Source organism: Streptomyces monomycini, from assembly GCF_022271435.1.
In the GTDB taxonomy this organism is placed as follows: domain Bacteria; phylum Actinomycetota; class Actinomycetes; order Streptomycetales; family Streptomycetaceae; genus Streptomyces; species Streptomyces monomycini.
Map to the genome: position 1 here is coordinate 344,516 of NZ_JAFIQY010000003.1, position 54,664 is coordinate 399,179.

The following is a 54,664-nucleotide window of genomic DNA, read 5'->3' on the forward strand; positions in this document are numbered from 1 at the left end:
CGGGCACCGTACCGCCGTCGGGTGTGCCCGCCTGCCCGAGGGGCGCGCCCGTCGCCGCGTTCCGCGCCATCGTCGTACGGGCCCGCCGGTAGTTCCAGGTGGCGACGGCGGCGGCCAGCGCGAACAGCGCGAGATAGACCCGCCCGTGCGGTCCGGTCAGGCCGCCTTCCGTGAGGGCCTGCGACCAGTGCCCGCCGAGCGGGGCGCCCAGCAGCGTGTGCGCGAGCAGACCGCTGCCGTCGCTGGTGAACAGGTGGTACATGACGAAGAAGACAGGCAGTTGCAGAAGCGACGGCAGGCAGCCGGCCAGCGGCGAGGAGCCGGTCTCGGCGTAGAGCGCGGCGGTCTCCTCCTGTAGGCGCTGCGGGTCCTTCGCGTACTTGCGGCGCAGCTCGGCCAGGCGCGGGGCGTGCGCGGAACGGGTCTTCTCGCCACGGGCGGCGGCGCGGGCGAGCGGGTGCAGTGCGGCGCGTACGCACAGGGTGAAGAGGATGATCGCGGCGGCGGTCGCCGAAGCTCCGAAGAGCGGTTCGATGAGGTCGGCGGCCTGGGACAGCGCGCTGCCCAGGGTGGCGAAAACGGACATGGGTGAGCCCTCCACGGGGTCTCGTCGTGCCGGAAGAGGATGTCGGCGTGACGAGCCGCGCGGGGCCGGGGCCTTCGCGGAGTGCGAGGTGGAGGCGCCTACGCGGCCGTCGGGAGGGGACGGCCGGGCGCCCTGGGCCGCGGGCGGCCCGCGGCGTCGGGATCGCGTTGCGGCAGGAAGGCCGTACGGCGTTCCCGGTCGCGCATGGCGGTACGGACGCGGCCCGGCGGTTCGGGCCGGGCGAGCGCGGCGGCCAGGAAGGCGCGGCACAGCAGCAGTACGGCGGCGGTGGTCGCGGCGGCGGCGAGCGTCGAGGTCAGGCCGCTCTGGGCGAGCGCGAAACCGGAGAGCAGGAAGAAGAGCGCGCCCATGTACAGCCGCCAGGCTTCGGCGAAGCGCCGCATGTGCTCACTCCTTCCCCGGTTCGTGCGATCCGTGAAGTCCGTGCGGTCCGTGCGGTCCGTGCGGCGGATGGCAGGTCCCGGCTCATCCGGCCGGGTTCCGCACCAGCGTAGCGGCAGGGCGGCCGGGCGGGGCGGCCGGGCAGGGCGGCGGCCCCGGAGGGGAGCCGGGGCCGCCGCGGTCACCGTGCGCCTGTCACAGCCCGTTGACCCGGGCCTCCCTGGCCACGCCCAGCGGCCGGATGCTGGAGGCGACGGCCCGCGCCCGGCGGCCGGCCCGTGAGCGGTAGCGCCGTACGTGGGCCATCAGGCGGCGGCTGCGCAACGCCATCTCCAGTTCGAAGCGGGTCCGCGGATCGCGCAGCGCGGGGCCGAAGAGCTTCTCGATCTGCCGCAGGCGGTAGCGCACGGTCTGCGGGTGCACCTGGAGCACCCGGGCCGCTTCGGGAGCACCGCCGCCCTCCAGCCAGGCGAGCAAGGTGACCTCCAGGCGTTCGCTCTGGCGAGGCGTCAGGTCGTCGAGGGGGCTCAGCCAACGTGCGGAGAGTGCTCTGGCCAGCGATTCGTCCTGGAGGAGGAGCAGTGTGGAGAGGTGGTCGTCGACGAAGGCCGGGCGGGTGTCGGGGCCGCCGCGGCCGGGCGACAGGGCGAGCAGGGCGCGGGCCCAGCGCAGCGAGGAGGCAGTGTCACCCGCCGGTACGGCGTGGCCGACCGCCGCCGCCCGGCCCTTGAGGGCGGCCTCCAGACGGGCGCGGGTCTGCGTCCCGGGGTCGGGGACGAGCAGGCAGGTGTCACCGTCGACGGTGCCGATGAGGGCGTCGCCGAGGGCGGCGGCCAGCTGAGGGGCTTCGGCGGGCGAGGCGAGCGCGACGGCCTGGACGAGCGCCGGTACGGGCCAGCCGGCACAGCGGGCCACTTCGGCGAGGGCGACGTCGGAGACGTCCTTGGCTCCTGAGAGGGCGGCGAACATCTCCCGGCGGGCCGGCGCCATCGGCAGCGGAGTGACGACGAGGTCCTTGGGCCGCCGGGCGCGTTCCGCGTTCTCCTGGTAGCCGAGCGCCACCACCATCGCCTGTTCCACGGCCCGGTGGGTCTCTTCGGCACCCGTTTCCGCGAGCAGTGCCGCAAAGGCGGGAAATCCGCTCCGCAGCTCCTCGCACACCTTCTCGGCGAGCGCCGGGAGTTCCTTTCTCAGCACGCGGGTCCATTCGCCGCGGGGGCGTGACCAGATGCGGTTCAGGAGATCACACATCGCTACCTCGTTCCTGGCGTGATGCGGAGGGGGGTACGGCCCTGCTGCTCGGAAGCACCGCCGTGCGGTGGATCGGTGGATCGGTGGCGCAGTAGATAGATCGGTGGCGCAGTGGATCGGTGGCGCAGTGGATCGGTGTCCGGTGACGCTTCGAGCGGCGGTCGTGCTTGAGGGGGCACCATCCGGAGTTACCCCGCGTAACTTCGATGCCGGTGCAGGAATTTGTCACAGCGCGATAAACCGGAGGACGGTCCGGCGGCGTTCCGTGATGCTGCTGCTCACCCCGGACCACCGCCCTTGGCGCATACCTTTGCGCGTCCCGGCGGAAGACCCCGCATAAACCGCGGTGAATATCCCGGCGCGCGACGTACGCATTTCACCGCGCGGACATCGCCGCGAGGCGCCACCCACGCGCCTCCCCCTTCCCCTTCCCCACGCATCTCCCCCTCCGCCCCCGGCTCCCCTCAAGGAGGCCTGATGTCCGCATCCCGTCTACGGGCCGCCCTGCGCCCCGCCCTGCCCGCCGTCGTACTCCTCTTCCTCGCCGTGGCCACCCAGGCCGGAGCGGCCCGGCGGGCGCTGGACTTCCTGGACTTCGGCGCGGGTGTCCTCGCACTGGTCTCGCTCACCGGCACCGTCCTGTGGGGCCTGGCCGCCACCGACCGGCTGCTGCTGCACTCCGGCCACCGGCTGATCGCGCAGGCCGTGCACCGCGGCACCGGCGTCGCCGGGCTCGGCTTCCTCGCCCTGCACATCGGGGTGAAGATCGCCCGCGACCGGACGAGCGGCACGGCCGCTGTGGTGCCGTTCACCGACGACAGCCACCCCCTACTCATCGGACTCGGCACCCTGGCCGGCTACCTCTACCTAGCGGCGGCGGTGACGGGCGCGGTGCGCGGCGCGTTCACCTCGCGCCGCGGGTCGCGGTGGTGGCGGGTGCTGCACATGGGGGCGTACGTGGCCTGGTGCGCGGCGCTGGTGCACGGGCTGAAGTCGGGGCGCGCTGCTGCCGGTTGGGTGACCACCGGATACATGCTGTGCGTCGCCGGGGTCGCGGTGGTGCTCGTACTGCGGATACGGGCGCCGCGTCGGAACCAGGTCCCGTACAGCCCGCCGCCGGACGCGCATTCCGGCAGGCCCCGGGGCCCGGATCGGGCGGCTCGGCACTCCCGCGGCGTCCGTCCGTGACGTACGGCCATGCGCGGAGAGTGTGGCTATGTGGCCGGTATGGAGGCGGGGGGCGAAGGGCGCGCCTACGGGGCCAGCTTGGGTGGGCCCCCGGTTACCTCAACGTATCGAAGACTGAATGGAGTTCCCTATGACGCTCCTGGCGTCGGCCACCACGATTTCGATGCCTGCCGTTGCGCCCGGTTCGGCCGTTCCCGGGCTGACCGTTCACGGACTGGCCGCACCCGGACTGGCCGCACCCGGGCTGGCCGTCCCCAGTCTGGCCGCGATCGAAGCGCCTCGACTGCTCGCCGGGCTGGTCGGGTCGGTTGGTCTGATCGGATCGCTTGAGCTGGACGGGCCGGCTGGGCTGAACGGAGTGGGCGAGCCCGTTGGTCTGGACGGAATGGGCGGACCCGTTGGTCTGGACGGAATGGCAGTACTGAGCGGAGTGGCGGGTCTGGACGGAATGGCAGAACTGGGCGGAGTGGCGGGGCTGGACGGAATGGCAGAACTGGGCGGAGTGGCGGGACCGGACGGAGTGGGCGGGGAGGGCGGGTCCCTTTGGCTGGACGGAATGACGGGGCTGGGCGGAGTGGACAGGGCGAACGGGCTGGACACGTCGGAGCGGCGCCTGGACCGGGTGGCGCACCTCGCGCGGCACGGCAGTCCGCCCGACCTGTCCGCCGGCGAGCTCGTGGCGCTGGCCGAGGACACCGGGCTGCGCGGCCGTGGCGGTGCGGGCTTTCCGTTCGCGCGGAAGCTGAGTGCCGTCCTGGAGGGGCGGCGGCGTACGGGCGGGCGGGTCGCGGTGGTCGTCAACGGCAGTGAGGGCGAGCCCGGTTGTCTCAAGGACACGGCTCTTCTGCTGTTCGCGCCGCACCTGGTGCTGGACGGCGCGCTGCTGGCCGCGCGGGCGCTCGGCGCCGAGGAGATCGCGATCGGGGTGACCCGCGCGGACGTGGCCCGGTCGGTACGCCAGGCGATCGCCGAACGGGGGCCGCTGTCCACGCCGGTACGCGCCGAACTGCTGGCGGAACGTTTCGTCACGGGCGAGGGCACCGCGCTCACCGACGGCCTCAACCGAGGCCCCGGCCTCCCCTCGGGCCGCAAGGTCCGCTCCAGCGAACGCGGCCTGCACGGCCTGCCCACCCTGCTGTCCAACACCGAGACGTACGCCCAGCTCGCCGTCGCCGCGCGGCTGGGCGCCCTGGACTACCGCGCCACCGGCGACCCCGCCGAACCCGGAACCGTCCTGCTGACCGTGGCCGGCGAACGGGTCGTGGAAGCACCGACCGGAGTGCCACTCGCCCGCGTCCTGGCCCTGTGCGAGCTCCGCCCTGGGCAGGGCGTCCTGATCGGCGGCTACCACGGCACCTGGCTGTCGCCGTCCACCGCCGGTACGGCCCTCCTCAGCCGCGACGACCTGGCCGCGTACGGTGCGGTGCTCGGCGCGGGGGCGGTGCTGCCGCTGCCGGAAGGGACCTGCCCGGCGGGCGAGGTCGTACGGGTCGCGCGCTGGATGGCCGCCGAATCCGCGGGACAGTGCGGACCCTGCGTCCTGGGGCTGCCCTCGCTCGCCGACGCGCTCGGCCAGGCGGTCGGCGGTGGCGGGCAGCGCGCGCTGGACGCCGTACGGGACCGGATGCGGGCTGTGGAACGGCGCGGAGCGTGCAGTCACCCCGACGGCACCGCGCGTTTCGTCGCTTCGGCACTGGCCACCTTCCCCGACGAGTTCGCCGGGCACGCCGGCGGCGCCGGGTGCGGCCGTCCGGTGCTCGGCGCGCTGCCGGTGCCCGGCGAGGAGGCGTACGGCGAGAAGGCGTACGGCGCCGCAAGCGCACCAGCAGCCGGTGGCGGGCGGCACTCCGGTGACCGCACCACCACGATCACCGCCTCCCGGCCCCGCGCGCCCGAACAGCGGCTGCTCGTCGACTGGACGCTCTGCCAGGGCCACGGCCTGTGCGCCGACCTCGTGCCCGGCATGATCCGGCTGGGGCCCGACGGCTACCCGGAGCGGGCCACGATGCCGCTGCCCGCCCGGATGCGCCGACGCGCGCAGCTCGCGGTACGGCGCTGCCCGGCGCTCGCGCTGCGTGTCCAAGACGGCGAATGACCCGTACGGCGGTCGAACACCCGCTGTACGGGCTTCACTTCCGCACGCTTTTCGTCCGCCGATGACAACTTCCGCCCCGCCTGAACACCCGCCCCCCACCCCTCGTACCCCGCAGACAACACCCCCGGCCCCCACGACAACGCCCCCGGAATCCCACGACAGCACCCCCGCCCCCCGAATCCCCCGAATACCCCGAATCCCCCGAACCCCCCGAAGGAGACAACGATGAGCCCGCACACCGACCCGCAGCCCAAGCCCCACCCGCACCCCAAGCCCCAGCCCCACCCCGCCCCACACACCGGCCACCCCCACCCCGCCTCCCGCCGCTCCGGCCCCCACCCCGCCTCCCGCCGCCCCGACACCCAACGCCGCCACGCCCTCCTGGCGGTGACAGCCGCCGCCGTCCTGGCGCTCACCACCGCCTGCGGCTCCGCCGACCGCACCGACGCCGCCCCCGTGGCCAACGACAAGGTGCGCGCAGGCAGCGGCAGTTCCGCCGACTACGGCTCAGGCGACACCGGCGGCGATTACGGCGCCGACAAGGGACAGGCCGGCGGAGACGGCTACGGCAACGGTTACGGCTCGACGGATGACAGCAACCGCCCCGCGGCGCAGGGCGCGCCCGCCCGGGCCCTCGCGCTGCGCCAGTCCCCCGAACTCGGCCCGGTCGTCACCGACAGCAAGGGCATGGCCCTCTACCGCTTCGACAAGGACACCGCCAAGCCCCCGAACTCCGCCTGCTCCGGAGCCTGTGCGACCACCTGGCCCCCGGTCCCCGCCGACGACGCCACCGCCGCCTCCGGCATGGCCGCGAGCGCCCTCGGCTCGGTCACCCGCCCCGACGGCACCCAACAGCTCACCATCAGCGGCTGGCCCGCCTACCGTTACGCCAAGGACACCGCCCCCGGCGACACCAAGGGCCACGGTGTCGGCGGCACCTGGAACGCGTTCGCCCCCGACGGCAAGAAGGCCACCGCCGGGCCGGCCGCCGACGTCTCCGTCTTCGACCAGCCCCGGCTCGGCAAACTGCTCGTCGACAAGGACGGCCGTACGGTCTACCGCTTCAACAAGGACAGCGCCTGGCCGATGAAGTTCGGCTGCAACGGCGCCTGCCTGGACACCTGGAAACCCGTCGGCCCGGCCGACAAGAGCAAGCTGGAAGGCGTCCCCGAGAAGCTGATCAGCACCGTCACCCGGCCCGACGGCACCAAGCAGCTCGCGGTCGACTGCTGGCCGGTCTACACCTTCAGCGGCGACAAGCAGCCCGGCGACGTCAACGGGCAGGGAAAGACGGGCACGTGGTTCGCCGTCTCCCCGGAGGGCAAGAAGATCACCTCGCCGGCGACGGGCTGACCCCGGCCGCGCCGTTCCCACCAGCCCCGCCCCCGTCCCCACCAGCGCCTTCCGCCCTGGGGCCGTCCTCCTCCCCGTCCAGGTCCGACGCCAGCACCTCGGCGTCCGGCCGGCCGTCCACGGGCCGCGGGCCCAGCCAGGTCACCCCGAGCGCCACCACCAGGTTCACCGCGAGCGCCACGATCCCCGCGTTCACGCCCCACACCGGGTCGTGTCCGGTGAAGACCAGCCCGCAGACCACCACGAGTCCCACGACCAGGCCGCCGACGGCCCCGTACAGCGTCAGCCGTCGCCACACCAGGCCCAGCAGGATCATCGGCACCAGCTGCGCCATCCCCTCGTACGAGATGAGCGAGAGCCGTACGAGGGTGTTCGGCGCGGTGTACGTCAGCAGCAGCGCCAGCGCGCCCGCCACCACGACGACGACCTGCGACCACAGCTTCTGGCGGTGCGCCAGCCGGGGTACCGCGCCCAGCACGCTCCTCCCCCACATCGTGCCGATGACCAGCATGAACACGGCCATCGGCACGATGGAGGAGAGCGCGGCGGCGACACCGGTCACGCCCACCAGCCAGGCCGGCAGCGAGTCCACCACCAGCTTGAACAGCGCGAGATTGGAGTCGGCGCCGGTCAGTCCCGGCACCACGAACAGCGCCGCCATGCCGAGCAGCATCGGCACGAACAGCAGCACGTTGTAGAACGGCAGCAGCACCGCGTTGCGCCGCAGCGCGTCGGCGTTGCGCGCGCCCAGGTAGCCCGCGACGGTCGTCGGGAAGATGACGACGGTCAGGGAGTTCAGGAGGGAGGTGGTGATGAACCAGCCCTGGCCCAGGCCGCCCGACTCGTGGCCGGGGAAGGTCAGCCACTGCGGCTTCTCGGCGACGATCCGGTCCAGGAAGGGCCCGTACCCGTCGAAGTAGTGCAGCGGTACGTAGACGGCCAGGAAAGCGAGGGTCGCGATGACCAGGATGTCTTTGAGGACCGACACCCACGCGCTGCCGCGCAGTCCGCTGACCACGACGAAGAGGGTGGTCACCGCGAAGCCGATGAAGTAGGCCCAGTTCAGGCTGATCGCCCCGTAGGAGATGGTCGTCACGACCACACCCATGCCGGTGATCTGGAGCTGGATGTAGGGCAGCAGGCAGACGGTCGCGAGGACCGCCACCGCCGTGCCGAGCCAGCGCCGCCCGTAGCGGTGCGCCACCAGGTCGGTGATGCCGACCAGGCCGTGCCGTCGCGCGTACGACCAGAGCATCGGGCCGACGACGAAGCCGAGCGCGTAGCCGCAGGACATGTACGCGAGGACGTAGAGGACCGGGGCGCCGAAGTTGTAGCCCCAGCCCGCCGCGCCCAGGTAGCTGAAGCTGGTGTAGCTCTCGCCCGCCATCAGCACCCAGATGAAGACCGTGCCGAGGCTGCGGCCGCCCACCGACCACTCGGTGAGCCCGCCCTTGCGGCGCCCGCCGCCGCGGACCGCCAGCAGGCCCAGGGCCAGCGTCAGCACCATGAACGCCGCGAAGATGGAGGTGGCGATGGTCGCGTTCATGCCGCGCTCCCTTCTCCCGCGCGCTTCCCGGCCGGCGCGCCCGCGCGCCCGGCGGCCCGCCGCGCGGCCCGTTTCCGGTCGCCGCGCCAGGCCAGCCACACCGACGCGGGCGTCAGCAGGGTCGCGAGCAGCATCCAGAAGACGAGGAAGGGCAGTCCGAGCACGGTCGGCGTCACACGGTTCACCAGCGGCAGCACACCGAGGTAGAGCACGTGAGGGACCAGGAGCCACAGCAGCGTGGGACGTTTCAGCACAGCGGAAGAGCCTATCGGGGCACCGCGCCCGTCAGACGGCCCCACACCACCAGCCGGTACGCCGAGGAGTACTCGGGCGTGCAGGTCGTCAGCGTCAGGTAGGAGCCGGGCTCGGTGTAGCGCAGGGCCGGGTGGGCGGTGCTGTACGGGACGGGGGCGGTGACGGTGCCGTCGGAGGGCGTGGTGCGCGGCACGGTCCGGTCGACCGCGTAGGTGTAGCGGGCGGCCGCGGTGAGCACCTCCACCGTGTCGCCGGGTCGCAGCCGGTTCAGGAAGCGGAACGGTTCGCCGTGCGTGTTGCGGTGCCCGGCGAGCGCGAAGTTGCCCGGCTCGCCGGGCTGCGCGGTGTGCGCGTAGTGGCCCGCGTAGCCCTTGTTCAGGACGGCGGACCTGCCGGTCCCCTCGGCGACGGGAACGGTCAGGCCGAGACGCGGGATGCGCAGGACCGCGTACGCGGCGTCCCGGCGGGGGCGCGGCGGCGCGGTCTGCTCCAGGGTGCTGCGGACCTCTTGCCGCATACGGTCCCCGGGCCGCTCAGGAGCCGTGGAAGCGGCCGGGCCGGACGACGGTCCGGAGGACGGCGTTCCGGTTGCCGGTGTTCCGGCGGTCGGCGGGTGCTGCGCGTCCCACTGCCGTTCCAGCCGCGCCACCTGGTCACGCGCGCTCGCCTGCGCCTGCCGATTCGTCCAGTACAGCTGATGTACGACCAGCAGCAGAACGAGCACTCCGAACGTCACCGCCAGCTCCGCGCCCGCCCACAACACCCGCAGAGCGCGCGGCCGTCGCCGCCGCTGCCCCTGCACCACCACCGGTATCCGCTCGCGCACGCGCTGCACGGTAGGGCCTGCGGCGGGAGACTTCCATAGGCGGTGCGGGCTGAGACGGGGCCAGGAGCGCCTACGTCAGAAAGCGTTGACGTGGTCGGCCCCGTTGTCGATCCGCGCGGTCGGAGCCACCCGGACGGCCTCGACCAGGTCGCTGCCGACCAGGCGTTCAGCGAGCTCCTCCGAGCACGCCACATACGTGGAGCTCAGGTCCCAGTCGCAGGCGACCACCCAGCCGCGGTCCTCGGGCCACCAGTGTTCCGGCCCGGCGTACTCCTCCCCCGTACGGGCCCGCACGGCTTCCAGGCCGGAGAGCGACGACTTCCACACGAGGGTTTCCTCATCACGGAGCTCTCTGGCCAGCTCATAGCTGTAGAAGATCCGCTGGCTGGCTTCCGCCGCCGTGGCGTCCGACAGGATCTCCACGAGCCCCTGGCGCGTGGCCGGGTCGGGCTCCCCGTCGAAAACCTCCCACTGCTCCCCGACAGGCGGGCTGAGCATCTCCCGCCGCACGGCTCCGCCCATCAGCTCGCCGTGGAAGTACGCGCCGGAAGCCGCCGCCATCTCCCGCCACGTCCTGCGCAGTCCGGGTACTTCCTCCAGCGTCCAGGAGTGGAAGACGCGTACGTACGCCGGATAGCCCTCGGGGACGAGTTCGGTGACGACGTGCCGCCATACGTCGGTGTCGGGGGTCAGCCGCTCGCGCAGCCACCGCAGTGCCTGCTCGGGGTCGGGTACCGCCAGGATGCCGTCGTCCGTCACCGCCCCATTTTCCCCGTACGGCCTGGTTGCTCCCGTACGGGGGTTTCCCCGGAGTTACCGCCCTACCCCCCGAGCACCCGCGACACCGCATAGATGCACAGACCGGCCAGGGCGCCGACGACCGTGCCGTTGATGCGGATGAACTGGAGGTCGCGTCCGATGTGTGCCTCGATCTTCTTCGAGGTGTGGTCGGCGTCCCAGCTCGCGACGGTGTCGGTGATCAGGGACGTGATCTCGGCGCGGTACGTCGTCACGACGTAGACCGCGGCGCCCTCCAGCCAGCCGTCGACCTTGTTCTGGAGCCGTCCGTCACGGGCCAGCCGCTGACCCAGTGACAGCAGGGCCGACCGGGTGCGCTGCCGCAGCTCGCTGTGCTCGTCCTCGGCGGCCGCCACGATCATGGTGCGTACGGAGCCCCACGCGGAGGCGATCAGGTCCTGCACCTCGCCGCGGCCCAGCACCTCCGACTTCAGGCGCTCCACCCGCTCCCGGGTGTCGGTGTCGGACTGCAGGTCGCCCGCGAAGTCCTTGAGGAAACGGTCCACCGCGCCGCGCGCCGGGTGCTCGGGCATGTCCCGCATCTCGGTGACGAACCGCAGCAGCTCCTTGTAGACCCGCTCGCCGACCTTGCGGTCCACGAAGCGCGGCGTCCAGCCGGGGGCGCCGCCGGAGACCGCCGTCATCACCGAGTCGCCGTGCGAGGTCAGCCAGTCGTGGGCCCGTACGCAGACCAGGTCCACGACCCGGCGGTGCCCGCCGTCCGCGACGACCTTCTCCAGCATCTTGCCGAGCCCGGGCGCGATCTCCTGCGCGTCCGCGCGGCGGGTGATCGCCTCGCCGACCACCGCCTGCACGTCGGAGTCGCGCAGCACGGTCAGCGCGCCGCGCAGCGCGGTGGACAGCTCCGCCGTCACCCGGTCGGCGTTCTTCGGTTCGGCGAGCCAGGCGCCCAGCCGCCGGCCGATGCCGACCTTGCGCAGCCGCTGCCGTACGACGTCGCCGGACAGGAAGTTCTCGCCGACGAACTCGCCGAGGCTCACCCCGAGCTGGTCCTTCTTCGTCGGGATGATCGCGGTGTGCGGGATGGGCAGCCCCAGCGGCCGCTTGAACAGGGCGGTGACCGCGAACCAGTCGGCCAGCGCGCCGACCATGCCCGCCTCGGCCGCCGCCGCCACGTAGCCCGCCCAGCCGCCCGCGCCGGCGGCCTTCGCCCAGGTGGCGAGGGCGTACACCAGGGCCACCCCGAGCAGCAGGCCGGTCGCCAGGGTCTTCATGCGCCGTACGCCGCGCCGCTTCTCCGCGTCCGCGGGGCTGTCCGCGAGGCTCTGCGGGGAGCCGCCGGGCGGTACCGGGCCGCGGGCCCGGCCCGTGCCCGCGCGCCCGCCGTCCGGCGGTGTCCCGTCCGCTCCCGCGGGCACATCCGCCCCGGGGACCACGTCCGTCTTCGTCCGTTCCATCCGCTCCACCCGCTCGAACCCGTCAGCACCGTACGTACAGGCATATGCCCTGCTTCATGCCGGCCGTGCGTTCAACTGTGTCCTACTCCGGACGCGAACCACGAGTTCCCCTGCGCGCCGCCGGGGCGCCACCCGGGCCGTCCGGACCGCGTGGCAGCATGAACGGGCCGACCGGACCACGCCGCCACCGCTGACCACACGCTGCCCTGTGCCCGCCCGGAGCACGCCGCTCCGCCTGCCATAGGAGACTGTGCCCGCATGCCGACTCCCGTGGGCCGCCCGTTGCCGCTGCTCGCCGGCCTGGCGGCGCTGCTGGCGCTCGCCATCGCCGCGGTGCTCCTCAGCTCCGGCGGCGACGGCACCCAGGACCCCGCGGGAGACGACCGCCCGCCCTCGGCAGAGCGCTGGACCGGTACGTGGTCGGCCGCCGCCGCGGCCGCCGAACCCGGCAAGTCCGACGGCTACGCGGACACCTCCCTCCGCAACGTGGTGCACACCAGCATCGGCGGCACCAGCGCCCGCATCCAGCTCTCCAACCTCTACGGCACCCGCCCGCTGCCCGTCGGTCACGCCACCCTCGCCCGCGCCTTCGCCCCCGGCAGCCCGGCGGTCATGCCCGGCACCCTGCGCAGGCTGACCTTTGCCGGACGGCCCGCCGTCACCGTCCCGGCAGGTGGATCGGTCACCAGCGACCCGGTCCGGCTGACCGTCCCGGCCGCCGCCGACCTCCTGGTCAGCACCTACTCCCCGGCCCCCTCCGGGCCCGTCACCTACCACCCGCACGCCCGCCAGACGTCCTACCTGGCGCGCGGCGACCGCGCCGCGGACACCGCCGGCGGCGCCTACACCCGAAAGGTCACCGCCTGGCGCTACCTGACCGGTGTGGACGTCCGCGGCCCGCGCACCGACGGCGCCGTCGTGGCCGTCGGCGACTCGATCACCGACGGCAACACCTCCACCCCGGACGCCAACCACCGCTGGCCGGACTTCCTCGCCGCCCGGCTGCGCACCGAGCCCGGCGCGCCCCGCTACGGCGTCCTCAACCAGGGCATCAGCGGCAACCGGCTGCTGACGGACAGCAACCGCTGGTCGGTCAGCGGCGGGCCGAGCGTGCTGTCCCGGCTGGAGCGCGACGTGCTGTCGCGCGCGGGGGTGCGGGCCGTCGTCGTCGAGATCGGCCTCAACGACCTGTTCAAGTCACCGCGCCGGCTCGACGCGGAGAAGCTGGCGGACGGGATGCGGGAGATCGTGCGCCGGGCAGCGGCACGGGACATCCAGGTCATCGGCAGCACGCTCACCCCGTTCGGCGGCCATCGCGGCTACCGGCCGGAGCTCGACGCCGTACGGCAAGACCTCAACGCGAAGATCCGCGCCGGGGCGGTCTACGGGCAGTACGCGGACTTCGACGAGGCGCTGCGCGACCCGCACCGCCCCCTGCGGCTGCGGCCCGCCTACGACTCGGGCGACCATCTGCACCCGAGCGACGCGGGCTACCGGGCGATGGCCGGCGCGGTCGACCTGCGGCAGCTCAAGGGAGCGCCGGTACGGTGAGGCGGCTCAGCGGAGGCACGGTGAGGCGACCCGGGGCCGGCGGCACGGTGAGGCGACTCAAAGGCGCCTCGGCACGATGAGGCGGCCCGGGGGCGCGGAGGCCGGTGCGGCAGGCGCGCCGGCGCCCGTGCACGCCGTCAGTCCAGCTCCTTGCGCCGGCGCTCCGACACCTCGTATCCGCGCGCGTCTTCCGGAAGCGCCGACTCCGCGCGCCGCTCGCGCTCCAGCCTGATCCGCTGCTTCTCCAGCTTGGAGAGCCTGCGCCGGACACCGACGCCGCCCATCATCGCGAACCCGGTGATCTTCACCCGCGGCGCGCCCGGCTCCCCCGGCTCGCCGTCACCGTTGTCAAAGCCGCCCATGAAGCCCCAGCCGGTCACCTGCACCTCGACGCCCGGCGGCACCACGACGTCGATGCCGCCCATCAGCGCGAAGCAGCGCACCGTGATCTCCTCGGCCTCGAAGTGCGCGTCCCGCAGGTCGATCTCGCCGCCCGCCTGGAACACCCCGGCGGTGAACATCCGCGGCGCCGTCCAGCGCCCCTTGCGTGAGAAGCCGCTCCAGAAGGCGAAGGCCCCGCGGGAGGACGGCTCACCGCCGATCCGCTCCCGCCAGGTGACCGCCCCGGGCCCGGCGGCCCGGGTGTCCGGCAGGCCGCTGCCGGACGGCTGCGGCAGGTCGGCGACCAGCGGCCGCAGCGCGCCGACCGTCCGCGCCTGGTAGGCCGCGGTCAGCCGCTCCTCGAACTCCTCCATCTGCAGCCGCCCCTCGGCGAGGGCTTCGCGCAGGATCCCGGCGATCCGGTCACGGTCGGCGTCCGAGGCGCGCAGATCGGGGAGTTCTTCAGTCATACGGACAGATTAATGCCTCATGGCGCCGTGTTGTCCGCGTACATCCGCGAGATGACGTCCTCGATGTCCGGCTCCCGCACCGACAGATCCACCAGCGGATACCGTTCCGCGACCGCCGAGACGACCGGCGCCGCGCTCTGCGCCGCCGGGAACGCCAGCCACTGCCGCGGGCCTTCGACCTTGACCGTACGGGCGCCGGGCACACCCTCGATGGGCGGAAGCTCCCGTTCCAGATCCACCACCAGCGTCCGTTCGCTGCGCCCCACGGCGTGCAGCCCGTCCAGCCCGCCGTCGTACACCAGCCGCCCGTGGTCGATGACCATCACCCGGCGGCACAACTGCTCGATGTCGGTGAGGTCGTGCGTGGTCAGCAGGACGGTGGTGCCCCGCTCCGCGTTCACCTCGCGCAGGAAGCCGCGGACCTTCGCCTTGCTGATGACGTCCAGGCCGATGGTCGGCTCATCGAGGTAGAGCACCTCCGGGTCGTGCAGCAGCGCCGCCGCGATGTCACCGCGCATCCGCTGGCCGAGCGAGAGCTGCCTCACCGGGACCGGCAACAGCTTCTCCAGGTCGAGCAGTTCGACGCAGCGCTCCAGGTTCCGCCGGTAGGCGGCCTCCGGAATCCGGTACATCCGCCGCACCAGCTCGTAGGAGTCCCGCAGCGGCAAATCCCACCACAGCGTCGTGCGCTGCCCGAAGACCACCCCGACGCGGCGCGCGAGCCGGGTCCGCTCCCGCGCCGGGTCGATACCCGCCACCCGCAGCCGCCCGCCGCTGGGCACCAGGATCCCGGTGAGCATCTTGACGGTGGTGGACTTGCCCGCGCCGTTCGGGCCGATGTAGCCGACCATCGCGCCACGCGGCACCCGGAAGCTGATGCCGTCGACGGCCCGCACCTCCTCCCGCACCCGCCGCAGCCGGCCCGCCTTGCGCCGCACGTGGAAGACCTTCTCGACACCGTCCAGTTCGATGAAACCGGGCTCGCCGCCCGACGGGCCACGCCCCACGGCCCCGGACTCCTCCGGATCGTGCGACACAGCACCGGCCTCCTCCGGGCCGCGCACCGTATCCCCCGTACCGCTTCGCATACCGTCCCTCAGCTCCCCGTGCTCCGATAGTTGCGCAGGCCCGCCCGCCAGGCCAGCCAGGCCAGTCCGCACATCGCCGCCGCGACCGCCGGCCCCAGGAAGTCCACCCAGCCCGGCAGCCCCAGCGGGTCGTCGCGGCCCAGCAGGCGCAGCGCGGGCAGCCAGTTGACGAAGGCGAGCGGGACGACGAAGGTGACGCCCCGCACCAGGTCCTTGGCGAAGACGGTGGGCGGGTACTGGAGCATCGTCGTACCGCCGTACGTGAACGAGTTCTGCACCTCGGCGGCATCCTGCGCGACGAACTGGAACGCGGCCCCGATGGTGAAGACCGCCCCGAAGATCACCGCGCCGCACAGCAGCATGAGCGGCACCAGCAGCACCTTGCCCGGCGTCCAGTCCACCTCCAGCCGGGACAGCGACCAGCCCAGCACCACTGCCGCCTGGAGGATCCGGCCGAGCCGGCGCAGCGCGAAACGGTCCGCCGCGACCTGCGCGAACACCGGTACGGGCCGCACCAGCAGAACGTCCATCGTGCCGTCCCTGACCCGCGTGCCGAGCCGGTCCATGCTGCCCAGCACCAGGTCCGCCAGGCCCAGCGCCACGCCGGACGTGCCGTACAGGAACGCCACCTCGGGCAGCGAGAACCCGCCGAGGGCGGTGATGTGCGTGAACATCAGCATTATCGCGAGGAAGTCCAGCCCGGTGGCGGCGAAGTTGCCGAGCGCCGTCAGCAGGAAGGACGTCCGGTAGGCGAGCGTGGAGCGGGTCCACATCGCCACGATCAGGCCGTACGCCCGCAGGCCTTCGACCAGCCGCGAGCGGAGGGCCCACACACCTTCCTCAGCCACCCTGCACCACCACCTTCCGCGTCGCCACGGACTGCACCAGCCGCCCCGACGCCAGCAGCACCACCGCCCACCCGGCCTGGAAGGCCAGCGCCCGCGCCGCCCCCACGCCCTCGTGCACCCCGAGCAGCACGTCGGCCGGCACCTGGAGCATCGAGGACCACGGCAGCAGCCGGACCACCTCGCCGAACCCGCCGGGGAAGACGTTCAGCGGCAGCACCATCCCGGAGAAGAACAGGCACATCAGCCCGGCGACCATCGACACGCCCGCGCCGTCCAGCAGCCAGAAGGACGTCAGCGCCACCAGATAACGCAGCGCGAAGCCGACCACCACACCGAGCGCCACCGACACCAGGAACAGCAGCCAGGTCACCGGCGAGGCGGGCAGCGCCGACGGAAAGACCAGCGTGCCCACCGCCATCGGCACCAGGCCCCGGCCCAGCAGCTGGAAGGCGGCCCGCCCGAGGTCGGCGGCCAGCCACCACAGCTGGAGGTCCGCGGGCCGGTACAGGTCGACGGCGATGTCCCCGCTGCGGATGCGCTCCTGCAACTCGTCCATGCCGCCGCCGATGAGCAGCCCGGTGGCCGCCAGCAGCGCCTGCCCGGTCCATACGAAGGTCAGCGCCTGCGGCAGGTCGTAGCCGCCCAGATGGGGGCGCTCGGTCCACAGGGCGATGTAGGTGTAGGCGAGGATGAAGCCGAAGACGGTGTTGGTGAAGACGCCGGAAGCGGTGGCGATACGGTAGGTGGCGTAGCGCCGGAAGCTGCCCGCCGCGACGGCCGCGTACAACACGTCTGGCGTCCCCCGTTCCTGACGGCGCGCCACCTTGTGGCGCGAAGGACCGGAGCCTAGTCCGGCGCGCGGGGGCCCGGCCACGCATTTATTCACCCGTTCCGGTGAGTCTTTCGACCCGTTCGGCCGGTCACGGAGCGGTCACAGGTGCGCGCCGTCCCTCGTGGGTGAAGGCCTTGATGCGAGAGTTTCGTATCGGGCGACAGTTCCTTTTCCGGCTTAGAACGCGAATCGCCCGACACGCCACCGATCCGCCGCGGTACAACCCTCGGCGGCGGCCGAGGAGTCCATACAGACATGAGCGACGATCCGCAGCAGGACGGCAAGGCCGGCCCCCGCGTACCGAAGTGGGCCGCACGCTCCGAGTTGCCCGCGGCCGCCGACGCGGACGGCCCCCAGGAGGGCCCGGCAGCCGGCGGGGGGGCCAAGGCCGGCAAGGGCCGCCGCGAGCGCACCGGCTGGCGGCGCGCCCTGCCCACCTGGCGGATGGTGCTGGGCGGCTTCCTGCTCGTCCTGCTGCTGGTCGCGGGCGGCCTCGTCGCCGGGTACATGCTCGTGCCCATTCCCGCCGCCAACTCGTCCGCCCAGGCGCAGAGCAACGTCTACCTGTACGCCGACGGCAGCCAGATCGCCCGCGACGGCAAGGTCAACCGCGAGAACGTCCCCCTGAGCCAGGTCCCGAAGACCACCCAGGAAGCCGTCCTGGCCGCCGAGGACCGCGACTTCTACTCCGAGTCCGCCGTCGATCCCGTCGCCATGCTGCGCGCCGCGTGGAACACCGTCACCGGCAAGGGCAAGCAGTCCGGCTCCACCATCACCCAGCAGTACGTGAAGAACTACTACCTCGGCCAGGAACAGACCATCACCCGCAAGGCCAAGGAGTTCTTCATCGCGATCAAGCTGGACCGCGAGCGCAGCAAGTCCGAGATCCTGGAGGGCTACCTCAACACCAGCTACTACGGCCGCAACGCGTACGGCATCCAGGCCGCCGCCCAGGCGTACTACAGCAAGAACTCCGACCAGCTCACCACCGCCGAGGGCGCCTACCTCGCCACCCTGCTCAACGCGCCCAGCGCGTACGACGTCGCCACCCACCCGCAGAACCGGCAGCGCGCCCTGGACCGCTGGAACTACGTCCTGGACGGCATGGTCAAGAAGAAGTGGATCAGCGCGTCCGAACGGGCCGGGCTGACCTTCCCCACGCCCGGCAAGGCCAAGCCGCCCACCGGCCTGTCCGGACAGCGCGGCTACCTCGTCGAAGCGGTCAAGGACTATCTGACCAACAACAAGATCATCGATGATCAGACGCTGGCCGCCGGCGGCTACCGCATCACCACCACCCTCGACAAGAAGCGCCAGGACGCCCTGGTCGAAGCCGTCGACGAGAAGCTGATGCGGCAGCTCGGCACGTCCACGGCCGACCGTTACGTACGGGCCGGCGGCGCCTCCATCGACCCCGCCACCGGCAACGTCGTCGCCATGTACGGCGGCATCGACTACGCCAAGCAGTACGTCAACAGCGCCACCCGCCGCGACTACCAGGTCGGCTCCATCTTCAAGCCGATCGTCTTCACCTCCGCCGTCGCCAACGGCGCCGTCACCCAGGACGGCAACAAGATCACCCCGAACACCGTCTACGACGGCACCAACAAGCGCGAGGCGGTCAGCAACGGCCGCCGCGTCGGCTTCGCCCCCGAGAACGAGGACGGCCGCTCCTACGGGCCGATCACCGTCTCCACCGCCACCGACAAGTCCGTCAACGCCGTGTACGCCCAGATGGGTGTGGACGTCGGCCCGGAGAAGGTCAAGGACACCGCCGTCGACCTCGGCATCCCCAAGGACACGCCGAGCCTCGGCTCCTCCCAGGGCGCCATCTCGCTCGGCACCGCCACCCCCAGCGTGCTGGACATGACGCAGGTCTACGCCACCCTCGCCAACCACGGCAAGCAGCGCGCGTACAGCCTCGTCGGCAAGGCCACCAAGGGCGGCGAGACCGTCGAACTGCCGGACCGCGGCGAGAAGACCGCGGTGCCCCGCAACGCCGCCGACACCACCACCTCGATCCTGCGCAGCGTCATCGAGAGCCCCGGCGGCACCGGCTCGGCGGCCCGTGCCGTCGGACGGCCCGCGGCCGGCAAGACCGGCACGGCCGAGCAGGACAAGGCCGCCTGGTTCGCGGGCTACACCCCCGACCTGGCCACCGTCGTCGGCGTCCTGGGCCAGGACCCGGACACCGGCGCGCAGAAGCCGCTGTACGGGGCGGCGGGGCAGGCCCGGATCAACGGCGGCGGCTTCCCCGCCGAGATCTGGGCCGCGTACACCGAAGCCGCCCTGGAGGGGAAGCCCGCCAAGGACTTCGACCTGGACCTGGAGGCCGGCGCGAGCCGGCCGCCCAGCAGCCAGGCACCGAGCACACCCGGCGAGCAGCCGAGCACCAGCGAGGCGCCGCCGAGCGACACCCCGCCGCCCAGCGGCCCGACCGGCACCCCGCCGACCAGCGGCCCCGGGCCCACCACGGCCCCCGGACCCAGCTTCCCGACGTTCCCGACCGAGGTGCCGACCACCGCCCCCACCGACGACTGGCCCACCGTGGAGCCACCCGCCGGGGGCATCGAGGGCGGCATCAACGGCGGCCGGGGCGGCAGCGGCGGGGGCATGGGAGGCGGCTACGACGGCGGATACGGCGGGTGGGAGAACTTCCCGGGGGCGTGAGGAACGTCTCCAGGGGCGCCGGGCCCGGCACCCGGCGTCAGTGGCCGGACGTCATCTTCAGGCCGACGACCGCCACCAGCAGCAAGCAGATGAAGAAGATCCGCGCGGCGGTGGCGGGCTCACCGAGCACCAGCATGCCGACGACCGCGGCACCGGCCGCGCCGATACCGACCCAGACGCCGTACGCGGTGCCGATCGGCAGGGTCCGGGCGGCGTACGAGAGCAGCACCATGCTGGCGACGATGCCCGCGCCGGTGAAGACACTGGGCCACAGCCGGGTGAACCCGTCCGTGAACTTCATACCGATCGACCAGCCGACTTCGAGCAGACCGGCGACGGCGAGCAGGATCCATGCCATGACGGCACCTCCGTGGAAAGCGAGCTTCTACAGGGGTGCGTCGTCTTGTCGTGACCCGGTACGGCGCGTCTCGTCGGGATGTCTCCGAGCCTAGCAAAAGGCGTACAAAACGGGCGGTGACCCTGGTCACCGCCCGCCCTCGCCTCCGTACGGCAGAACCGCCCGGCGGCCCCTACAGGTGCGGCCGTTTCTACAGGTACAGCTGTCTCTACACGTGCAGCTGTCTCTACACGTGCAGCTGTCTCTACAGATACAGCCCCGTCGCGTCCTCGGCACCCTCCAGGCGTTCCGCCGCCACCGCGTGCAGGTCGCGCTCGCGCATCAGCACGTACGCGACGCCGCGCACCTCGACCTCGGCCCGGTCCTCCGGGTCGTACAGCACCCGGTCACCGGGCTCCACGGTCCGCACGTTCTGCCCCACCGCGACCACCTCGGCCCAGGCCAGACGGCGGCCGACCGCCGCGGTCGCGGGAATGACGATGCCGCCGGTGGAACGGCGCTCGCCCTCGGCGATGTCGGTACGGACCAGCACCCGGTCGTGCAGCATCCGGATGGGCAGCTTGTCGTGGGTGTCCTTGGCGTTATTCGGGCTCACGGCACGACCGTACCCGGCCGCGCGCCCGCACAGCGCCCGCCTCAGGAACGGCGGCGCCTGGAACCCACCACGAGCAGCCCGACAACGGCCACACCGATCATCGCCAGCGGCACCACCCGCTCCAGGCGGGGCGCGCCGTCCTCCGCCACCAGCTGGGCGCGGATGTCCGAGACCGCGCGGTTGGCGGCCACGTAGGCCCGCCCCGCCGTGCGGTCCACGGCCGCCGCCGTCTTCGCCTTCGCGTCCCCCATGATCGTCTTCGGGTGCAGCCGCACACCGATCTCGTCCAGCGTCACGGCAAGCTCCTGCCGCCTGCGGACGATGTCCTTCTCGATCTGCGCAGGGGTCCTGGCTTCCGACACCGCGCTGCCTCCGGTCGTCTCGATCCGTCTCCGTGCGGACAGTCTGTCAGCACCACGGCCCCGCCGCCCCACAGCACCCCCTTTTCGAGCGGCTCAGTAACCTCGGGGCGTAGCGCGAACAGGGGCGCGACCCGCTCGCGCACCCGTCTTCCCCCGTACGTGCACCCCGCGTGCCGCCCACCCAAGGAGAGCCATGAGCGAGCGACTGCAGCCCGGCGACACCGCCCCCGCCTTCACCCTCCCCGACGCGGACGGCAAGCAGGTCTCGCTCGCCGACCACAAGGGCCGCAAGGTCATCGTGTACTTCTACCCGGCCGCGCTGACCCCCGGCTGCACCAAGCAGGCCTGCGACTTCACCGACAACCTCGACTTCCTGGCCGGACACGGCTACGACGTCATCGGCATCTCCCCCGACAAGCCGGAGAAGCTCGCGAAGTTCCGCGAGAAGGAGGAACTGTCGGTCACCCTGCTGGGCGACCCCGACAAGCAGGTCCTCCAGGCTTACGGCGCCTACGGCGAGAAGAAGCTGTACGGCAAGGTCGTGACCGGCGTCATCCGTTCCACGGTGATCGTGGACGAGGAGGGCAAGGTCGAGCGCGCCCTGTACAACGTGAAGGCCACCGGCCACGTCGCCAAGATCATCAAGGATCTGGGGCTGTAGGCGGGGCCGGACGGGCGAGGGGCGACCGGGCGCGAGCGGCTGGGACCCGTACTGCCGGGCCGCGGCCGTCCCGGCTGCCCCCGCTGCCGCCCCGTCCGCCCTCCGGACAGGGCGGGCCCGGCGGACCTACGAGGCCGCCACCGCCCCCCGCTCCACCACCGGCACCCGCTCCGCCTCCCCCGGCCCGACCGGCTCCGGCAGCTCCAGCACCGCCTCGGCACCGCCGCCCTCGGCCGTACCGAACAGCAGCCGGCCGCCCAGCACCTCCGCCTGCCCGGCCGCGATCGTCAACCCCAGACCGTGCCCGGTACCGCGCTCCGGAGCCGCCGTACGGAAGCGACGCGGCCCCTCCTCGCACAGCTCCGGCGGATACCCCGGCCCGTGGTCGCGCACGACGATCCGCGCGCCCTCGACCCGTACCTCCACCGGCGGCTCGCCGTGCTTGGCCGCGTTCGCCAGCAGATTGACCAGCACCCGCTCCACCCGGCGCCGGTCGGTCTCCACCACCCGCGCCGGCCCCGCCACGACGATCCCGACACCCGAGATGCCGCGCACCCGCTCCACCCGGTCCACGATCCCGCGCACCAGCGACGGCAGATCCACCGCGTCCAGCTGCGCGGACTCCACGCCCGCGTCCAGCCGGGACACCTCCAGCAGGTCCTCGACCAGGTTGCGCATCGTCTGCGCCCGGTCCCGCACCAGCTCGACGGCCCGCTCGTGCGGCAGCAGCTCGGACGCCGCGACCAGACCCGCCACCGGCGTCCGCAGCTCGTGCGCCACATCGGCGGTGAACTTGCGCTCCGCCTCCACCCGCGCCGCCAGCGACGTCGCCATGTGGTGCACCGAACGGCCCAGCTCCGCCACCTCGTCCCGGCCGCCCGCCGCCAGCGCGTCCGCGTCCGGCGGCTCACCCGCCGCGATCCGGCGCGCCGCGGCCGCACTGTGCCGCAGCCGCCGCGACAGCCGCTGCGAGACGAACCACGACACGCCGGCCATCAGCACCACCGTGCCGACGCCCGCGATCACCAGGGCCCGGTCCAGCGCCTCCTGCGCCGGGTCGTTGTCCGGGAACGCCGCCGAGACCGACAGCGTCCGCGGCTGCCCGCCGGAACCACTGCCGTGGGCACCGGCGTCACCGGAGCCGCTGCCATCGGAACCGCTGTCCCGGGAGCCGCCACCGGCCCTGTCCGCACCGGAACCACCACCGGAGCCGCCCTCCGCGGAGCCGCCCTTCTCGGAACCGCCGGCCCCGGAACCCCCGCCCACCCCGGTCGCCGCCCACACCCGCGGGTCCTCGCCCTGACTCACATACGTACCGGACTTCCCCTCGAAGACCGCCGCCCGCAACGGACTCGGCAACGTCGCGTCGTCCAGCTGCGCGCCCAGCGCCAGCGTCCCGTCCCGCTCATAGATCTGCAGCGCCGAACTGAGCCGGTCGTCCTGGTACGAGCGCGCCGAACGCTCCCGCTCCGCGTCCGCGATGTGATGCACCGCGAACCCCAGCACCACCACCGCCAACGCCGTCACACACGAAATGGCCAGTGCGATCCGGCCCCGGATGCCCATCACGCGAGGTTGTACATCTCCGTCGAGTCACCGAGCGGCGTCGAGCCCTCGTACGTCACCTCCAGCCCCGTGAAGGCCCGCGCGCCGTCCACCGTCTTCGCCGCGTACAGCCGGAACGTCGCCGGGAAACCGGCGTTCGTGCCCACCCCCGCGGCGGCCTTCTCCACCTGCACCACGCCCTTGCCCTCGGCCTCCGCCGTGCCGTACCGGTCCCAGGTGATACCCGTCGCCACCATGCCCGCGTCAGCACACGTCAACGTGATGACCTGCGGCTTGATCTCCGGCTCGCCGAACCCGCAGTCGCGCACACCGGGCAGCCCGCCGGTCGCCTTCCCGGCCGACTTCACGTCCTGCACCGCCGACGTCTTCGGCGCCGCGTCCACCGCCGACGCGCGGTCCGTCGCCTGGCTGAACCACACACCGCCGGCCGCCAGCGCGGTGACCACGGCGAAGGTCGCCAGGGCGGTGCGCCCGCTGAACCGGCGGGCACCCTCGCGGTCGGTCATGGACTTCTCCTTCCGGGGCGGCGGCCCCGTACCAGCGCGGAACGGGCCACCGCATCCGAACACTGCACGCGCGCCGATGCACGTTCCCCCGCACGCGAGGCCGAGGCACACGTACGCGAGGGGTCCGCGGAGCGAACGGTTCGGAGCATAAGGGTGGTTTCGATACCCACCACTCTCCCCTCCCCGCCACACGAGCTGATTGCCCGGACGCTTCGGTGACCACGCGGCTGTGTACCAGTTCTGTAACAGCGGTGGTCACAGCCCTGGCGAAATCCACCACGAAACCGGGAGAAACCGCTGCGCCGGACGGCGCAGACCACGTGACGTACATCGCGTTGTGGGGTCAGAGTGGTTTGAGTCGCGCTCCAGTGCGCAGGCGCACCTGTCGTACGACCACCTTTGTGATCACAGGCGACCGCCGACGGCCCTCCCGGCCACGAGGACGCCCACGACCGCTGCGAACTCCTGCCGCGCATCGAGCGCGCTGACCGACCGAGAGGACTCGACTCGTGCCGACCGGCAGCACCGAAGCCGAACCCACGACCGACCGGGACCCGGCGGCGTTCAAACGCCACAGAAACCTGTTCCGTGCCGTCGCCCGCCGCCGGAACCCCCGGCTCCGCCGCACCGACATCACGGTGACCGACGAACGCGTCGTCAAACGCGCCGTGAAGGCCGCCGCGCTCGGCAACGCCATGGAATGGTTCGACTTCGGCATCTACAGCTACCTCGCGGTCACCATCGGAAAGGTGTTCTTCCCCGGCGGCAGCGACACCACCAGCCTGCTGTCCTCCTTCGCCACCTTCGCCGTCGCGTTCCTCGTACGACCCATCGGCGGCGCGTTCTTCGGGCCCCTCGGCGACCGTGTCGGCCGCAAGAAGGTCCTCGCCCTCACCATGATCATGATGGCCGCCGGCACCCTGTGCATCGGCCTGATCCCCTCGTACGCCAGCATCGGCCTGTGGGCCCCGATCCTGCTGATCGTCTTCCGCATGATCCAGGGATTCTCCACCGGCGGCGAGTACGGCGGCGCCTCCACCTTCATCGCCGAGTACGCCCCCGACAAGAAGCGCGGCTTCTTCGGCAGCTTCCTGGAGATGGGCACCCTGGCCGGCTACACCGGCGCCGCCGGTCTGGTCCTCGTCCTCAACTCCACACTCGGCTCCGAGACCATGCACGACTGGGGCTGGCGCATCCCCTTCCTGGTCGCCGGACCGCTCGGCCTGGTCGGCCTCTACCTGCGGATGAAGCTCGACGAGACCCCCGCCTTCCAGAAGCTGGAAGCGTCCCAGTCCCACAACGGCGACACCTCCGTCACCGAGGCCGAGGGCGACGCCTCCCACCTCTCGGAGAACGCCCCCAAGAAGAAGCTCGGCGAGATCTTCTCGCAGCAGTGGCCGATGCTGATCCTGTGCATCGCGCTGGTCGGCGCGTACAACATCTGCCACTACATGCTGCTCTCCTACATGCCGACCTACCTGACCGACACCCTCCACTACGACGAGGCACACGGTCTGCTGATCGTCATCGGCACCATGATCGTCCTGATGTGCGTCATCAGCAGCGTCGGCAAGCTCAACGACCGCTTCGGCCGCAAGCCCCTGCTGATGACCGGCATGCTCGGCTTCTTCCTCCTCTCCGCCCCCGCCTTCCTGCTGGTCAAGCAGGGCAGCATGGCCGCGATCATCCCCGGCATGCTGATGCTCGGCCTCTCCCTGGTCTGCCTCCTGGGCACCATGTCCGCCGCGCTCCCCGCCCTCTTCCCCACCAGCGTCCGCTACGGCTCCCTCTCCATCGGCTACAACCTCGCCGTCTCCCTCTTCGGCGGTACGACCCCCCTGGTCATCACCGCCCTCATGGACGGCTTCGGCGGCAACGACATGATCCCCGCCTACTACGCCATGGGCGCCGCCCTGGTAGGCGCCATCGCCGTCGCCTGCATGAAGGAAACCGCCCAACAGCCCCTGGAGGGCTCCCCGCCGGCGGTCGCCACCAAGGAGGAGGCCGTCGAAATGGTCACGGCCCAGTCCCCGGACCCGCGCTTCTGACCCCTCCACGGACACCACATCGCGGCCCTCGCCCTGCCGGGCGGGGGCCGCGGTCGTTTTTTTGGGTTTTTGGGCTGTTCGGCGTAACCGGGTGGGGGTGGGGGCGTTGGGCAGTTCGAGAGTAAGACAGACAGCCGAGGTACATACGGGGAACGGGGGACCATGCGTACGAAGTACACGCGCGAGCTACTTGCCGAAGCCGCGCTCGCATCGACGTCGTACGAGGAAGCCGCACGCCACTGCGGAAGCAATCCGACGCCAGGTGTTCGGTGCTACATCCGCCGCAGGATGGCCGAAGAGCGCATCGACACGTCCCACTTCACCTCCAGGAGCCTCCGCCATTCCGAAACAGCACTTCGCGAAGCGGTAACCCTCTCCCACAGCACCGCCGAGGTCGTACGCCGTCTCGGCATTCATCCCGTGGGCGGCAACCAGGCCCACATCGCCCGTCGGATCGCCGAATCAGGGCTGGACACGACCCACTTCACCTCCACGCCCACACATCCCAGGCGACCACAACGCCCGTTCGCCGACCGGCTGGTTCTCGGATCACCGTCGGAAGGACGGTTGCCCGGTGACCGGCTGCGCAAGGCGCTGCTGCGACGGGGGGCGCGGGAACAGTGCGCGATGTGCGGCACGGGCCCGGAGTGGAACGGTAAGTGCCTACGCCTGGAGGTCGATCACCGCAACGGCGACTGGTGGGACAACCGTCCGGAGAATCTGCGTCTCCTGTGCCCGAACTGCCACGCGGTCACGGACACGTACCGTGGCCGCAAACCCCGCAGGCCTGGGGGGAGGCAGCCATGACGGCCCACCGGCAGTACGCACGCGACCTTCTGACTCGTACGGCTGCGGTGTCCACCGGGCCCGTCGACATGCTCCGCCGCCTGGGAACTCCACCCGGCAGTGGCACGCTCCGCTATCTCCGCCGCCGCCTGACGCATTACGGCATCGACACCACGCACTTCGTCGACGAACAACTGCCGCCGCGCCCACCGCAGACATATACGAAGCAGCGTCTGGAGGACGCGGCCGCACTGTGCAACAGCGTCCGGGAAATGCTGGAATACCTGGGCGTGCCCCCGTACGACAGTGCCTACAGCCACATCCGCAAGAAGCTGACCCGTTTCGGCATCAGCACGGCGCACTTCACCGGACGCGGCGCTCACGGGGAACTGCTGCCGCGCGACGACCTCACCGCTGCCGTGGCCGGTTCGAAGAGCCGGGCGGCGGCGCTCCGGATGCTCGGCCGACCCGTGACCACCGCCTCCCGGCGCCTCCTGGACCGGAGCATCACGGCCTACGGCCTGTCGACCGCGCACTTCACCGGGCAGGGCCACGGTCGCGGCCACCCCTCCCCGGCTCGCAGACCCGCCGACGACATCCTCCGGCGCCGTCCGGCGGGCTCCCGCCGGACGCAGACGACCCTGCTGCGCCGCGCTCTGGACGACAAGGCAGTTCCGCGGCAGTGCAGCCTCTGCGGTCTCGGCGACACCTGGCAGAGCAGACGGCTGGTCCTGGAGATCGACCACATCAACGGGGACCGGCTCGACGACCGCCTCGGCAATCTGCGTTATTTGTGCCCTTCGTGCCACAGCCAGACCTGCACGTTCGGACGGCGGACCGCCCGAACCGAAGATCGCCTGACGGCCGCGCGACCGGGCACAGTACAGTAGGCGCCGCGGGCCCGTGCCCCAGCTGGCTAGAGGGCGCCGGTTTAGGTCCGGTGTGTCGTGGGTTCGAGTCCCACCGGGCCCACAGATATGCGGCAGCTGTCTCCTTCCCCGGAAGGAGACAGCTGCCGCTTGTGTACGGTCGCAGGCGGGCTGCCGGACGTCGTGCCGCGGGCTGCCCTCAGCCCACCAGCTCCCGGACCACCGGCACCAGCCCCCGGAACGCCTTGCCGCGATGGCTGATGGCGTTCTTCTCGTCGGCGGTCAGTTCGGCGCAGGTGCGGGTGTCGCCGAGGGGCTGGAGGATCGGGTCGTAGCCGAAGCCGCCGGTGCCGGCGGGGGTGTGGCGGAGGGTGCCTTCGAGGCGGCCCTCGACGACGCGTTCGGTGCCGTCGGGGAGGGCGAGGGCCGCGGCGCACGCGAAGTGGGCGGCGCGGTGGCCGTCGGCGATGTCGGAGAGCTGGGCGAGGAGCAGGTCGAGGTTGGCCTGGTCGTCGCCGTGCCGGCCTGCCCAGCGGGCGGAGAAGATGCCGGGCGCGCCGCCGAGGACGTCGACGCACAGGCCGGAGTCGTCGGCGACGGCCGGGTGGCCGGTGGCGCGGGCGAGGGCGTGGGCTTTGAGGAGGGCGTTCTCGGCGAAGGTGACGCCGGTTTCCTTGACGTCGGGGACGTCCGGGTAGGCGTCGGCGCCGACCAGTTCGACGTCGAGGTCGGCGGCGGCCAGGATGGCGCGGAGTTCGGTGACTTTGCCGGCATTGCGGGTGGCGAGGATCAGGCGCTTCATGAGGCCCGATTATCCAGGGGCGGCGGCCGCTTCTCTCATCCCGTGGCGCAGCTCTTGGTGAGGGCGCCGGCCGCGTCGCCGAGTGCGGTCAGGTCGGGGGTCCGGCCGTCGCGTACGGCGTCGTCGGCCTTGTCGAGGGCGTCGGTCAGGCTGCTGAGCGCCTTCTGGACGTCGGGGTCGTCCGTGGCCTTCTGGATCTTGCCGAGGTCCTTGTTGAGGCGGTCGATGGCGCGTTCGGCGTCCTGGGGGCTGTCGGCGGCGTTGCTCAGGTCCTGGTGGAGGGAGGACAGGTCGTTGGCGAACGTGGTGGCGGTCGTGGCGCAGCCGACGGCCTTTTCGACCGCTCCGCAGGCGGTGAGGAGCGGGACGGTCAGGGCGGCTGCCGCCAGGAGGGCGGCGGTGGTGGCCGCCGGGCGGCGGTCCGCGGTGCGGCGGGTTGCGGTACGGCCGAGTGCGGTACGGCGGCGCAGAGCCATGGAACGGTCCTCCCCTGGGCGTGCCCGTGCACGGGTTGTGCACCGGTGCTGATACCGGTTCCGGTACTAGGGAGAACGCGGGCGGGCCGGCTTTGGTTGCCGGGGGCCGGGCGGACCGGGGCGCTGGGGGCGGGCCGGGGCGGGCCGGGGCGCTCGGAGCGGGTCGAGGTGGTGCGGGGCGAGCGGGGCGTGCGCCCCGCGTGTCACATGAGGCCGGTCTGGGTGAAGAGCATGGCCAGGACGATGACGAGGGTCCAGCCGACGAGGTGTTCCAGCAGGTTGGGGCCGTCCTTGGGCCCGCCGGTGCGGGCCCGGGACGCGGTGACGGGGGCGTCGGCTGCGGCAGCCGTGGCAGCGGAAGTGGACATGGGTTCCACGGTGCGCGGCGGGTCGCCGTTTTTCTAGAGACGCATATCCCACGAGGGAAAGGTCACAGGCGGGCCCGGCGGGGCGGTGAGCGGCGCGCCGGCCCGCCGTCGCGGGGCCGGCGCGTCAAGAGGCTCGTACGGCGGCGGACAGCCCGTATGCGTGCGGGCCGGGGGCTCGTAGGCGGCCGCCGGGGGCGCGCGGCGCGCGTCAGAGCGTGCGGGCGAGGGCCTCGCGCTGGGCGGCGTCCAGGGTCGAGCAGCCGGCGACGGCGAGGTCGAGGAGGGAGTTGAGTTCCTCGCGGGCGAAGGGTTCGGCTTCGGCGGTGCCCTGGACCTCGACGAAGCGGCCGTCGCCGGTGCAGACGACGTTCATGTCGGTCTCGGCGCGCACGTCCTCCTCGTAGCAGAGGTCGAGCAGGGGGACGCCGCCGACGATGCCGACGCTGACGGCGGAGACGGTGCCGACCAGCGGCTGGCGGCCGGCCTTGATGCTCTTCTTGGCCTGGGCCCAGGAGATCGCGTCGGCGAGGGCGACGTAGGCGCCGGTGATGGCGGCGGTGCGGGTGCCGCCGTCGGCCTGGAGGACGTCGCAGTCCAGGACGACGGTGTTCTCGCCGAGGGCCTTGAAGTCGATGACGGCGCGCAGCGAGCGGCCGATGAGGCGGGAGATCTCGTGGGTCCGGCCGCCGATCTTGCCGCGGACGGATTCGCGGTCGCCGCGGGTGTTGGTGGAGCGCGGCAGCATCGAGTACTCGGCGGTGACCCAGCCTTCGCCGCTGCCCTTGCGCCAGCGCGGGACGCCTTCGGTGAGGGAGGCGGTGCAGAAGACCTTGGTGTCGCCGAAGGAGATCAGTACGGAGCCTTCGGCGTGCTTGCTCCAGCCGCGTTCCATGGTGACGGGGCGGAGCTGGTCGGGGGTGCGGCCGTCGATTCGAGACATGGCCCCGACCCTATCGGCTCGGTAGAGGGGCTCGTTCCGGATCGGGTGAGGCCGGGTGCGGGGCCGGGTTCCGGGGTCGGATTCCGGCCGTGGGAGGGGGCGGACGGGCGGGTACGGGCGCGGGCCTGCACATGGCCGTACGGGTACGGGCCTGCGCGCGGCCGTACGGGTACGGGCCGGCGCGTACACGTACCGGAGCCCCGGTCCGTCGCCTGGTGGGCGGGCGGCCGGGGCTCCGGCGGGTGAGCGGTCAGCTGCTCACATCATGTCTTCGATCTCGGCGGCGATCGGGTCGGCGTCGGTGCCGATGACGACCTGGATGGCGGTGCCCATCTTCACGACGCCGTGCGCGCCGGCGGCCTTCAGCGCGGCCTCGTCGACGAGCGAGGGGTCGGCGACCTCGGTGCGCAGGCGGGTGATGCAGCCCTCGACCTCTTCGATGTTGTCGAGGCCGCCGAGCCCGGCGACGATCTTCTCAGCCTTGCTGGCCATGTCCACTCCTGCTTGTCTCGGCCACCGGCGGTCGGTGCCGCGCGGTGATCACACGGTAACGCACGTTCAGCCCAGTTGCCCGGGCGTGTGCCCGTGCTCTGGCGAATGATGGCGACCACCCGGCAGCGCTTTTCCGGGGGTCCGAAACGCACCACAAGTGGTCTACACCATCAGTATGCGGCACGTACCGAGCCGGCCCGCTACGGACCGGCGGCCGGGAGGACGCGGATGAGCTCGAACGCGGCAGCGGCGGGAACGAGGAAGCGGTCGGCGGGCCTGTTCCAGGGCTTGCAGAAGATGGGGCGCAGCCTTCAGTTGCCCATCGCCGTGCTGCCGGCCGCGGGCATCCTGAACCGGCTCGGCCAGCCGGACGTCTTCGGTGCGGACGGTCTGGGCTGGGAGAACGTGGCGAAGGTGTTCGCGGGCGCGGGCGGCGCGCTGCTGGACTCCTCGCTGGGGCTGCCGTTGCTGTTCTGCGTCGGTGTGGCGATCGGCATGGCGAAGAAGGCGGACGGTTCGACAGCGCTGGCCGCGGTGGTCGGTTTCCTCGTCTACTACTCGGTGCTGCACCAGTTTCCGCAGGACTGTGCTGCGGGGGCGACGTATGCGACGGCCGGGCAGTGGGGCGGGGTGTGTGTCGACGGGGGCGGTAAGGCGACTCCGGCGGAGTTCCAGAATCCGGGGGTCTTCGGCGGGATCGTGATGGGCTTCTTCGCCGCGTGGATCTGGCAGCGCTACCACCGGGTGAAGCTGGTGGACTGGCTGGGATTCTTCAACGGGCGGCGGCTCGTACCGATCGTCATGGCGTTCGTCGGGCTGGCCTTCGCCGCGCTGTGTCTTTGGGTGTGGCCGCCGATCGGTGATGCGCTGACGAGTTTCAGCCGGTGGCTGACGGATCTGGGGGCGACCGGTTCGGGCATCTTCGGTGTCGCCAACCGGGCGCTGCTGGTGATCGGGATGCATCAGTTCCTGAATACGTTCATGTGGTTCCAGTTCGGTGATTTCAGCAAGCCGGACGGTACGTCGGTGCACGGTGACATCAACCGGTTCCTGGCCGGGGATCCGACGGCCGGGCAGTTCACCACGGGTTTCTTCCCGATCATGATGTTCGCGCTGCCGGCCGCGGCGCTGGCGATCACGCACTGCGCCAAGCCGCACCGCCGCAAGGAGATCGGCGGGCTGATGCTGTCGGTGGGGCTGACGTCCTTCGTCACGGGGGTGACCGAGCCGATCGAGTACTCGTTCCTGTTCGTCGCGCCGGTGCTGTACGCGATCCATGCCGTGCTGACGGGGGTGTCGATGGCGGTGAGCTGGGCGCTGGGCGTCAAGGACGGATTCAGTTTCTCGGCCGGTCTGATCGACTACGTGATCAACTGGGGGCTGGCCACCAAACCATGGATGATCATTCCGATCGGCCTGTGTTTCGCGGCCGTCTATTACGCGCTGTTCCGCTTCGTGATCACCAAGTTCGACCTGCACACTCCGGGGCGCGAGCCGGAGGAGGTGGAGGAGGAGCTGACGAAGGAGAATACGAAGTAGCAGGGGGCGGAGGGGTGGGAGGGGCAGGAGTGGCAGAAGGGGTGCGCCTGGGGCGCGGGGCGCCTGGGAGCGGTCCGGACAGGACCTGACGGGGTGGTGCGGGCCGTGGGCGGCACCAGGTCGCGGAGCCACGGGTACGGAGTTCGGCCCGGGCCGACCGGCCCCCGGAGCCGCGGCACTTGTGGGCCGCTCGGCATGTGATCTAAACGTTGGGGAACAACGGATTCCTTTATGTGTGGGCGACATGCTAAGAATGGTCTAAACCACTGAGTGGTGTAGACCAAGCCGGCGGGCCGTCCCCCTTTCTCCGAGTGCCCGCCTCACCAGGAGGAATCCGATGAGTTCGGCCACCGCCAAGGCGGCTCCCGAGAAGAAACGTGGCGCCGGCGCCATGGCCGTCGCGCAGCGCATCGGCCGCAGCCTCATGCTGCCCATCGCGACGCTGCCCGCCGCGGCGCTCATGGTCCGGCTCGGCCAGGACGACCTGCTCGGCGCCAAGGCGCTGCCCGCGTTCCTGAACAAGATCGCGGAGTTCCTGGCCGCCGGCGGCAGTGCGCTTCTGGACAACATGCCGCTGCTGTTCGCCGTCGGTATCGCCATCGGCTTCGCCAAGAAGGCGGACGGCTCGACCGGTCTGGCCGCCGTCGTCGGCTACCTGGTCTTCAGCAAGGTGCTGGCGACGTTCGGCGACGACAGCCTCCCGAAGATCGCCAAGGTGGTGGACGGGAAGATCGTCGAGCAGGCCGCGCCCGCCGACGCGAAGGTGCTCGGCGGCGTGGTGATGGGCATCGTGGTCGCCCTGCTCTACCAGCGCTACAGCCGCAAGAAGCTGCCGGACTGGCTCGGCTTCTTCGGCGGCCGCCGTCTGGTCCCGATCCTGTCGTCCTTCGCGGGCCTGATCATCGGCATCGTCTTCGGCTACATCTGGCCGGTCCTCGGCGCCGGCCTGCACAACTTCGGTGAGTGGCTGGTCGGCTCCGGCGCGGTCGGCGCGGGCATCTTCGGTGTCGCCAACCGCGGTCTGATCGCGGTCGGCATGCACCACCTGCTGAACTCCTTCCCCTGGCTCCAGGCCGGTGAATTCGAGGGCAAGCACGGCGACATCGCCCGCTTCCTCCAGGGCGACCCGACCGCCGGCCAGTTCATGACCGGCTTCTTCCCGATCATGATGTTCGCGCTGCCCGCCGCGTGCCTGGCGATCGTGCACTGTGCCCGCCCCGAGCGCCGCAAGGTCGTCGGCGGCATGATGTTCTCGCTCGCGCTCACCGCCTTCGTCACCGGTGTGACCGAGCCGATCGAGTTCACGTTCATGTTCATCGCGCCGGTGCTGTACGCGGTGCACGCCGTGCTGACCGGTGTGTCGATGGCGCTGACCTGGGCGCTGGGCATGAAGGACGGTTTCGGCTTCTCGGCCGGCGCGATCGACTACGTACTGAACTTCGGCATCGCGAGCAATCCGCTGGGGCTGGCCGTGGTCGGTCTGTGCTTCGCCGCCCTGTACTACGTGATCTTCCGGTTCGCGATCACCAAGTTCAACCTCAAGACGCCGGGCCGCGAGTCCGACGAGGAGATCGCCGAGCTGCAGAAGCTCGAAGGCAAGTAGGCCCCCGGCCGCGCCCGCGACAGCGGAAGGCCCCCGTGACCACCTGGTCGCGGGGGCTTTTTGCGTGCGGCTCGGACGCGCGTACCACTCAGATCTCGTACACCGCGCCCGCCTTGGCGACCTCGACCGGTCCTTCGAAGACCTCCTGCGCGTCGCGCAGGTTGATGCCCGGGTCGGTCCACGGCGGGATGTGGGTCAGGACCAACCGTCCCGCGCGGGCGCGCGCGGCGTGCGCGCCGGCTTCGCGCCCGTTGAGGTGGAGGTCCGGGATGTCCTCCTTGCCGTGCGTGAAGGACGCCTCGCACAGGAAGAAGTCGGTGTCCTCGGCGAGGCCGTCCAGGGCGTCGCAGACTCCGGTGTCCCCGGAGTACGTCAGCGTCTTGCCGTCGTGTTCGATACGGAAGCCGAACGCTTCGACGGGGTGGCTGACCAGGTCCGTACGGATGGTGAAGGGGCCGACGGTGAAGGTGCCGGGGGTCAGCGTCCGGAAGTCGAAGACCTCGCTCATGGCCTGGTCGGTGGGCAGGTCCGCGTGCGCGGCGGTCAGCCGGCGTTCGGTCCCGGCCGGGCCGTAGACGGGCATCGGCGCGCACCGGCCGCCGTCGGGCCGGTAGTAGCGGACGACGAAGTAGCCGCACAGGTCGATGCAGTGGTCGGCGTGCAGGTGGGACAGGAGTACGGCGTCGAGGTCGTAGAGACCGCAGTGGCGCTGCAGCTCGCCAAGGGCACCGTTGCCCATGTCGATGAGCAGCCTGAAGCCGTCGGCCTCCAAGAGGTAGCTCGAACAGGCCGATTCCGTGGAAGGGAACGACCCCGAGCAACCGACGACAGTGAGCTTCATGCGGGCGTGAACCTCCGTGGCTGGGGGCGGAGCGGCGGGTCCATGCGGGGCTTCGGCGGGGGCGTGCACAAGTCCCCGCCGGTCCTCGTCCGGCGGGCGGTTGCCGGGTCCTGAGCGGTCATTGCGGTGCCCACGAGCGTAAGGCGCGAAAGGGCCGGTGGCTCCTCCGGCGGGGCGAGCTGTGGGCGGAATCACCAGTCCGGGTGGGTGTGTACAGGAGGGCGTTCCCTACCTGTCGTTCCCCGGTGCCGTACGCCTACACGACGCCCGTACGGCGGCGCCCCGCACCCGGGTACGGCCGTGCCGCCGGGCGGTCCGGCCGGTACGGTCGGGCAGGGCCTGGAGCTTGGAGGGAACGGGTTTGGACGTCTCGGGTTGGTGGCCGGCGCTGGTCGTGGTGGCCGCGCTGGCGCTGGTGGCGGCACTCGTCGACGGACGGGCTCGCGCGCGGGGCGCGCGGAGGCGGCGGAGCGCGCGTTTTCGGCCAAGAGCGCGGGCGCGTGACCGTACGCGCCCCGGCGGCCGCCCCTCCCGGGTCGCCGCGCCGGGCGCCGCGACGCCGCGGGCGCGGGAGATCTGGTGGGCCCTGGTGCCGTACGAGGACGGGCCGGGCGCGAAGGACCGCCCGTGCCTGGTGCTGTCGGTGCGCGGCGGTACGGCACACGTCGTGAAGATCACCAGTCGGCACCATCCGGAGCGCCCGGGGGTGCTTCCGCTGCCGCCCGGCGCGGTCGGTGAGGGGCGGCAGCGGGCGAGCTTCCTGGAGACGGACGAGCTGCGCGACGTGCCGCTACGGGACTTCCGCCGCCGGGCGGGGGCGGTCGACGACGCCACGTGGAAGCGGGTACGCCGCCTGACCGGGCGGTGAGGCGGCGGGACGTGTTCCGTCCCGCCGCGCGGGGCCTGCCCCGGGCCTCGGGGCCTGCCCGGCCTCGCCGCCTTCCGGCTCCGAGCCGCGGGGCCGCACGCTCCCAGGACCGCGGGTCCTGAGTACCGCGGGGTCTCAGGACCGCAGCGCCGCACGCCCCCATGACCGCAAGGCCCCATGACCGCAAGGCCCCAGGACCTCAAGGCCGCCGGGCCTCACGCCCAGAGCTGTCCGTGCAGCGTCTCGATCGCGGCCTCGGTGGTTTCGGCGGTGTAGACGCCGGTGGAGAGGTACTTCCAGCCGCCGTCGGCGACGACGAAGGCGACGTCGGCGGTCTGTCCGGCCTTGACGGCCTTGCGGGCCACGCCGATCGCCGCGTGCAGGGCGGCCCCCGTCGAGACGCCCGCGAAGATGCCTTCCTCGGCGAGGAGTTCGCGGGTGCGGCGGACGGCGTCCTCGGAGCCGACGGAGAAGCGGGTGGTGAGCACCGACTCGTCGTACAGCTCGGGCACGAAGCCCTCGTCGAGGTTGCGCAGCCCGTAGACCACGTCGTCGTAGCGCGGTTCGGCGGCGACGATCTGTACGCCGGGGACGTGTTCGCGCAGGTAGCGGCCGACGCCCATGAGGGTGCCGGTGGTGCCCAGGCCGGCCACGAAGTGGGTGATGGACGGCAGGTCGGCGAGGATCTCCGGGCCGGTGGTGGCGTAGTGCGCGCCGGCGTTGTCGGGGTTGCCGTACTGGTAGAGCATCACCCAGTCGGGGTGCTCGGCGGCCAGTTCCTTGGCGACCCGTACGGCCGTGTTGGAGCCGCCCGCGGCGGGCGAGGAGACGATTTCCGCGCCCCACATGGCGAGCAGTTCGCGCCGTTCGGAGGAGGTGTTCTCCGGCATGACGCAGACGATGCGGTAGCCCTTGAGCTTGGCCGCCATCGCCAGCGAGATGCCGGTGTTGCCCGAGGTGGGTTCCAGGATGGTGCAGCCGGGAGTGAGCCGGCCGTCCTTCTCCGCCTGCTCGATCATGTGGAGCGCGGGGCGGTCCTTGACCGAGCCGGTCGGGTTGCGGTCCTCCAGCTTGGCCCAGATGCGGACGTCGGCGGAGGGCGACAGCCGCGGCAGGCGGACCAGCGGGGTGTTGCCGACCGCCGCCAGCGGGGAGTCGTACCGCATCAGCGCTGTTCCCGGGGGCCGTCGGACATGCCCGAGCCGCCGGCCACGGCCGGGAGGATGGTGACGCTGTCGCCGTCGCTCAGCTCGGTGGAGATGCCGTTCAGGAAGCGCACGTCCTCGTCGTTGAGGTAGACGTTCACGAAGCGGCGCAGCTGCTCGCCGTCGACGAGGCGCTCCCGGATGCCGTTGTGGCGGCTCTCCAGGTCGGCGAAGAGGTCGGCGAGGGTCGCACCGCTGCCTTCGACGGCCTTCTGGCCGTCGGTGTAGGTGCGGAGGATGGTCGGGATACGGACCTCGATGGCCATGGATGCTCCTGTGGGAGGGCGGTGACGTGCGGGCGGGCGGGCGTGCGGCGCAGGCTCGGGGCGTGCGGCGCGGAGGCGCTGGGCGTGAGGGCGCGATGCCGGGCGCGCGGCAGGGTGCGCGCGGGGGCCGCCGCGCGGCCGGTGGAACGGCGGCGTCAGGCGGCGGCGCGCATCGGACAGATGGCGCTGGCAAGGCGGCACAGGTCGACGTGCAGCCGCGCCACAAGCAAAATGCCCGGCGTCTTCTCGCTCACGTCGTCAAAAACCATGCGGTCATCGTATCGATTCCCGGTCCGGGGACTGGAACCTCGTCTTGCGATGCGGACGCTTGGTGCACAACAGGTGGGACGCGGCCCGCGGCGGCACCCCTCAGGGGCGCGCGCCGTACGCCGCGATCCGCTCGTCCCTGCTGGTCAGGCAGCAGCTGACACAGCGCACGGCTTCGGCGCTCGTGTAGAAGAGGCAGCAGGTCCGGCGGAGGTAGACCAGGCGCGGGGAGCCGTCGCGGCGTGTGACGGTGACCACATCACCGAGGGCGACGAGGCCGCCGGGCGCCCCGTCCAGGAAGGCGGCCCAGCGGCGGGCCAGCAGCGCCGGATCGGCGCGGGAGGCCCCGAGAGCGGTCGCGCAGCCGTGGGCCACTCCCCCGCGCAGCTGCCGCAGCCCGGCCCGGGTGCGTTCCCGCAGCGCGTCGGCCAGGGGCAGCAGGTGGTGGGTGAGGACGACGCGCTGAAGCGTTTCTGCGCCTGTCCCGGGCTCGTCCAGGATGCGGAACGTCCGCAGCCTGACCCCCGCGATGCCGTGCCCGGGGTCGGGCCGCAGCAGGACGTTCTCCGGCCGTACGTCCAGGACCCGGCCGGTCAGCGCCCAGTGCAGGACGGCCGCCGCGGTGACCCGGCCCGCGTATACCGCGATCAGGGTGAGAGCGGCGGCGTGTGCGGTGCGGTGGCCGCTGCCCTGGTGCTCGGTGTCCAGGAGGTGGGACAGTTCCGGGCCGTACGGGTCGAGCAGCCGGTCGGCCGCGAGCCAGCCGGGTTCGCCGTCCGGCGGGGTGCCGAGCCCGAGGCGGTAGCGGGGGCCGTGCGCGGCAAGCGCGGCGAGCGTTCCGTCCGGACCGCCGGGGGCGGCCTCCGTCTCGTACGCGCTCACTGCCGTCCCGCCGTCCCCGAAGCCGCCGCGCTCCGCCCGCCCGCCGCCCCCGGCGGCAGGTAGACCACCGTCGGCGCCCCGGTCACCGGATGCGTGCTGACCTCGGCGGCGACCCCGTACACGTCGGCCAGCAGGCCGGGGGTGAGGATCTCGGGCGGCGTCCCGTGGGCGACGACGCGGCCCTCGCGCAGGACGTACAGGCGGTCGCAGTAGTACGCGGCGAGGTTGAGGTCGTGCAGGGCGAGCAGGGTGCTGGTGCCGAGGGAGGTCACCAGGGAGAGGACGTCGAGCTGGTAGCGGATGTCGAGGTGGTTGGTCGGTTCGTCGAGGACGAGAAGGGACGGCTGCTGCACGAGCGCCCGCGCGACCAGGACGCGCTGGCGCTCACCGCCGGAGAGCGCTGCGAAGGAACGATCCCTCAGCTCCGCGACGCCCACCCGTTCCAGCGCCTCGTCGGTGCGGGTGGCGTCGTCCGCCGAGTCGGTCTCCCAGAAGCGCTTGTGCGGCGAGCGGCCCATGGCGACGATCTCGCGCACGGTCAGTTCGAAGGCGCCGCTGCCGTCCTGGGGGACGGTGGCCACCCGCCGGGCCCGCTCCTTGGCGGAGAACCCGGCCAGGTCGCGGCCGTCCAGGGTGATCCTGCCGTGGGTGGGGGCCAGGGTGCCGTACACGCAGCGCAGCAGCGTCGTCTTGCCGCTGCCGTTGGGGCCGACCAGGCCCACCGTCTCGCCGGGCGCGACGTGCAGGTCGGCGCCGTCGACGAGGTGGCGGCCGTCGACGCCGTACGACAGCCCCTCGGTCCGCAGCTCGGCGGGGGCGGCGGGGGCCGTGCCGGGGCCCGTGCTCAGGCCGCTCATCCGGTGATCCCTTCCGTACGGGTGGTGCGGCGCAGCAGCCACAGGAAGAACGGCCCGCCGGCCAGTGCGGTGATCACTCCGACGGGGATCTCCTGGGAGCCTGCGACGGTACGGGCCAGCAGGTCGGCCAGGACGACGAAGACCGCGCCCGCCAGGGCGACCACCGGCAGCAGGGCCCGGTGCGAGGCGCCGACGAGCATCCGGACGGCGTGCGGCACCAGCAGGCCGACGAAGCCGATGGAGCCGCTGGCCGCCACCAGCACCCCGGTGACCAGCGACGCGAGGACGAAGACGGCGGCGCGGAAGCGGCCGGTGTCCAGCCCGAGGACGGTCGCGCCCTCCTCCCCCACCAGCAGCAGGTCCAGCGGCCGGGCGAGGGTGAGCAGCAGGGCGAGGCCGGCGAGCAGGACGAGGGCGGGCAGCCACAGGGTGTGCCAGCGGGCCTGGCCGAGGCCGCCGAGTGTCCAGAACATGATCGACCGCAGGTGTTCGGCCTGGGCCGAGGTGACCAGGACGAGGCTGGTGAGCGCGGAGAGGATGTACTGGACCGCGACGCCCGCCAGCACCAGCCGCCCGGTGGTCATGGTGCCGCCGCGCCGGGCCAGCGCGTAGACGGCGATCAGCGCGCCCAGCGATCCGGCGAAGGCGGCCAGCGGCATCGAGACGGTGGTGGCCAGGCCGCCGCCGACGCCGAGGACCACGACCATGACGGCGCCGGTCGAGGCGCCCGAGGAGACGCCGAGCAGGAACGGGTCGGCGAGCGGGTTGCGGACCAGCGCTTGCAGGACGGTGCCGATGACGGCGAGCCCCGCGCCGACGACGGCGCCGAGCAGCACGCGCGGCAGCCGTACGTCGAGGACGATGGTCGGGAACGGGCCGGCCGGCGCGTCCCCGGTGAGGATGCGCAGCACGTCGCCGGGCGGGATGCGGACGGAGCCGAGGACGAGTCCGGCCAGGCCGGCCGCGAGCAGGGCGGCGGCGAGGACGGCCAGGACGAGGGTGTAGCGCAGTCGGCGCGGCGGCGCGGCCGCGGTCTTGCAGGTCACCGGGGGCTACTTGAAGGCGTCCGGGTGCAGCTGCCCGGCCAGTGACCGGACGGCGTCCGGTACGCGTACGCCGAGCACCGCGCTGGACAGCGGCAGCACCGCGAACCGCTGGTTCTTGACGGCCGGTACGTCCTTGAGGGCGGGGTCGTCGAGCAGCTGCTTCTTCTTCGCCGCGACGGGGGTGCCGCCGTAGTCGTAGATCACGATGATCTCGGGCTTGCGCTCGACGATCTGCTCCCAGGACACGTCGGTGAAGGTCTTGGCCCGGTCCGCGAAGACGTTGCGGCCGCCGGCCAGCGAGATGATCTCGTTGCCGATGCCCTTGCCGCCCGCGGTGTGCACCGAGCTGTCGCCGCTGTCGAAGACGAGGACGGAGGCCGGGGCGGTCCCCTTCAGCTGGTCCTTGGTGGCGTCGATCGTGGCCTCGGCCTTCTTGACCAGGGCCTCGGCGCGGTCGCGTACGCCGAAGGTGGCGCCGACCTCGCGGATCTCCTGGGCGAGCTGCTGGACGCCGGTCTTGCCCTGCGCGCAGTACTCGATGTTCAGGCGGGTCTTGATGCCGGACTTCTCCAGGGCGGCCCGTTCGCGGCCCTCGCCCTTGTCGAAGGCGCTGGAGTAGCCGCCGTAGACGAAGTCGGGGTTGGCGCCGAGCAGCGTCTCGTAGGAGGGGTACTCCTTGGCGAGGACCTTGACGCTCTTGTAGTCCTTCTCGTACTGCGGCAGGACCTTGTCGTCGAGGTAGGCGGTGCCGGCCAGCCGGTCCTTGAGGCCGAGGGCGAGCATGATCTCGGTGGTGTGCTGGTTCATGGTCACCACGCGCTCGGGCGGGGCCTCGAAGGTGGTGCGTACGCCGCAGTTCTCGACGGTGTACGGAAAGCCGGCCGTCTTCGCCGTGGCTCCGCCGGACGCCTTCCCGTCGCCGTCGCCGCCGGTGCCGCAGGCGGCGAGCGGCAGCAGGAGCGCCGCCGAGATGAGCGCGCGCAGCGCGCCGCGGGACCTGGGTCTGGACATGGCCGTGCCTCCTCCGGGGGATCCGCGTCCCCTGGTCGGTGTGCGGGCGGCAGGTCAGTTCCTGGCTTCCAGGCCGTGCGGCCTGGTCACAGTGGCGGGACCGTCCCGGATTCGCACCGGGTTCCTGGGTCCTGCCGCCCGAGGTGATGCGGCACAGTGTGTCAGGTGGGTGGCCGGCGGCCGCCGTCGCGGTGGCCGGTACGCGGCCCGGCCCGCGACGGCCGGTACGCGATCGCGGCCTCGCCGGTCCGTACGCGTCCGTGGCCACGCCGGTCAGTGCCCGTCCACGGCCTCGCCGGTCAGTACGCGTCCACGACCTCGACGTCTTCCTCCGTGACCTGGCCGTCCAGGATCCGGAACGAGCGGAACTGGAACGGTCCGGCGTCGTCGGTGTCGGCCGTGGAGACCAGGACGTAGTGCGCGCCGGGTTCGTTGGCGTAGGTGATGTCCGTACGGGACGGGTACGCCTCGGTCGCGGTGTGCGAGTGGTAGATGATCACGGGTTCCTCGTCCCGGTCGTCCAGCTCGCGGTAGAGCTTGAGCAGGTCCTGGGAGTCGAACTCGTAGAAGGTGGGCGAGCGGGCGGCGTTGAGCATCGGGATGAACCGCTCGGGGCGGCCGCTGCCGGCCGGACCCGCGACCATGCCGCAGGCCTCGTCGGGGTGGTCCTTGCGGGCGTGTTCCACGATCTGGTCGTACAGGGCCTTGGTAAGGGTCAGCATGGGCCCCAGAATAAGCAGGCGGGCCGGCCCGTACCGAAGGTTGGTACGAACCGGCCCGCATGCTGGACAGCCCGCCCGGGAGCGGGCCGGCCTCAGTCCTTCGCGCCGTCCTTCCTGCCGCCGTGCGGGGCGGATCCGGCGGCCACCGGAGCGGTGGTCCTGCCGAACATGTCGGGGTTGCGGGACTTGAGCACCAGGTAGCTGACGCCCAGGACCAGCGCCCAGACCGGTGCCGCGTACAGCGAGACCCGGGCGTCCGGGTCCACGCCCATCATCACGATGACCATGCCGATGAAGGCCAGCGCGAAGAGCGAGGTGTACGGGGCGCCGGGCGCCTTGAACTCGGACTGCGGCAGTTCGCCGCGGTCGGCCTTGGCGCGGTAGCGCAGCTGCGAGATCAGGATCATGATCCAGGCCCACATGCCGGAGATCGTCGCGAAGGAGACGACCAGGTCGAAGGCCTTGCCCGGCCACTGGTAGTTGATCCAGACGCCGAACAGCATCATCGCGACGGAGACGCCGGTGCCCCAGGTCGGCAGGCCGTTCTTGCTGAGGCGGGTGAACAGCTTGGGGCCCTGGCCGTTGAGCGCCAGGTCGCGCAGCATCCGGCCGGTGGAGTACATGCCGGAGTTGGCCGAGGACAGCGCCGCGGTCAGCACCACGAAGTTGACGATGGCCGCGCCGGCCGGCAGGCCGATCTGCTGGAAGGCGGCGACGAACGGGCTCACGCCCGGCTTGAAGACCGTCCAGCTGACGACGGACAGGATGATGATCAGAGAGCCGATGTAGAAGAGGCCGATCCGCCACGGGACGGTGTTGATGGCCTTGGGCAGGACCTTCTTCGGGTTGGTGGCCTCGCCCGCGGTGACGCCGACGAGTTCGACCGCCAGGAAGGCGAACATCACGATCTGCAGGGTCATCAGCGTGCCGCCGATGCCCTTCGGGAAGAATCCGCCGTCCGACCACAGAAGGCTGAAGGATGCGGTGTCACCGGCGTCGGAAAAACCGATGGTGATCACGCCGAGACCGATGAGGATCATGCCGATGATCGCGGTGACCTTGACCATCGAGAACCAGAACTCCAGCTCACCGAAGAGCTTGACGGAGATCAGGTTGATTCCGAACAGGGCGACCGTGAAGACCAGGGCGGACGCCCACTGGGGTATTCCCTTGTTCCAGTACTGCACATAGGTGGCGGCTGCAGTTACTTCCGTGATGCCGGTGACCACCCAGAACAGCCAGTAGGTCCAGCCGGTCACGAATCCCATGAACGGGCCGAGGAATTCGCGGGCGTACTCCGAGAAGGAGCCCGACACCGGGCGGTACATGAGCAGCTCGCCCAAGGCGCGCATGATGAAGAAGATGACCAGGCCCACGATGGCGTAGGCCAGGATGATGCTGGGTCCTGCTTTGGAGATCGCCTTGCCCGCTCCGAGGAACAGACCGGTTCCGATGGCGCCACCGATGGCGATCATCTGGATCTGCCGGTTTCCCAGCCCCCGCTGGTAACCCTCTTCCGAGGCAGATTCCGCGGCGTCGCTGCCGCCGGCGTTCTTTTCGACCTGCACAGAGGTCATGTGTGGTGCGCCCTTCTCCATTCCGACCCGGTCTGTCCGGATCGGGTTCCGATCCCCCCGGATGGAGTTCCTGCACGCCGACGGTCGGCCGGCCAAGCGCTCCCGGAGTGACAGGGGTGGCGTCACTCACGGCAGGTTCGTGAACATGTATCACGGCGCCTTGGACATCTACCAGTGATGTCTTGGAGCCGAGCACAAGAAAAGTAGGATAAATGCTGGAATGGACTGCTGGGTAGTCAGGGTCGGTGACGCGATCGTTATCCGGATTTGAGCGTCCGTTGAGCGGGCCCCCACGATCGGGACATCCGGGACAGGCGGCGGGTGGCCGCGCGGTGCCCCGGAGCCCGGTCCGTCAGCGTCCCGTTCAGGCCGTCAGCGTCTCGATCAGGCTCTCCTGGAGCCCGCCGAGCCACAGGTACGCCATCACCATCGGCTTGCGCGGGTCGCTGTCCGGCAGCCGCAGCAGCTCGCCGCTCTCGTCCTCGTCGGTGACCTCCAGACGGGTGCCGATGGCCAGCCGGAGGTCGTTCAGGGCGCCCAGCCACTGCCGCGACTCGTCCGGCTTCAGGCGCAGCACGGCGCCGTCCACGGCGCCCTCCGTGCCGTCCGTCCCGCCCGGGCCGCCCGTACCGCCGGAACCGTCCCGTCCGCCGACCGGGCCGAGCGCGTCCAGGGCCCGTACGACCGCGAGCGCGTCCTCGCGCTTACGGGTGCGCAGGTCGTTTTCCGTGTAGCGGCGGAACTCGGCCGCCGCGGCGTGCGTGGCGTCGTCCGGCACCTGGTCCGGGCCGCCGTACGCGTCCGGGAAGAGGCGGGCCAGCGCCGGGTCGGACGGGGGCTCGCTGGGGCCCTCCGTGAACAGCGCGGCGAGCGGATCATCACCCTCGGCGGGCTCCTCGCCCGGGCCGATCAGCTCCATGAGCTGGACGGCGAGGCTGCGCAGGATGGAGATCTCGACCTCGTCGAGGGGGGCGGCCGCGCCGCCGCCGGGCAGGGGCTCGAAGTGGCCGGCCATCAGCGGTCCTGCGTCAGGGTCGCCCACAGGCCGTAGCCGTGCATCGCTTGCACGTCGCGCTCCATTTCCTCGCGGCTGCCACTGGAGACGACCGCCCGTCCCTTGTGATGGACGTCGAGCATGAGCTGCTTGGCCTTGCCCTTCGAGTAGCCGAAGTAGGTCTCGAAGACATACGCCACGTAGCTCATGAGATTGACGGGGTCGTTGTGCACCAGCGTGACCCAGGGCACGTCCGGCTCGGGCACCTCGAAGGGTGCCTCGCTGGACTCGGGTCGTTCGATCTCCACGGGGGCGCCGAGCGCGCAGCGCGTCGATCGAAGGGCGATGGTGGCAGACGGGTCGGCGCTCACGGTCTCCATGCTGCCACCCGCGGTGGGGCATCGCACAAACAGCCCGGGGAAATCGTCAGAGTGACGAGTATGAGAGGTAGCATCCCTCCCATGAACACAGCAGACCTGGGGCTGCCGGTGGACGTGCCGTCGACTGCTCTCTTCACCGACCAGTACGAACTCACCATGCTGCAGGCCGCCCTGCGGTCCGGGACCGCCGAGCGCCGCTCGGTCTTCGAGGTCTTCACCCGGCGCCTGCCGGAAGGACGCCGCTACGGGGTCGTCGCCGGAACGGGCCGGGTCCTGGACGCGGTGGAGAACTTCCGCTTCGACGAAACGATTCTCGGCTTCCTGCGCGAGCGCGGCATCCTCGACGATCGCACGCTGGACTGGCTGGCCGGCTACCGCTTCCGCGGCGACATCTGGGGCTACCCCGAGGGCGAGGTCTACTTCCCCGGCTCGCCGATCATGCGGGTGGAGGGCACCTTCGCCGAAGCGGTCCTCCTGGAGACGGTGATCCTCTCCATCCTCAACCACGACTCCGCGGTGGCCGCCGCCGCGTCCCGCATGGCCGTCGCGGCCGGCGGCCGGCCGCTCATCGAGATGGGCGCCCGCCGCACCCACGAACTGGCGGCCGTCGCCGCGTCCCGCTCGGCGTACGTGGGCGGCTTCCACTCCACGTCCGATCTCGCGGCCGGCTTCCGCTACAACATCCCCACCGTCGGTACCAGCGCCCACTCCTTCACCCTGCTGCACGACAGCGAGCGCGACGCGTTCCAGGCGCAGGTCGACGCGCTCGGCAGCGGCACGACGCTGCTCGTGGACACCTTCGACGTCACCGAGGCGGTCCGTACCGCCGTCGAGGTGGCCGGGCCCGGCCTCGGCGCCGTCCGCATCGACTCCGGCGACCTGCTGCTGCTCGCCCACCGCGTACGGCAGCAGCTGGACGAGCTGGGCGCCCGCGACACGCGCATCGTGGTGACGAGCGACCTGGACGAGTACGCCATCGCCTCGCTCGCGGCGGCACCGGTGGACGCGTACGGCGTGGGCACCCAGCTGGTCACCGGCAGCGGGCACCCGACCTGCTCGATGGTCTACAAGCTGGTCGCCCGCGCCGACAGCGACGCGGCCGACGCGCCGCTGCGGCCGGTGGCCAAGAAGTCCATGGGCGGCAAGGCGTCGCTCGGCGGCCGCAAGTGGTCGGCGCGGCGGCTGGACGAGCACGGCGTCGCGGAGGCAGAGATCGTCGGGACCGGGCCCGTACCGGCGGAGTACGCCGAGCGGCAGCTCGCGGTGCCGCTGGTGCGCGGCGGCGAGGTGGTCGCCCGCGAGCCGCTGGAAGCGGCGCGGGAGCGGCACATCGCGGCGCTGGCCGGGCTGCCGATGTCCGCGATGCAGTTGTCCCGTGGGGAGGCCGTACTGCCCACGGAGCAGGCCTGAGGGGGCGCCTGCGGGCCCCCAGTGCCCACTCCCCCTGGGCGCGGCTAGTGGCTACCCTCGGTCACACCACTGTGCGCCCACTCCGCGCCCACTCCACCGCTCCCCAGCCGGAAGGCTCGCACCATGCACCGGGCATTGATCGTCGTTGACGTGCAGAACGATTTCTGCGAGGGCGGCAGCCTTGCCGTGGCAGGGGGTGCGGATGTGGCTGCCGCCATCACCGATCTGGTGGGGGAGGCCGCGGGCAGCGGCTACCGGCACATCGTGGCGACCCGCGATCACCACATCGACCCCGGAGATCACTTCTCCGTACGCCCGAACTACGAGACGACCTGGCCCCCGCACTGTGTCGCCGGCACAGAGGGCAGCGGCTTCCACCCGAACTTCGCGCCGGCGCTCGCGTCCGGGGCGGTCGACGCGGTCTTCTCCAAGGGCTCGCACGCTGCCGCTTACAGCGGCTTCGAGGGCGTGGACGAGAACGGGCACCCCCTGGCGGGGTGGCTGCGGGCCCACGGGGTGAGCGAGGTCGACGTGGTCGGCCTCGCCACGGACCACTGCGTGCGGGCCACGGCGGTGGATGCGGTGGCTGAGGGGTTCCGGGTGCGGGTGCTGCTGGATCTCACGGCGGGGGTGGCACCGGGGACGACGGAGCGGGCACTGGAGCAGATGCGGGCTGCGGGCGTCGAACTCACGGGCAAGCCGGTGGTCATCGCGGCCTGAAAGGGGGTGCGCGGCGCGCGATGCGCGCGTTGCGCGCGATGGGTCCGCCTGGTGGGGGTGCGCGTCGTGCGCGATGGGGCCGGTAGTGGGGGGCTCGGGGGCACTCCGGGGTCACTCCTCAGCATCCTTTAGCTGCGGTGAATCGGGTCTGTGGCCCAGCGTGCGGACTGCCTGCGGGGAGACCCCTGCGTACCCCCGAGCCCTGGCCGTCGGGCGACTATCCGAACGATCGGGCTGGGGTTTTCACAAACCAAGCCCGACGCGAGCCCCTGGCGTACGGCCAGGCCAGCCCAGCCGCCTTACCGCCATCCACCCGTGCGCCTCTCCACCAGGTGGGCGGGCACCAGGGTGATCGAAGAACTCCCCCCACCGACCTCGGCTCGCCAATCCGGCCGGAGGGGGCGTGTAGGGGGCCATCCCCGCAGGCAGCCGGGAGCCGCCGGTTCACCAACCCACCCTGGGTGACGTACACGGTGCTGAGGAGTTGGCCCCCTGCGCGCCCCCGCCCCACAACGAACCCCATGCGAGCCGCGCGTCAGCGCAAAACCTCGCGCGAAGCGCGCACCCCCGGCTACGCCGAGCGGAGCAGTGTTCGGATCGGGTGCCAGGACTCCGTGTCGTCCTCCGGGGTCTCCCGCCACACCAGGCCATCAGGGTGATGCAGGACCGCCGTGACCTCGTCCGGAGTGGGTGGCTCCGTGTTGCCACGGAGGTACACCGCGCGCAGCCCCAGGTTGCGCAGCCTGGTCAGGGCGCGCTGACGGTTCACGGCGTGGACGAGGACGCGGACGCGATGTCCGTTGTCGCCCGGTCTGGGCAGCGCGAGGGCGACCACCACGCTTCCGCCGGGAAGCCTGATGAATCCTCCTCCGGATGTGGGCACGGTTTCCCCCGTGAGACTCGGCGTCAACAAGGACTCGCAAGGTGCATCTAAACGCGATCGGCCGCCGCCCGCTAGGGGGCGACGGCCGATTGGCTTGTGACCTGCGGTTTTGTTGGTTACTTGGTGGAGGGGCCCACCTGGAGGGTCACCGTGGAACCGTTCCAGGCCTCGTTGAGGATCTTGATGCGGGTGTTGGTGTCAGCAACGATCACGCCGCCGGTCGGGTTCGACTCGTCGTAGTAGTCGCCCTTGCGGTCGTCGAAGACGGTCACGCCGGGCTTCGACTTGATCTTGGTGACCTTGCCGTCCTTGTGGAGCGTGAGCGCATCCGTGCGGTGCCGGGTGAAGGTCGAGTCGTAGGTCTGGAAGCGGTTGCGCATCAGCTTGCCGTCCGACCACTTCTCGGCCTTCGGGTGGGCGTCGACCGGCAGGATCTGGCCGTAGCCGGGGTGCTGGCCGACGTTGTTGTCCGGCTGCGAGGTGTCCCACAGCCAGATCAGGACGCCGTTCTGGTAGGGGAAGTGCTCGACCCACTGCGGACGGGAGGAGGCCCAGCCGAAGTTGTACGGGCCGGTCTTCAGGGTCTTGTCGTACGAGACGTACTGGCGGTTCTCGGCGATGTAGTAGCGCGGGTAGTCCTTGGTGAAGGACGCGCCGATGCGCGAGAAGCCCTTGGCGGCCCAGCCGTTGTCACCGGCCTCGGCGCCATCCGTGAAGAGGGCCTTGCCGTCGGCGGTCACCGAGATCGCGTCCGCGGCGAAGCCCTTCTGGGCGGCGCCGCCGTCCGTCTGGTAGCGGAAGCGGAGGTCGATCTTCTTGCCGGCGTACGCGTCGAGCGGGAAGACCAGGTTCTTGTAGGCGCCCGAAGTGCCGGTCAGGGCGGGCTTGTCGCCGCCGTCGCGCGGCACCGGCTTGCCGTCGGCGGTGCCTTCCAGCGGCGTGTAGTTGGCGCCGCCGTCCGTGGAGACCTCGGCGTAGGCGAAGTCGTAGTTCTGCTCGATGTCCCACCAGCCCTTGAGGGTCAGGGCGGCCTTCTTCTTTCCGGTGAGGTCGACCGGACGGGAGAGCGTGTTCTTCAGGTCGTTGCCCATGCCGCTCCACCACTGCTGGGTGCCTTCGGCGGGCTTGACGACGTCGGTGCGGACCGTCTTGGCGGGGAGTTCGACGACCAGCGCCTGCTTGTCCTTGGTGTTGTACTCGGCCACGCCCAGCTTGTGGGTGGACCTGGTGGCCGCCTTGGCCTTGGCGTAGTTGAGCCAGCCGAGCTGGAGCTTGTCCCAGGCGCTCATGTCGCCGGGGAGGTCGCCTATGGAGTCCTTGCCGGTGCCGAGCCAGGAGCCGCCGGACATCAGCGACCAGGAGTCGACGGAGGACTCACCGGTGCCGGTGGTGTCGTACTCGTCGGGAAGGCCGAGGTCGTGGCCGTACTCGTGGGCGAAGACGCCGAGGCCGCCGTTCTCGGGCTGCATCGTGTAGTCGCCGACCCAGATGCCGGTGCTGCCGATCTGGGTGCCGCCGGCCTTGTTGCCGGACGGGCCGGTGCGGCCGGAGTCGCTGCCGTACGCGTACCAGCGGTGCGCCCAGATGGCGTCGGTGCCCTGCGCGCCGCCGCCCGCGGACTCGTCCTCGCCGGCGTGCACGATCTGGAAGTGGTCGATGTAGCCGTCGGGCTCGTTGAAGTTGCCGTCGCCGTCGTGGTCGTAGCGGTCCCACTGGTCGTACTTGGCGAGGTCGGCCTTGATCTGGGCGTCGGTGCGGCCCTTGGCCTTCTGGTCCTCGGCCCAGCGGTTGACGCCGTCGCGTATCAGGTCCCAGGCGCTGGCGCAGTTGGTGGAGCCGCAGAAGTTCGACCCGTAACGGGCCTCGTTCCAGTCGACCTTGACCCAGTCGGAGACCTCGCCGTCGACCGAGTAGCGGCCCGAGGACTGCTTCTCGTAGTACTTGGCCAGGGACTCCTTCTTCTTGTCGTGGGAGAAGTAGAGGTCCTGGAAGTGCTGGCGGTTGTAGTCCTTCTGCCAGGCGGTGGAGTTGTCGTTGCGGCGGTCGGGCCGCGCGATGGTGTTGTGCGCGGGACCGGGCTTGCCGCCGTACTTCTTCACCGGGGGCTTGGGGCCGTCGCCGTCCGGGTCGTACATCGTGGTGTCGTCGACCTTGTCGCCGAACTCGACCAGGATGGTGAAGATCTTGTCCGTCTTCTCGCGGGCGAGTTCGACGTATTTGCCCCGGCCGAGCTTGACGACCTGGGAGGCGCCGTGCCGGGCGGGCGTGGCGTCGCCGGAGATGACCTGCTGGAGCGCTTCCTTGCGCTGCGCCGCCTGCTGGTCGCTGAACGGGCCCTTGAGGTCGTGGTCGACGGCCTGCTTGGCGGGCGCACCCGGGTCCTGCCGCTGGACGGCGAGCGGCGGGTGGCCGTCGTCGGCCTGCGCCGGCGCGCCGGAGGCCAGGCCGGCCGCTCCGATCGCGGCGGCGGCGGTGGCCAGGGCGACCGGTCTGAACGCCCGTCTCTTGGCTCTCACTTGGCGCAATCCTCCCCTTGGAAACGGTCACTGGATGACAGCATTTGACCGGAAGGGGGAGGGAAAAGACAGATCTTGACTTGGTCACGACAGGGAAGTACGGTTTTCGGTCCGCAGGACACGGGTATCGGACAGCTTCGGACGCGTACGGGGGCATGGTTCGCGTACGTACCCGCACCACCCCGGCGGCCACCCCGCGCCGCGCTCCGCGCACCCCAACCGCCGCTCCGATCAGGCCCGTTCAAACCAGGAGTGAATCCATGCGCCCCCTATGCCTCGGAACCGTGGGTTAGGTCACGCTTACCGCCAGTTCCGCTCGGGCAGTAAGGACCGTAGAGTCGTTTGACGGCGCGCCCCTGTCGACCACACCCCTGCCGACCTCCCGAGGACGGATCCGCCATGCCTCGTCCGACTGCCGCACAGCTCGCCTATGGATCGGCCACCGTCGTCTTCTCGACCCTCGCGCTGTTACTGCTCTCGCAGACGCGGACCGGGGTCGGAATCGCGGTCATCGCCGTCGCAGCCCTCGCCCTCGGCCTGCTGGTCGCCCTCACGGCGCCGCTGCCGGGGGTTTCTCATGTGACGCGCCGCCGCACGGCCCGGCGCTCCGGCGTGCGCGCCGTTCACGGCGCACGCCCGCACGTCCCGGCCGCCGCCGGATCGGCGGCCCCGCCGGTGCCGTGTCAGCACACTCACGCCGGTGTCTCCTCGGAAGGCCGCGTCAGCGAGCACTCCCGTTAGTCACCTGTCCGTGGCTGGTGGACGCGCGTAGGCGGCCGGGCACCGCTCGGAAGAGGGGTGCGCCGGCCGCCGGTTGACGCGCCGGAGCCGCCAGGAGGGACGGGCGGGTCCCGGAAGGGCCGCGAAAGGCCGGGAGGATCCAGGAGCGTGCGAGGTTCCTTGTAGGGGGCACCTGCCCCGGTGTCCGGCCTCAGGCCGTGGAGACCACCACCGTCTTGGCCGTCTTGTCGTGCAGGCACTGCTGGTACGGCTTGTCCCAGGTGCACCACAGGACGTTGACGAGCCAGAAGAGGAAGCCGCAGCACGGCACGATCTCCGGCAGGGTGTAGACCGCCGCCCGCACCCAGCCCGCCTGCCCGGCCGGTACCGCGCCGTCCTCCAGCATCCCCACCCGGATCTTCATCGCCATCTTGCCGACGGTCTGGCCGCGGCTGGTGAGCATCAGGCCCTCGTAGACGAGATAGACCAGCATCGTCACGAGGGAGACGGACGCCTGCCGTCCGGTCTGGGTCCCGTCGGTCGTCCAGTAGTCGAAGCCGCCGACGATCGCGCTCATGATCAGGCCGACCGGTACGCAGACGATGATCCAGTCGATGATGCGGGCGACCAGGCGGCGGCCGCGGCCGGCCAGCGGCGGCATTCCGGCCAGCGGGTCGGCGGCGCCGTACTGGCCGCCGTACGGATTGCCCCCGTACGGGTCACCGCCGTAGGGCGGCGGCGGCATCCCTCCGGGCGGCGGCCCGCTCCCGGGCGGCGGGGCGCCACCGCCGTACGGGTCACCGCCGGGAGGCGGTTCGCCGTGCGGGGTGGCGTTGGCGGGCCGGTCGTACGGGGAACCGCCGGCCGGCCGGCTGCCGTACGGAGAGCCACCGGCCGGCTCGGCACCGTACGGAGAGCCGCCCAACGGCGGTTCCTGCGGCTTCTTCAGATACGGGTCGTGCTCCGGCGGTTCGCCTCCGGAGCCGGGCCCGGGCTGGTCGGTGCTCATGGCCCGAGTCGAACCCGGGCCGCGCGCCGCCGCATCCGGCGAGGTCCGGCCGGGTGACGCGGCCGGGCGGACGGTCGGCTTCCCGGACTGCTTCGCGGTCTGCTCGCCGGTCTGCTTTCCGGTCTACTTCTCGGTCTGCTTCCCGGTCTACTTCTCGGCGACGAACGTCCGGGCGAGCTTGTCGTGCCAGCACTGCCGCCACGGCCGGTCGAACAGGCACCACACGGCGTTGACCACACCGACCGCCAGCACACCGAGCACGCCGTACACCAGCCACCGCCTGATCACCGAGGCCAGGGGCGGGGTGTCGTGGCTCTCGATGTCCAGGACCTTGACGCCGCACACCTTCTTGCCGAGCGTATGGCCCCACTTGACGGTGGGCAGCACCTCGTACAGACCGCCGCCGATGAGCAGCACGGCGAGCACGACGGCCAGGTAGGGGCCGGTGGTGCCGTCCAGCAGGTAGACGGTGACCTCCCGCCCGGACTGCTTGGCTGCCTCCACCTTGGCGTCGATGTGGTCGGTGGCCGGACCCCACAGCGGTACGGCGGCGGCGCCGGTGATGACCGCCAGGGCCAGGGTGTCGATCAGGCGGGCGGCGAACCGGCGGCCCAGAGGGGCCGGGCGGCCCTGCTCCTGCGCGGCGGCGAGGAACGGGTCGGTGGTCGGCGGCTTCCAGGGGACGACGCCTTCGGCCGCGCCGCCGTCCTGCTGCGGCGGGAAGCCGGAGAAGGGGGCGGGCTGGGCCTGCGGGCCGGGCGCCTGGGCCTGCGGACCGGGAGCCGGTGCGGGGGCCTGCGGCGCGGGAGCGGGGGCCGGTCCGGCGGTGGGGCCGGGGGCGGGCCGGGCCGGGGGCTGGTGCGGCGGGGCGTGCGGCGCCGGTGACTGCTGCGGCATCTGGGGATGCGGAGGCTGTTGCGTCGGGAACGGCTGGTGCTGCACGGGCGGCGCGGCGGGCCCCGGCCCGGGCTGCGGCTGGGACTGCGGCTGTACGGGCCCCTGCGGCGCCTGCTGGGCCGGTCCCTGCGCGCCGGGCGTCCGGCCCCCGGGACCGGGCTGCGCGGCCGTCTGCTGCGGGCCAGGGGCCGTCGGCGGCTGCTGCACACCGGCGGACGGCGCGGCGGACGGCCCGGTGGACGGCCCGGTGGACGGCAGGGGCTGCGGGGACGAGGCGCCGGGCAGCGGCGCCGCCGGAGCGCCGCCGGCCTGCGGGGCCATCCGGATCGACATCGTGTCGCTCTTGCCGCCCTGGGGCCCGTCGGGGCGTACGGCGCGGATGGCGGTCGTGCTGCGGTCGCGGCCGGGGGCGGCGCCTTCGTCCCGTACGGCGCGGATGGTGACCGTGCCGTCGGTCCGCGGCGGCTCCTCGCCGGAGGCCGGCGCGCCGGGCGCGGCCGCGGCCTCGTCGCGCTGCTGCGGGAGGCCGGCCTGCCGTTCCTCGGGCGAACCCCAGGCGATACGGCGGTCCTGCTCGCCGCCAAAGCCGTTCTGCCGGGCGGTGTCGGCCTGCCACGCGGAGGCCGCCGCTCCGCTGCCGGCGGCGCCGGCCGCCTCGGTCAGCCTGCCGTGTTCCTCCTCCTCGTCGAAGAAGACCGGTCCGGTCTCCTCCACGGCGGGGGTGGGGGCCGGTGCGGGCGCGGGGGCCGGGGCGGTGCCGGGCGGCGGCGCGGGGAGCGCCTCGCCCTCGGCGGGCGCGGGCCGGCTGGTGCCCGGCACCCATGCGGCACCGTTCCAGTACCGGATGTAGCCGGGGATGGACGGGTCCGGGTAGAAGCCTGGCGTGGGGCTGCCGCCGGCGGATCCTGAGGAAGGGGCGCTCATGTCCGAAGTCCCGCTATCTGTTCTCGGCCTGGTGTGGTGGGTGGGGCATGTGCAGTCTGCCGCAACGCAGCGTCCACATCTATCAGACGGAGGGTCGGGGCGGGTGTCCCGGCCGGGCCGGACCACCTGGAAGAGGCCCGCGAAAAAAGTTGTGCGAAGTCGCGTAATGGTCCGGGCTCCGGAGCCTCTAACCAAGTGCGGGCCCCGTCACAGGGGGGTTCGCAGGAGGTACCGAAGAGAGGCGGACCGTATGCACACCGTGGTGGAACGAGAGCTGGAGCTGGGTCTGGTCCTGTCGCCGGAGCGCAGTGTCCCCGTCCCGGCCCGGCTGACCTATCGCACGGACGACCCCTACGCCGTCCACGTCACCTTCCACATCGGCTCGGACGTCCCCGTCAACTGGACGTTCGCGCGCGAACTGCTCGTCGAGGGGGTGTTCCGGCCGTGCGGTCACGGTGACGTGCGGGTGTGGCCCACGAAGGTGGACGGGCGCAGTCTGGTCTGCATGGCGCTCAGTTCCCCGGACGGCGACGCGCTGCTGGAGGCGTCGGCCGCGGCGGTCTCGGCGTGGCTGGAGCGCACGCTGCGGGTCGTGCCTCCGGGGTCGGAGCAGGACCATCTGGGGCTGGACAAAGGGCTGAGCGCGCTGCTCGCCATGACGCCGCGGGACGATCTGTGGCTGTCCGACCCGTGGCCGTCGGACGAGTCGCCGGAGGCGGGGGCGTAGCGGCGTGGGGCGGCGTACGGCCCGGCCACGGCCGGGGACCGGCCCCGGGCGCACGGGGCCGGAGAGCGCGATCACCAGGGTCAGGAAGCGTCGGTACCGAGGCTTGCGCCGGACCGGGCGCGCGGGGTGATGAACTCGATGGCGTGGCCGTCCGGGTCGTCGACGTAGACCCCGCGGGCGCCGTCGAGGTGTCCGATCTGCTGCGGCTTGTGGTGGTGCGGGTCCGCCCAGTACGGCAGACCGCGCTCCTGGATGCGGCCGAAGATCTCGTCGAACTCCTCGTCCGTGACCCGGAACGCGAGGTGCTGCAGCACGATCGCTTCCGGTTCGACGACCGTGTCGGCGTAGTCGACGGTCAGGTCGTTGGCGAACGTGACGGCGGCGAAGGGACCGGTTTCGACCGGTTCGCCGAC

General features: G+C 71.8%; 55 protein-coding genes, 1 tRNA gene and 2 riboswitches (2 of these 58 cut by a window edge). Of the genes, 17 read left to right on the forward strand and 39 right to left on the reverse strand.

Annotated features, from left to right (window positions below; translation table 11 throughout):
* The 3 genes from JXZ78_RS06010 to JXZ78_RS06020 all read right to left on the reverse strand — a co-directional run.
* On the reverse strand, positions 1-586 hold the 5' portion of the coding sequence (locus tag JXZ78_RS06010) for a YidC/Oxa1 family membrane protein insertase (RefSeq protein WP_033038399.1). 215 nt of this gene lie to the left of the window's left edge; 586 of the gene's 801 nt are visible here — the first part of the coding sequence; the start codon lies at positions 584-586; its stop codon lies off the left edge, out of view.
* A gap of 98 nt (positions 587-684) precedes the next feature.
* Entirely contained in the window at positions 685-990 is a 306-nt protein-coding gene (locus JXZ78_RS06015; protein ID WP_030021535.1) for a DUF6412 domain-containing protein, read from the reverse strand.
* Positions 991-1,183: 193 nt separating this feature from the next.
* Positions 1,184-2,239, reverse strand: a complete 1,056-nt coding sequence (locus JXZ78_RS06020) for a PucR family transcriptional regulator (protein WP_030021536.1) — start codon at positions 2,237-2,239, stop codon at positions 1,184-1,186.
* A gap of 477 nt (positions 2,240-2,716) precedes the next feature.
* Here JXZ78_RS06020 and JXZ78_RS06025 point away from each other — a divergent pair, with 477 nt between their 5' ends.
* From JXZ78_RS06025 to JXZ78_RS06035, 3 genes are all read left to right on the forward strand, one after another.
* Positions 2,717-3,427, forward strand: a complete 711-nt coding sequence (locus JXZ78_RS06025; RefSeq protein WP_238782698.1) for a hypothetical protein — start codon at positions 2,717-2,719, stop codon at positions 3,425-3,427.
* Positions 3,428-3,983: 556 nt separating this feature from the next.
* Positions 3,984-5,522 carry an NADH-ubiquinone oxidoreductase-F iron-sulfur binding region domain-containing protein gene (locus JXZ78_RS06030; protein WP_030021538.1) on the forward strand — a complete coding sequence of 513 codons (1,539 nt, stop codon included), beginning with the start codon at positions 3,984-3,986 and terminating at the stop codon, positions 5,520-5,522.
* A gap of 225 nt (positions 5,523-5,747) precedes the next feature.
* Positions 5,748-6,875: an SCO0930 family lipoprotein gene (locus JXZ78_RS06035; protein WP_238782699.1), complete on the forward strand. Its 1,128-nt coding sequence runs from the start codon at positions 5,748-5,750 to the stop codon at positions 6,873-6,875.
* Here the strand turns inward: JXZ78_RS06035 and JXZ78_RS06040 are convergent.
* From JXZ78_RS06040 to JXZ78_RS06060, 5 genes are all read right to left on the reverse strand, one after another.
* Entirely contained in the window at positions 6,853-8,421 is a 1,569-nt protein-coding gene (locus JXZ78_RS06040) for a sodium:solute symporter family protein (protein WP_030023713.1), read from the reverse strand. The two genes, JXZ78_RS06035 and JXZ78_RS06040, sit on opposite strands and share 23 nt — an antisense overlap.
* Positions 8,418-8,675, reverse strand: a complete 258-nt coding sequence (locus JXZ78_RS06045) for a DUF3311 domain-containing protein (protein ID WP_030023715.1) — start codon at positions 8,673-8,675, stop codon at positions 8,418-8,420. The genes JXZ78_RS06040 and JXZ78_RS06045 overlap by 4 nt, the downstream gene beginning before the upstream one ends.
* 11 nt (positions 8,676-8,686) lie before the next feature.
* Entirely contained in the window at positions 8,687-9,502 is an 816-nt protein-coding gene (locus tag JXZ78_RS06050) for a class E sortase (protein ID WP_050502923.1), read from the reverse strand.
* Between the two features lie 75 nt (positions 9,503-9,577).
* Positions 9,578-10,261 carry a hypothetical protein gene (locus JXZ78_RS06055; protein WP_030023719.1) on the reverse strand — a complete coding sequence of 228 codons (684 nt, stop codon included), beginning with the start codon at positions 10,259-10,261 and terminating at the stop codon, positions 9,578-9,580.
* Between the two features lie 62 nt (positions 10,262-10,323).
* The gene (locus JXZ78_RS06060; RefSeq protein WP_238782700.1) at positions 10,324-11,718 is read right to left on the reverse strand and encodes a DUF445 domain-containing protein; all 1,395 of its coding nucleotides are present in this window, start codon (positions 11,716-11,718) and stop codon (positions 10,324-10,326) included.
* Positions 11,719-11,976: 258 nt separating this feature from the next.
* On the opposite strand from JXZ78_RS06060, the gene JXZ78_RS06065 reads away from it, so the two are divergent.
* Positions 11,977-13,269, forward strand: coding sequence for an SGNH/GDSL hydrolase family protein (locus JXZ78_RS06065; RefSeq protein WP_030023724.1), 1,293 nt, complete (start codon positions 11,977-11,979; stop codon positions 13,267-13,269).
* Positions 13,270-13,406: 137 nt separating this feature from the next.
* Here the strand turns inward: JXZ78_RS06065 and JXZ78_RS06070 are convergent, their stop codons facing one another.
* From JXZ78_RS06070 to JXZ78_RS06085, 4 genes are all read right to left on the reverse strand, one after another.
* Entirely contained in the window at positions 13,407-14,120 is a 714-nt protein-coding gene (locus JXZ78_RS06070) for a DUF1707 domain-containing protein (protein ID WP_030023725.1), read from the reverse strand.
* 17 nt (positions 14,121-14,137) lie between these two features.
* The gene (locus tag JXZ78_RS06075; RefSeq protein WP_275127488.1) at positions 14,138-15,208 is read right to left on the reverse strand and encodes an ABC transporter ATP-binding protein; all 1,071 of its coding nucleotides are present in this window, start codon (positions 15,206-15,208) and stop codon (positions 14,138-14,140) included.
* A gap of 8 nt (positions 15,209-15,216) precedes the next feature.
* Positions 15,217-15,981 (reverse strand): ABC transporter permease, encoded by a 765-nt coding sequence (locus JXZ78_RS06080; RefSeq protein WP_106968906.1) that lies wholly within the window; start codon positions 15,979-15,981, stop codon positions 15,217-15,219.
* Positions 15,982-16,048: 67 nt separating this feature from the next.
* Complete coding sequence (locus JXZ78_RS06085; protein ID WP_030023728.1) at positions 16,049-16,846, reverse strand: ABC transporter permease; 798 nt, start codon at positions 16,844-16,846, stop codon at positions 16,049-16,051.
* 297 nt (positions 16,847-17,143) lie between these two features.
* Here JXZ78_RS06085 and JXZ78_RS06090 point away from each other — a divergent pair, with 297 nt between their 5' ends.
* A complete protein-coding gene (locus tag JXZ78_RS06090) occupies positions 17,144-19,558 on the forward strand; it encodes a transglycosylase domain-containing protein (RefSeq protein ID WP_030023729.1) in 2,415 nt (804 codons plus the stop codon).
* A gap of 37 nt (positions 19,559-19,595) precedes the next feature.
* On the opposite strand, the gene JXZ78_RS06095 is transcribed toward JXZ78_RS06090, so the two are convergent.
* The 3 genes from JXZ78_RS06095 to JXZ78_RS06105 form a co-directional block, all read right to left on the reverse strand.
* On the reverse strand, positions 19,596-19,916 hold the full coding sequence (locus tag JXZ78_RS06095; RefSeq protein ID WP_030023730.1) for a DMT family transporter: 321 nt from the start codon (positions 19,914-19,916) through the stop codon (positions 19,596-19,598).
* 34 nt (positions 19,917-19,950) lie between these two features.
* Positions 19,951-20,012, reverse strand: a riboswitch (guanidine-III (ykkC-III) riboswitch).
* A gap of 148 nt (positions 20,013-20,160) precedes the next feature.
* Positions 20,161-20,463, reverse strand: a complete 303-nt coding sequence (locus JXZ78_RS06100; protein ID WP_174856576.1) for a GroES family chaperonin — start codon at positions 20,461-20,463, stop codon at positions 20,161-20,163.
* Between the two features lie 89 nt (positions 20,464-20,552).
* A complete protein-coding gene (locus JXZ78_RS06105; RefSeq protein WP_030023732.1) occupies positions 20,553-20,873 on the reverse strand; it encodes a DUF3618 domain-containing protein in 321 nt (106 codons plus the stop codon).
* Between the two features lie 193 nt (positions 20,874-21,066).
* Between JXZ78_RS06105 and bcp the strand changes: the two genes are divergently transcribed.
* Entirely contained in the window at positions 21,067-21,534 is a 468-nt protein-coding gene (bcp, locus tag JXZ78_RS06110; RefSeq protein ID WP_030023733.1) for a thioredoxin-dependent thiol peroxidase, read from the forward strand.
* 126 nt (positions 21,535-21,660) lie between these two features.
* Here the strand turns inward: bcp and JXZ78_RS06115 are convergent, their stop codons facing one another.
* Positions 21,661-23,100, reverse strand: coding sequence for a sensor histidine kinase (locus JXZ78_RS06115; RefSeq protein WP_238782701.1), 1,440 nt, complete (start codon positions 23,098-23,100; stop codon positions 21,661-21,663).
* Positions 23,100-23,606 carry a hypothetical protein gene (locus tag JXZ78_RS06120; protein WP_030023736.1) on the reverse strand — a complete coding sequence of 169 codons (507 nt, stop codon included), beginning with the start codon at positions 23,604-23,606 and terminating at the stop codon, positions 23,100-23,102. Before JXZ78_RS06120 ends, JXZ78_RS06115 begins: the two co-directional genes overlap by 1 nt.
* A gap of 509 nt (positions 23,607-24,115) precedes the next feature.
* On the opposite strand from JXZ78_RS06120, the gene JXZ78_RS06125 reads away from it, so the two are divergent.
* The 4 genes from JXZ78_RS06125 to JXZ78_RS06140 all read left to right on the forward strand — a co-directional run bounded on the left by JXZ78_RS06125 (position 24,116) and on the right by JXZ78_RS06140 (position 27,412).
* Entirely contained in the window at positions 24,116-25,654 is a 1,539-nt protein-coding gene (locus JXZ78_RS06125) for an MFS transporter (protein ID WP_030023738.1), read from the forward strand.
* Between the two features lie 288 nt (positions 25,655-25,942).
* Positions 25,943-26,461: an HNH endonuclease gene (locus tag JXZ78_RS06130; RefSeq protein WP_308280984.1), complete on the forward strand. Its 519-nt coding sequence runs from the start codon at positions 25,943-25,945 to the stop codon at positions 26,459-26,461.
* Positions 26,458-27,330, forward strand: coding sequence for an HNH endonuclease signature motif containing protein (locus JXZ78_RS06135; RefSeq protein WP_033039553.1), 873 nt, complete (start codon positions 26,458-26,460; stop codon positions 27,328-27,330). The genes JXZ78_RS06130 and JXZ78_RS06135 overlap by 4 nt, the downstream gene beginning before the upstream one ends.
* 7 nt (positions 27,331-27,337) lie before the next feature.
* A tRNA-Leu gene (locus JXZ78_RS06140) sits at positions 27,338-27,412 on the forward strand.
* A 96-nt stretch (positions 27,413-27,508) separates the two neighbouring features.
* On the opposite strand, the gene rdgB is transcribed toward JXZ78_RS06140, so the two are convergent.
* The 5 genes from rdgB to JXZ78_RS06165 form a co-directional block, all read right to left on the reverse strand.
* On the reverse strand, positions 27,509-28,111 hold the full coding sequence (gene rdgB, locus JXZ78_RS06145) for an RdgB/HAM1 family non-canonical purine NTP pyrophosphatase (protein WP_030023741.1): 603 nt from the start codon (positions 28,109-28,111) through the stop codon (positions 27,509-27,511).
* Positions 28,112-28,146: 35 nt separating this feature from the next.
* On the reverse strand, positions 28,147-28,587 hold the full coding sequence (locus JXZ78_RS06150) for a hypothetical protein (RefSeq protein ID WP_033039555.1): 441 nt from the start codon (positions 28,585-28,587) through the stop codon (positions 28,147-28,149).
* A 203-nt stretch (positions 28,588-28,790) separates the two neighbouring features.
* Positions 28,791-28,955, reverse strand: coding sequence for an SCO1431 family membrane protein (locus tag JXZ78_RS06155; RefSeq protein WP_106968904.1), 165 nt, complete (start codon positions 28,953-28,955; stop codon positions 28,791-28,793).
* A 208-nt stretch (positions 28,956-29,163) separates the two neighbouring features.
* The gene (gene rph, locus JXZ78_RS06160) at positions 29,164-29,895 is read right to left on the reverse strand and encodes a ribonuclease PH (protein WP_030023744.1); all 732 of its coding nucleotides are present in this window, start codon (positions 29,893-29,895) and stop codon (positions 29,164-29,166) included.
* A 258-nt stretch (positions 29,896-30,153) separates the two neighbouring features.
* On the reverse strand, positions 30,154-30,387 hold the full coding sequence (locus tag JXZ78_RS06165) for a PTS sugar transporter subunit IIB (protein ID WP_003986022.1): 234 nt from the start codon (positions 30,385-30,387) through the stop codon (positions 30,154-30,156).
* Between the two features lie 228 nt (positions 30,388-30,615).
* Here JXZ78_RS06165 and JXZ78_RS06170 point away from each other — a divergent pair, with 228 nt between their 5' ends.
* Positions 30,616-31,926 (forward strand): PTS transporter subunit EIIC, encoded by a 1,311-nt coding sequence (locus JXZ78_RS06170; RefSeq protein ID WP_030023747.1) that lies wholly within the window; start codon positions 30,616-30,618, stop codon positions 31,924-31,926.
* A 337-nt stretch (positions 31,927-32,263) separates the two neighbouring features.
* On the forward strand, positions 32,264-33,529 hold the full coding sequence (locus JXZ78_RS06175) for a PTS transporter subunit EIIC (RefSeq protein WP_030023748.1): 1,266 nt from the start codon (positions 32,264-32,266) through the stop codon (positions 33,527-33,529).
* 88 nt (positions 33,530-33,617) lie between these two features.
* Here JXZ78_RS06175 and JXZ78_RS06180 read toward each other — a convergent pair whose 3' ends face one another.
* A complete protein-coding gene (locus tag JXZ78_RS06180) occupies positions 33,618-34,370 on the reverse strand; it encodes an MBL fold metallo-hydrolase (RefSeq protein WP_030023749.1) in 753 nt (250 codons plus the stop codon).
* Positions 34,371-34,731: 361 nt separating this feature from the next.
* Here JXZ78_RS06180 and JXZ78_RS06185 point away from each other — a divergent pair, with 361 nt between their 5' ends.
* Positions 34,732-35,238, forward strand: a complete 507-nt coding sequence (locus tag JXZ78_RS06185) for a type II toxin-antitoxin system PemK/MazF family toxin (protein ID WP_030023750.1) — start codon at positions 34,732-34,734, stop codon at positions 35,236-35,238.
* 215 nt (positions 35,239-35,453) lie between these two features.
* Here JXZ78_RS06185 and JXZ78_RS06190 read toward each other — a convergent pair whose 3' ends face one another.
* From JXZ78_RS06190 to clpS, 11 genes are all read right to left on the reverse strand, one after another.
* Complete coding sequence (locus JXZ78_RS06190; protein ID WP_030023751.1) at positions 35,454-36,404, reverse strand: PLP-dependent cysteine synthase family protein; 951 nt, start codon at positions 36,402-36,404, stop codon at positions 35,454-35,456.
* Positions 36,404-36,709 (reverse strand): MoaD/ThiS family protein, encoded by a 306-nt coding sequence (locus JXZ78_RS06195; RefSeq protein ID WP_030023752.1) that lies wholly within the window; start codon positions 36,707-36,709, stop codon positions 36,404-36,406. The genes JXZ78_RS06190 and JXZ78_RS06195 overlap by 1 nt, the downstream gene beginning before the upstream one ends.
* A 155-nt stretch (positions 36,710-36,864) precedes the next feature.
* Positions 36,865-36,978, reverse strand: coding sequence for a putative leader peptide (locus JXZ78_RS41000; protein ID WP_341865888.1), 114 nt, complete (start codon positions 36,976-36,978; stop codon positions 36,865-36,867).
* Positions 36,979-37,078: 100 nt separating this feature from the next.
* A complete protein-coding gene (locus tag JXZ78_RS06200) occupies positions 37,079-37,858 on the reverse strand; it encodes a hypothetical protein (RefSeq protein ID WP_033039558.1) in 780 nt (259 codons plus the stop codon).
* Positions 37,855-38,715 (reverse strand): ABC transporter ATP-binding protein, encoded by an 861-nt coding sequence (locus tag JXZ78_RS06205; RefSeq protein WP_050502922.1) that lies wholly within the window; start codon positions 38,713-38,715, stop codon positions 37,855-37,857. The genes JXZ78_RS06200 and JXZ78_RS06205 overlap by 4 nt, the downstream gene beginning before the upstream one ends.
* Entirely contained in the window at positions 38,712-39,761 is a 1,050-nt protein-coding gene (locus JXZ78_RS06210; protein ID WP_030023755.1) for a FecCD family ABC transporter permease, read from the reverse strand. The genes JXZ78_RS06205 and JXZ78_RS06210 overlap by 4 nt, the downstream gene beginning before the upstream one ends.
* A 6-nt stretch (positions 39,762-39,767) precedes the next feature.
* Positions 39,768-40,772 carry an ABC transporter substrate-binding protein gene (locus JXZ78_RS06215; RefSeq protein ID WP_030023756.1) on the reverse strand — a complete coding sequence of 335 codons (1,005 nt, stop codon included), beginning with the start codon at positions 40,770-40,772 and terminating at the stop codon, positions 39,768-39,770.
* Positions 40,773-40,807: 35 nt separating this feature from the next.
* A riboswitch (cobalamin riboswitch) is annotated at positions 40,808-40,922 on the reverse strand.
* Between the two features lie 149 nt (positions 40,923-41,071).
* On the reverse strand, positions 41,072-41,494 hold the full coding sequence (locus JXZ78_RS06220) for a M67 family metallopeptidase (protein WP_030023757.1): 423 nt from the start codon (positions 41,492-41,494) through the stop codon (positions 41,072-41,074).
* Positions 41,495-41,586: 92 nt separating this feature from the next.
* Positions 41,587-43,071 (reverse strand): amino acid permease, encoded by a 1,485-nt coding sequence (locus JXZ78_RS06225; protein ID WP_030023758.1) that lies wholly within the window; start codon positions 43,069-43,071, stop codon positions 41,587-41,589.
* A 364-nt stretch (positions 43,072-43,435) separates the two neighbouring features.
* Positions 43,436-44,086 (reverse strand): DUF2017 domain-containing protein, encoded by a 651-nt coding sequence (locus JXZ78_RS06230; protein WP_030023760.1) that lies wholly within the window; start codon positions 44,084-44,086, stop codon positions 43,436-43,438.
* Positions 44,086-44,445, reverse strand: a complete 360-nt coding sequence (clpS, locus tag JXZ78_RS06235) for an ATP-dependent Clp protease adapter ClpS (RefSeq protein ID WP_238782702.1) — start codon at positions 44,443-44,445, stop codon at positions 44,086-44,088. The genes JXZ78_RS06230 and clpS overlap by 1 nt, the downstream gene beginning before the upstream one ends.
* A gap of 81 nt (positions 44,446-44,526) precedes the next feature.
* On the opposite strand from clpS, the gene JXZ78_RS06240 reads away from it, so the two are divergent.
* The gene (locus JXZ78_RS06240; protein ID WP_030023762.1) at positions 44,527-45,855 is read left to right on the forward strand and encodes a nicotinate phosphoribosyltransferase; all 1,329 of its coding nucleotides are present in this window, start codon (positions 44,527-44,529) and stop codon (positions 45,853-45,855) included.
* A gap of 123 nt (positions 45,856-45,978) precedes the next feature.
* On the forward strand, positions 45,979-46,575 hold the full coding sequence (locus tag JXZ78_RS06245; protein WP_030023764.1) for an isochorismatase family protein: 597 nt from the start codon (positions 45,979-45,981) through the stop codon (positions 46,573-46,575).
* A gap of 571 nt (positions 46,576-47,146) precedes the next feature.
* On the opposite strand, the gene JXZ78_RS06250 is transcribed toward JXZ78_RS06245, so the two are convergent.
* Together JXZ78_RS06250 and JXZ78_RS06255 are read right to left on the reverse strand one after the other, a co-directional pair.
* Entirely contained in the window at positions 47,147-47,458 is a 312-nt protein-coding gene (locus JXZ78_RS06250) for a hypothetical protein (protein WP_167745385.1), read from the reverse strand.
* Positions 47,459-47,574: 116 nt separating this feature from the next.
* Positions 47,575-49,974 (reverse strand): immune inhibitor A domain-containing protein, encoded by a 2,400-nt coding sequence (locus JXZ78_RS06255; protein WP_030018043.1) that lies wholly within the window; start codon positions 49,972-49,974, stop codon positions 47,575-47,577.
* A gap of 399 nt (positions 49,975-50,373) precedes the next feature.
* Here JXZ78_RS06255 and JXZ78_RS06260 point away from each other — a divergent pair, with 399 nt between their 5' ends.
* On the forward strand, positions 50,374-50,715 hold the full coding sequence (locus JXZ78_RS06260; protein ID WP_030018042.1) for a hypothetical protein: 342 nt from the start codon (positions 50,374-50,376) through the stop codon (positions 50,713-50,715).
* Between the two features lie 190 nt (positions 50,716-50,905).
* Here the strand turns inward: JXZ78_RS06260 and JXZ78_RS06265 are convergent, their stop codons facing one another.
* Complete coding sequence (locus JXZ78_RS06265) at positions 50,906-51,703, reverse strand: RDD family protein (protein ID WP_030018041.1); 798 nt, start codon at positions 51,701-51,703, stop codon at positions 50,906-50,908.
* Between the two features lie 147 nt (positions 51,704-51,850).
* Entirely contained in the window at positions 51,851-53,524 is a 1,674-nt protein-coding gene (locus tag JXZ78_RS06270; RefSeq protein WP_238782703.1) for an RDD family protein, read from the reverse strand.
* Positions 53,525-53,774: 250 nt separating this feature from the next.
* Between JXZ78_RS06270 and JXZ78_RS06275 the strand changes: the two genes are divergently transcribed.
* The gene (locus JXZ78_RS06275; protein ID WP_030025044.1) at positions 53,775-54,251 is read left to right on the forward strand and encodes an SsgA family sporulation/cell division regulator; all 477 of its coding nucleotides are present in this window, start codon (positions 53,775-53,777) and stop codon (positions 54,249-54,251) included.
* 80 nt (positions 54,252-54,331) lie between these two features.
* Here the strand turns inward: JXZ78_RS06275 and JXZ78_RS06280 are convergent, their stop codons facing one another.
* Positions 54,332-54,664, reverse strand: the 3' portion of a protein-coding gene (locus JXZ78_RS06280) for a VOC family protein (protein WP_030025045.1). The gene runs 81 nt beyond the window's last position; 333 of the gene's 414 nt are visible here — the last part of the coding sequence; its start codon lies off the right edge, out of view — the gene reads right to left on this strand; its stop codon occupies positions 54,332-54,334.

Excerpts from the sequence above, each read along its gene's own strand:
- JXZ78_RS06015 (WP_030021535.1), bottom strand. The coding sequence starts at position 990 with ATGCGGCGCTTCGCCGAAGCCTGGCGGCTGTACATGGGCGCGCTCTTC.
- JXZ78_RS06165 (WP_003986022.1), bottom strand. The coding sequence starts at position 30,387 with ATGGCCAGCAAGGCTGAGAAGATCGTCGCCGGGCTCGGCGGCCTCGAC.
- JXZ78_RS06080 (WP_106968906.1), bottom strand. The coding sequence starts at position 15,981 with ATGTGGACCCGCTCCACGCTCGCCTACCGGACGTCCTTCCTGCTGACG.
- JXZ78_RS06075 (WP_275127488.1), bottom strand. The coding sequence starts at position 15,208 with ATGCGAAGCGGTACGGGGGATACGGTGCGCGGCCCGGAGGAGGCCGGT.
- rdgB (WP_030023741.1), bottom strand. The coding sequence starts at position 28,111 with ATGAAGCGCCTGATCCTCGCCACCCGCAATGCCGGCAAAGTCACCGAA.
- JXZ78_RS06170 (WP_030023747.1), top strand. The coding sequence starts at position 30,616 with ATGAGCTCGAACGCGGCAGCGGCGGGAACGAGGAAGCGGTCGGCGGGC.
- JXZ78_RS06035 (WP_238782699.1), top strand. The coding sequence starts at position 5,748 with ATGAGCCCGCACACCGACCCGCAGCCCAAGCCCCACCCGCACCCCAAG.
- bcp (WP_030023733.1), top strand. The coding sequence starts at position 21,067 with ATGAGCGAGCGACTGCAGCCCGGCGACACCGCCCCCGCCTTCACCCTC.
- JXZ78_RS06020 (WP_030021536.1), bottom strand. The coding sequence starts at position 2,239 with ATGTGTGATCTCCTGAACCGCATCTGGTCACGCCCCCGCGGCGAATGG.
- JXZ78_RS06180 (WP_030023749.1), bottom strand. The coding sequence starts at position 34,370 with ATGAAGCTCACTGTCGTCGGTTGCTCGGGGTCGTTCCCTTCCACGGAA.
- JXZ78_RS06195 (WP_030023752.1), bottom strand. The coding sequence starts at position 36,709 with ATGGCCATCGAGGTCCGTATCCCGACCATCCTCCGCACCTACACCGAC.
- JXZ78_RS06040 (WP_030023713.1), bottom strand. The coding sequence starts at position 8,421 with ATGAACGCGACCATCGCCACCTCCATCTTCGCGGCGTTCATGGTGCTG.
- JXZ78_RS06190 (WP_030023751.1), bottom strand. The coding sequence starts at position 36,404 with ATGCGGTACGACTCCCCGCTGGCGGCGGTCGGCAACACCCCGCTGGTC.
- JXZ78_RS06115 (WP_238782701.1), bottom strand. The coding sequence starts at position 23,100 with ATGGGCATCCGGGGCCGGATCGCACTGGCCATTTCGTGTGTGACGGCG.
- JXZ78_RS06155 (WP_106968904.1), bottom strand. The coding sequence starts at position 28,955 with ATGTCCACTTCCGCTGCCACGGCTGCCGCAGCCGACGCCCCCGTCACC.
- JXZ78_RS06240 (WP_030023762.1), top strand. The coding sequence starts at position 44,527 with ATGAACACAGCAGACCTGGGGCTGCCGGTGGACGTGCCGTCGACTGCT.
- JXZ78_RS06120 (WP_030023736.1), bottom strand. The coding sequence starts at position 23,606 with ATGACCGACCGCGAGGGTGCCCGCCGGTTCAGCGGGCGCACCGCCCTG.
- JXZ78_RS06260 (WP_030018042.1), top strand. The coding sequence starts at position 50,374 with ATGCCTCGTCCGACTGCCGCACAGCTCGCCTATGGATCGGCCACCGTC.
- clpS (WP_238782702.1), bottom strand. The coding sequence starts at position 44,445 with ATGGAGACCGTGAGCGCCGACCCGTCTGCCACCATCGCCCTTCGATCG.
- JXZ78_RS06060 (WP_238782700.1), bottom strand. The coding sequence starts at position 11,718 with ATGGAACGGACGAAGACGGACGTGGTCCCCGGGGCGGATGTGCCCGCG.
- JXZ78_RS06095 (WP_030023730.1), bottom strand. The coding sequence starts at position 19,916 with ATGGCATGGATCCTGCTCGCCGTCGCCGGTCTGCTCGAAGTCGGCTGG.
- JXZ78_RS06130 (WP_308280984.1), top strand. The coding sequence starts at position 25,943 with ATGGCCGAAGAGCGCATCGACACGTCCCACTTCACCTCCAGGAGCCTC.
- JXZ78_RS06215 (WP_030023756.1), bottom strand. The coding sequence starts at position 40,772 with ATGTCCAGACCCAGGTCCCGCGGCGCGCTGCGCGCGCTCATCTCGGCG.
- JXZ78_RS06225 (WP_030023758.1), bottom strand. The coding sequence starts at position 43,071 with ATGACCTCTGTGCAGGTCGAAAAGAACGCCGGCGGCAGCGACGCCGCG.
- JXZ78_RS06025 (WP_238782698.1), top strand. The coding sequence starts at position 2,717 with ATGTCCGCATCCCGTCTACGGGCCGCCCTGCGCCCCGCCCTGCCCGCC.
- JXZ78_RS06090 (WP_030023729.1), top strand. The coding sequence starts at position 17,144 with ATGAGCGACGATCCGCAGCAGGACGGCAAGGCCGGCCCCCGCGTACCG.
- JXZ78_RS06100 (WP_174856576.1), bottom strand. The coding sequence starts at position 20,463 with ATGCTGCACGACCGGGTGCTGGTCCGTACCGACATCGCCGAGGGCGAG.
- JXZ78_RS06270 (WP_238782703.1), bottom strand. The coding sequence starts at position 53,524 with ATGAGCGCCCCTTCCTCAGGATCCGCCGGCGGCAGCCCCACGCCAGGC.
- JXZ78_RS06265 (WP_030018041.1), bottom strand. The coding sequence starts at position 51,703 with ATGAGCACCGACCAGCCCGGGCCCGGCTCCGGAGGCGAACCGCCGGAG.
- JXZ78_RS06030 (WP_030021538.1), top strand. The coding sequence starts at position 3,984 with ATGACGGGGCTGGGCGGAGTGGACAGGGCGAACGGGCTGGACACGTCG.
- JXZ78_RS06220 (WP_030023757.1), bottom strand. The coding sequence starts at position 41,494 with ATGCTGACCCTTACCAAGGCCCTGTACGACCAGATCGTGGAACACGCC.
- JXZ78_RS06175 (WP_030023748.1), top strand. The coding sequence starts at position 32,264 with ATGAGTTCGGCCACCGCCAAGGCGGCTCCCGAGAAGAAACGTGGCGCC.
- JXZ78_RS06230 (WP_030023760.1), bottom strand. The coding sequence starts at position 44,086 with ATGGCCGGCCACTTCGAGCCCCTGCCCGGCGGCGGCGCGGCCGCCCCC.
- JXZ78_RS41000 (WP_341865888.1), bottom strand. The coding sequence starts at position 36,978 with ATGGTTTTTGACGACGTGAGCGAGAAGACGCCGGGCATTTTGCTTGTG.
- JXZ78_RS06245 (WP_030023764.1), top strand. The coding sequence starts at position 45,979 with ATGCACCGGGCATTGATCGTCGTTGACGTGCAGAACGATTTCTGCGAG.
- JXZ78_RS06205 (WP_050502922.1), bottom strand. The coding sequence starts at position 38,715 with ATGAGCGGCCTGAGCACGGGCCCCGGCACGGCCCCCGCCGCCCCCGCC.
- JXZ78_RS06070 (WP_030023725.1), bottom strand. The coding sequence starts at position 14,120 with ATGACTGAAGAACTCCCCGATCTGCGCGCCTCGGACGCCGACCGTGAC.
- JXZ78_RS06275 (WP_030025044.1), top strand. The coding sequence starts at position 53,775 with ATGCACACCGTGGTGGAACGAGAGCTGGAGCTGGGTCTGGTCCTGTCG.
- JXZ78_RS06135 (WP_033039553.1), top strand. The coding sequence starts at position 26,458 with ATGACGGCCCACCGGCAGTACGCACGCGACCTTCTGACTCGTACGGCT.
- rph (WP_030023744.1), bottom strand. The coding sequence starts at position 29,895 with ATGTCTCGAATCGACGGCCGCACCCCCGACCAGCTCCGCCCCGTCACC.
- JXZ78_RS06065 (WP_030023724.1), top strand. The coding sequence starts at position 11,977 with ATGCCGACTCCCGTGGGCCGCCCGTTGCCGCTGCTCGCCGGCCTGGCG.
- JXZ78_RS06150 (WP_033039555.1), bottom strand. The coding sequence starts at position 28,587 with ATGGCTCTGCGCCGCCGTACCGCACTCGGCCGTACCGCAACCCGCCGC.